Origin of the sequence: Streptomyces sp. NPDC006743, assembly GCF_040703815.1 — a bacterium.
GTDB lineage: Bacteria > Actinomycetota > Actinomycetes > Streptomycetales > Streptomycetaceae > Streptomyces.
Window position 1 is genome coordinate 1 of the sequence record NZ_JBEYJA010000047.1, and the last position, 57,358, is coordinate 57,358.

Below are 57,358 nucleotides of genomic sequence, written 5' to 3' on the forward strand. Positions count from 1 at the left end.
CACACCCAAGCCCTCCTCCGCCTCGCCCGCCACCGCATCAGCGTCCTGTTCGCCATGCTCCGCGACGGCACCTTCTACGAACCCAGAACCCCACGTCTCGCTTGACGAAAGACATAGAGGCACCCCCCGGAGGAGCCCCGTCGCCGGCACGGCGCGGTGGGGCGCGGCGGGCGCACCGCCGTCGGGCCGCCCCGCCGCGGCCGCGGGCCGGGTCAGTCCTCGCCCTCCAGGTTTCCCTCCGTCTCCAGGTACACCTGCCGCAGCTGCTCCAGCACGGCCGGGTCGGGCTTCGCCCACATCCCCCGGGACTCGGCCTCCAGCAGCCGTTCGGCGATGCCGTGCAGCGCCCAGGGGTTGGCCTCGCTCAGGAACTCGCGGTTGACCGGGTCCAGGACGTAGGCCTCGGTGAGCCGGTCGTACATCCAGTCGGCGATCACGCCGGTCGTGGCGTCGTAGCCGAACAGGTAGTCCACCGTGGCGGCGAGTTCGAAGGCGCCCTTGTAGCCGTGGCGGCGCATCGCCTCGATCCACTTGGGGTTGACGACGCGGGCCCGGAAGACGCGGGAGGTCTCCTCGGTCAGGGTGCGGGTGCGGACCGTCTCGGGGCGGGTGGAGTCGCCGATGTACGCCGCGGGGGCGGTGCCGCGCAGGGCGCGGACGGCGGCGACCATGCCGCCGTGGTACTGGAAGTAGTCGTCGGAGTCGGCGATGTCGTGCTCACGGGTGTCGGTGTTCTTCGCCGCCACCGTGATGCGCCGGTAGGCCGTCTCCATCTCCTCGCGGGCCGGACGGCCCTCCAGGCCGCGGCCGTAGGCGTAGCCGCCCCAGACCGTGTAGACCTCGGCCAGGTCGGCGTCCGTGCGCCAGTCGCGCGAGTCGATGAGCTGGAGCAGGCCGGCTCCGTAGGTGCCGGGCCGGGAGCCGAAGATGCGGGTGGTGGCGCGGCGTTCGTCGCCGTGGGCCGCCAGGTCGGCCTGGACGTGCGCCCGGACGTGGTTCGTCCCGTCCGGTTCGTCCAGGCTCGCGGCCAGCCGTACGGCGTCGTCGAGGAGGGCGACGGTGTGCGGGAAGGCGTCGCGGAAGAAGCCCGAGATGCGCAGGGTGACGTCGATGCGGGGACGGCCCAGTTCCTCGGCGGGGACGGGTTCCAGGCCGGTGACGCGGCGGGAGGCGTCGTCCCAGACCGGCCGGACGCCCAGCAGGGCCAGCGCCTCGGCCACGTCGTCGCCCGCGGTGCGCATGGCGCTGGTGCCCCACAGGGACAGGCCGACCGAGGCGGGCCACTCGCCGTTGTCGGTGCGGTAGCGCTCCAGGAGGGAGTCGGCGAGGGCCTGGCCGGTCTCCCAGGCGAGGCGGGAGGGGATGGCCCTCGGGTCGACGGAGTAGAAGTTGCGGCCGGTCGGCAGGACGTTGACCAGGCCGCGCAGCGGGGACCCGGAGGGGCCCGCCGGGACGGAGCCGCCGGCCAGCGCGTGCAGGACGTGGTCGATCTCGGCGGTGGTCCCGGCGAGGCGGGGCACGACCTCGCGGGCGGCGAACTCCAGGACGGCCCTGACCTGTTCGCCGTGGGAGGCGGGGACGGCGGCGGGGTCCCAGCCGGCGTCCTCCATCGCCTGGACCAGGGCGCGGGCCTGTTCCTCCGCCGCGTCCGCGTCCGTGCGGGTGGGGGCGGACTCGTCCAGGCCCAGGGCCTCGCGCAGTCCGGGCAGGCTGGTGGTGCCGCCCCAGATCTGCCGGGCGCGCAGCACGGCGAGGACGAGGTCGACCCGCTGGGCGCCCTGCGGGGCCGCGCCCAGCACGTGCAGGCCGTCGCGGATCTGGGCGTCCTTGACCTCGCAGAGCCAGCCGTCGACGTGCAGCAGGAAGTCGTCGAAACCGTCGTCGTCCGGGCGGTCCTCCAGGCCCAGGTCGTGGTCGAGCCGGGCGGCCTGGATGAGGGTCCAGATCTGGGCGCGGATCGCCGGGAGCTTGGCGGGGTCCATGGCGGCGATCTGGGCGTGTTCGTCGAGGAGTTGTTCCAGGCGGGCGATGTCGCCGTAGGAGTCGGCGCGGGCCATCGGCGGGACCAGGTGGTCGACGAGGGTGGCGTGGGCGCGGCGCTTGGCCTGGGTGCCCTCGCCGGGGTCGTTGACCAGGAAGGGGTAGATGAGCGGCAGGTCGCCGAGGGCCGCGTCGGGTCCGCAGGACGCCGACAGTCCGGCGTTCTTGCCGGGCAGCCACTCCAGGTTGCCGTGCTTGCCGAGGTGGATCATCGCGTCGGCGCCGAAGCCGCCCTCGTGGCGGCCGGCGGCGATCCAGCGGTAGGCGGCGAGGTAGTGGTGGGAGGGCGGCAGGTCCGGGTCGTGGTAGATGGCGACGGGGTTCTCGCCGAAGCCGCGCGGCGGCTGGATGAGGATGAGCACGTTCCCGAAGCGCAGGGCCGCGAGGACGATGTCGCCCTCCGGGTTGCGGCTGCGGTCGACGAACATCTCGCCGGGTGCCGGGCCCCAGTGCTCCTCCACGGCGGTGCGCAGCTCCCCGGGGAGGCCGGCGTACCAGCGTCGGTAGTCGGCGGCCGGGATGCGCACCGGGTTGCGGGCCAGTTGTTCCTCGGTGAGCCAGTCCTGGTCGTGACCGCCGGCCTCGATGAGCGCGCGGATCAGTTCGTCGCCGTCGCCGGAGGCCAGGCCGGGGACGTCGCCGTCCCCGAGGTCGTAGCCGTCCGCGCGCAGGCGGCGCAGGAGGGCCACCGCGCTGGCGGGGGTGTCCAGGCCGACCGCGTTGCCGATGCGGGAGTGCTTGGTGGGGTAGGCGGACAGGACCAGGGCGAGGCGCTTGTCGGCGGGCGGGATGTGACGCAGCCGGGCGTGGCGTACGGCGATCCCTGCGACGCGGGCGGCGCGCTCGGGGTCGGCGACGTAGGAGGGCAGGCCGTCGGCGTCGATCTCCTTGAAGGAGAAGGGGACGGTGATCAGCCGGCCGTCGAACTCGGGGACGGCGATCTGGCCGGCCGCGTCCAGCGGGGAGACGCCCTCGTCGTTCTCCTCCCAGGCGGAACGCGCGCCGGTCAGGCACAGGGCCTGCAGGACCGGTACGTCCAGGGCGGCGAGCGCGCCCGCGTCCCAGGACTCGTCGTCGCCGCCCGCCGACGCGGCGGCGGGCCTGGTGCCGCCGGCGGCCAGCACGGTCGTGACGACGGCGTCGGCGGCGCGCAGTTCCTCGATCAGTTCCGGTTCGGGGGCGCGCAGGGAGGCGACGTACAGGGGCAGGGGCCGCCCGCCCGCCTCTTCGACGGCGTCGCACAGCGCGTGCACGAACGCGGTGTTGCCGCTCATGTGGTGGGCGCGGTAGTAGAGCACGGCGACGGTCGGGCCGTCCGCGGGCGGGGTGCTCTCCCGGGGCAGCGGTCCCCAGCTCGGGGCGGGGGCGGGCGCGTCGAACCCGTGCCCGGTGAGCAGGACCGTGTCGGAGAGGAAGCGGGCCAGGTGCTCCAGGTTGGCGGGGCCGCCGTGGGCGAGGTAGGCGTGAGCCTCCGCGGCGATGCCGACGGGGACGTTGGAGGCCGCCATCAGCTGGGCGTCGGGCGCCTGTTCGCCGGTGAGGACGACGACCGGGCGGCCGTCGGCGAGCAGCAGGTCCAGACCGTCCTGCCAGGCGCGGACGCCGCCGAGCAGGCGTACGACGAAGAGGTCGGCGTCGGCCATGAGGGCGGGCAGGTCGGCCAGCGCCAGGCGGGCGGGGTTCGCGAAGCGGTACGGGACGGGACCGCCCGCGGCCCGCGCGCTGAGCAGGTCGGTGTCGGAGGTCGACAGGAGCAGGATGCGGGGGGACGGCGGCTGTTCTCCGGCTGCGTGCGACATGCGGCGTCCTGCCTTCCTCGGGGTGTCCACGCCCCGGGTGGTGTCGGAATGGGGGTCTCCGCTGCCGGGCGGGCCGGGAGCCGGAGAAAGGGAGTTCCTGACTCACCCGGTTCCTTCGGGAACCGGGCTCACAGTGGCGGGACCGCGCCGGAGTCGCACCGGGCTTCCTCCCCTGTCGCCGTCGTGGCGATGACGGACCGGATGATCCGCCGAGAAGCATAGTAGGGGCCGTCGCAGCAGGGCAGGACATGTGTGCGATGTGATGGTAGGTATGCTCGCCGCCATGTCCTCGGCTGCCCTCCCCCCGCCGTCCCGGCCCGCACCGGCCGGGCGCGACCGTGACGACGCGTGTCCGGGAACGCTGCGGCTGCACGCGGCGGACGACGGCGCGGTGGCCCGTGTGCGGATCCCCGGCGGTGTGCTGAGCGTGCGGCAGGCCGAGGCGCTGGCCGCGGCGGCGGGCCGCCTGGGCGACGGCGACCTCCATCTGACCTCGCGCGGCAACGTGCAACTGCGCGGCCTGCGCGAGGCGGACGGTCCGGCCCTGGCCGAACTGCTGGACGGGGCGGGCCTGCTCCCCTCGCGCGGCCACGAGCGGGTGCGCAACGTCGTCGCCTCCCCGCTGTCCGGTCTGGACACGGACGGCCTGCGGGACGTGCGCCCGTGGCTGTCCGGCCTCGACGCGCTGCTGTGCGCCAGTGAGCCCGCGCGGGCGCTGTCGGGGCGGTTCCTGTTCGCCCTCGACGACGGCCGCGGCGACGTGGCCTCGCTCGGCGCCGACGTGACGGTGCGGGCCCTCCCCGGCGAGGGCGCGCAGCTCACTCTCGCCGGGGCGGGCGAGGCGCTGGGCCTGTCCGCCGGGGACGTGCCCCGGGCGATGGTGGCGGCCGCCGAGACGGTGGTGGCGGCGGCGCGGGAGCAGGGCACGCGGGCCTGGCGGGTGAGCGACGTACCGCTGCCCGCCGGCGAGCTGCTGCGCCTGGTCGCCGGCCGGCTGGCCGCCGAGGGGCTGACCTGTGCGCCGCAGCCGCGCGAGACCACGCGCTGCGCGGGCCCGGCGCCCGGCGCCGTGGGCGGTGCCGGCGGCACCGGCCGGGCGGGCGGCGCCCTGTCGGTGCACGCTCCGCTCGGGCGGCTGACGGCGCTCCAGTGGCGGGAGTTGACGCGGACCGCGGCGCGCACGGGCGGCGAACTGCGTCTGACTCCGTGGCGCGGAGTCGTCGTGCCCGTGGCCGGGGACGCCGCGCCGCAGGCGGCACTAGACGCGCTCGCCGCCACCGGGCTCGTCACCGGCCCCGGTTCGGCCTGGCCGCGGGTGGGCGCCTGCATCGGCCGGCCCGGGTGCGCCAAGTCGCACGCGGACGTGCGGGCCGATGCGACCGCCGCCCTCGGCGAACTGGACCCGCGGGGCCTGCCGCTGTACTGGTCCGGCTGCGCACGCCGCTGCGGACGGCCCGCCGGTGAGCACCTCGACCTGGTCGCGGCCGAGGGCGGCGGCTACCAAGTGACCAAAGTCTCCCCCGTGACCAAGGTCTCCCGGCTGCCGGCCGCGTCACCCTCGCTGTCGCCGTCACCGTCGGCGCACACTCGCAGCGTCCTCCTGGAGGACCCCTCCCGACTCGCCGCCGCCCTGGCGGCGTTCACCTCATGATCCGTACGACCCCCGAGAGCAGCGAGAAGAACACCGTGACGCCCTACGACTACGAGAAGGACGGCGCGGCGATCTACCGCCAGTCCTTCGCCACCATCCGCGCGGAGGCGGACCTCGCGGGTCTGCCCGCCGACGTCAGCCAGGTGACGGTCCGGATGATCCACGCCTGCGGGATGGTCGACCTCGTCCGCGACCTCGTGTACACGCCCGCCGTGGTGGCCCGTGCGCGCGAGGCCCTGCGGGGCGGGGCGCCCATCCTGTGCGACGTGCAGATGGTGGCCAGCGGTGTCACCCGCAAGCGGCTGCCCGCCGGCAACGAGGTGCTGTGCACCCTCTCCGACCCCGCCGTCCCCGGCCTGGCGGCGAAGCTGGGCACCACGCGCAGCGCCGCCGCCATGGAGCTGTGGCGGGACCGGCTGGAGGGTTCCGTGGTCGCCGTCGGCAACGCGCCCACCGCCCTGTTCCGTCTCCTCGAGATGATCGAGGAGGGCGCGGGCCGGCCCGCCGCCGTCATCGGTGTGCCCGTCGGGTTCGTGGGGGCCGCCGAGTCCAAGGACGCGCTGGCCGCTCACCCGTCGGGACTGGAGCACCTGGTGGTGCGCGGACGGCGGGGCGGCAGCGCCCTGGCCGCCGCCGCGCTCAACGCGATCGCGAGTGAGGCGGAATGAGCGGGCGGCTGTACGGGGTGGGGCTCGGCCCCGGTGACCCGTCCCTGATGACCCTCCGGGCGGTGGAGGTCATCGCCGGGGCGGACGTGATCGCGTACCACAGCGCACGCCACGGGCGGTCCATCGCCCGCTCGATCGCGGCCCGGCACATCCGCGCCGACCACGTCGAGGAGGCGCTGGTCTACCCGGTCACCACGGAGACCACCGACCACCCCGGCGGGTACCGGGGTGCTCTGGAGGAGTTCTACGAGCAGGCGTCGGCGCGGCTGGCCGCGCATCTCGACGCCGGCCGCAGCGTCGCGGTCCTCGCCGAGGGCGACCCGCTCTTCTACGGCTCCTACATGCACCTGCACAAGCGGCTCGCCGACCGCTACGAGACGGAGGTGATCCCCGGGGTCACGTCCGTGTCGGCCGCCGCGGCCCGCCTGGGCGCCCCGCTCGTCGAGGGCGAGGAGGTGCTGACCGTCCTTCCCGGCACGCTGCCCGAGGAGGAGCTGACGGCGCGGCTGGCGGCGACGGACTCCGCGGTCGTCATGAAGCTGGGCCGTACGTTCCCCAAGGTGCGCGACGCCCTGGAGGCCTCGGGCCGGCTGGCGGAGGCCCGGTACGTCGAGCGGGCCACGATGCCCGGGGAGCGGGTCGGCGCGCTGGCGGACGTGGACGCCGGGTCGGTGCCGTACTTCTCGGTGGCCGTGCTGCCCAGCCGCGTCGGCGCTGAACGCCCGGCGCGGGAGCGGGGCGAGGTCGTCGTGGTCGGCACGGGTCCGGCCGGTCCGCAGTGGCTGACCCCCGAGACGCGGGGCGCGCTGGCCGCGGCCGACGACCTGGTCGGCTACACCACCTACCTGGACCGGGTGCCCGTGCGCCCCGGTCAGCTCCGGCACGGTTCGGACAACCGGGTGGAGGCCGAGCGCGCGGAGTTCGCCCTGCAACTGGCCCGGCGCGGACGCCGGGTGGCCGTCGTGTCCGGCGGCGACCCCGGCGTCTTCGCGATGGCCACGGCCGTCCTGGAGGCCGCTTCGCAGCCCGCGTACGCCGATGTGGCGGTGCGGGTGCTGCCGGGCGTGACCGCCGCCAACGCCGCCGCCGCCCGGGCCGGCGCCCCCCTCGGCCACGACTATGCCACGCTCTCCCTCTCCGACCGGCTCAAGCCCTGGGAGGTCATCGCCGCCCGGCTGCGCGCGGCGGCCTCGGCGGATCTGGTGCTGGCCCTGTACAACCCGGGCTCGCGCAGCCGCACCTGGCAGGTGGCCAAGGCCCGGGACGTGCTGCTGGAGCACCGGGCCCCGGACACGCCCGTGGTGGTGGCACGGGACGTCGGCGGTCCCGGCGAGCGGGTACGGATCGTGCGGCTCGCCGCCCTGGACCCGGCCGAGGTCGACATGCGCACGATCCTGCTGGTCGGCTCGTCCCAGACCCAGGTGGTCCGGCGCGGCGACGGCCAGGAGATCGTCTGGACACCGCGCCGGTACCCGGAGGCGTGAACGGGGCGCGGGGCCGGGCGGCGCACGCCGTGGGCGGGACGGGATCCCGGCCACGGCCCCGCGCCCCGCGTCCGTGGCGGAGGGGGCGGGTTCAGGCGGTGGACCCGGGCCCGGGCCGGCCGGGGAGCCGCCCGGCGAGCCAGTGGGCCGCCTCCTGCGGGGTGGCCACGGCCGGGACGCCCTCGGGGACGGGCGGACGCCGGACCATGACCACCGGCAGTCCGGCCTCCCGGGCCGCCGTCAGCTTGGGCGCGGTGGCCGCTCCCCCGCTGTCCTTGGTGACGACGACGTCGATCCGGTGGCGGCGCAGCAGTTCGCGTTCCCCGTCCAGGCCGAAGGGGCCCCGGTCGAGCAGCACCTCCATGGCCGCCGGGTGCGGCGGCTCGGGCGCGTCGACGGACCGTACGAGGAACCACAGGCCGTCCAGTCCGGCGAAGGCGGCCAGGCCGGTCCGGCCGGTGGTGAGGAACACCCGCCGCCCGAGCCCCGGCAGCAGCCGGGCCGCCTCCTCCAGCGAGGCCGCCTCGTGCCACCGGTCGCCGGGGACGGGGACCCAGCCGGGGCGGCGCAGGGCGAGCAGGGGAACATGGGCGGTGGCCGCGGCCCGGGCCGCGTGGAAACTGATCGTCCCGGCGAAGGGGTGGGTGGCGTCGATGAGCGCGCCGACCGCGTGCTCGCGCAGCCACGCCGTCAGTCCCTCCGTCCCGCCGAAGCCGCCCACGCGGACCTCCCCCGGCGGCAGCCGGGGTCCGGCGACCCGCCCGGCGAGGGAGCTGGTCGCTCTCACTTCGGGCGTGCCGTGGAGCAGTTCCGCGAGCCGGCGGGCCTCCGTGGTGCCGCCGAGGATCAGGACGTGCATGGGATCCGGTCCGTTCATGAGTAGCAGTGAGCAGTGAGGAGGACGACGTGGGCAGGGCGAGCGGCGGGAGCACCGCGGGCACGGACGGCCTGGACGTGCCGCCGGCGAAGGGCGGCGCACCGGCGGCGGCCGTCAAGGGCGGGCGGCGCGGGCAGCTGGAGCACAGCGGGCTGCGGCCCGGCTGGACCACGGGTGCCTGTGCGACGGCGGCCACGACCGCCGCGTACACCGCGCTGCTGACCGGCGAGTTCCCCGACCCGGTGACCGTCACCCTGCCCAAGGGGCAGACGCCGTCGTTCGCGCTGGCGGTGGAGGAGCTGACCGGCGCCTACGCCATGGCGGGGGTGGTCAAGGACGCGGGGGACGATCCGGACGTCACGCACGGGGCGCTGGTGCGCGCCACGGTCCGGGCGCTGCCCGCCGGTTCGGGGGTGGTGTTCAGGGCCGGCCCCGGGGTCGGCACCGTCACCCGGGCCGGCCTGCCGCTGCCGGTGGGTGAGCCCGCCGTCAATCCCGTCCCGCGCCGGATGATGCGTGATCATGTCGCCGAGGTCGCCGCCCGGTACGGGGGCGGCGGGGACGTCGAGATCACCGTGTCGGTGGACGACGGCGAGGAGATCGCCCGCTCCACGTGGAACCCGCGGCTCGGCATCATCGGCGGTCTGTCCGTCCTCGGCACGACGGGCATCGTCGTGCCGTACTCGTGCTCGGCCTGGATCGACTCCATCCGCCGGGGTGTGGACGTGGCGCGGGCGGCGGGGCGCGAGCACGTCGCCGGGTGCACCGGGTCGACCTCGGAGAAGACGGTCGTCGCAGAGTACCGCCTGCCCGAGGACGCGCTGCTCGACATGGGCGACTTCGCGGGCGCGGTGCTCAAGTACGTGCGCCGTCACCCGGTCCGCCGGCTCACCGTATGCGGCGGCTTCGCCAAACTGTCCAAACTGGCGGCCGGCCATCTCGACCTGCACTCCGCGCGGTCCCAGGTGGACAAGGGGTTTCTGGCCGCCCTGGCCCGGCGCGGCGGCGCGGACGAGGCACTGGCGGCGGAGGTGGCGGAGGCCAACACCGGTCTGGCCGCGCTCCAGTCGTGCCTGGCGCGCGGGGTGCCGCTCGGTGACCTCGTCGCCGCGGCGGCCCGCGACGAGGCGCTGGCCGTGCTGCGCGGCGCGCCGGTCGCGGTCGACGTCATCTGCATCGACCGGGCGGGCGCGATCGTGGGCCGCAGCGCGGTCGGCGGCCCCGGCGGCGCCTCCCGGTGAACCGGTGGCACGGTCCTCCGGACCCGCCCCGGCGTCCGACGGCCCTGGGGCGCCCCACGGTGATCCCGCCCCGGCGTCCGGCGGTCCTTCGGCGCCCTGCGGTGGCCCCGCCCCGCCGTCCGGTGGTCCGGCGGCGGCGCGCCGTGGCCGCGCCGCCTCACCGCTTCCCCGCCACCGTCCGCAGGTAGGCACCGAGGCGGGCGATCGCCGCCGGGTTGCGCGGGCTCTCCACCAGGTCGGCGTAGTCGAGGACGAAGATCCTGCGGTGCCTGACGGCGGAGACGTCACGCAGCGGGGCGTAGGAGAGCAGGAACCGCTTCTTCTGCTCGGCGCCGACGTCGCCGTAGTCGCAGACGACGATGACGTCGGGGTCGCGTGCGACGACGCTCTCCCAGCCGACCGTGGTCCAGGAGTCCGCGGCGTCCTCCATCACGTTGACGCCGCCCGCCTCGGTGATGATCTGCTGCGGCGCGGCGTAGCGGCCGGAGGTGAAGGGCTGGTCCCGGCCGCTGTCGTAGAGGAACACCTTCGGGCGGCCGGCGCCCTGGGGGGCTCGTGCCCGGACGCCGGCGACCTGCTCGCGAAAGCCCGCGATCAGCTTCGCCGCGCGCTCCTCGACGCCGAAGAGGCGGCCGAGGTTGGTGAGGTCGGCGTACAGGGCGTCGAGCGGCGGCATGATGCCGCGGGAGGTCGTGGTGCGGCCGTTGCGGCAGGACTCGGTCAGGACGTACGAGGGGATCCCCAGCTTCTCGAGCGCGTCGGGGGTGAGGCCGCCGTCCTCGCGGAAGCCGTAGCCCCAGCCGGCGAGGACGAGGTCGGCGCGGACGTCGAGGACGTTCTCCTGGGTGAGCTGGTCCTTGGAGAGCCACCTCACCTCGCGGTAGGCGTCCTTCCACGGCACGCCGGTCAGGTCGCCCTTGTCGTCGGGCATGGCGTAGCCCGCCATGCGGTCCTCCAGGCCGAGGGCGAACATCAGCTCGGTGATGCCGACGTCGTTGGTGACGACGCGCTCGGGGACCTTGTCGTAGGTGACCTTCCGGCCGCAGTTGGTGAGGGTGACCGCGGTGGCGGAGGCGGCGTCGCCGGCCGGCTCGACGCGGGCTCCGCAACCGGTCAGGGCGGCGGCCAGGCAGAGGGCGGCGGCGGGCACGAGGCGCATGGGGGCGTGTCCTTACGTGGTGGGCGGGAGCAGGTCGAACAGCAGCCGGAGCGCGCCGGTCTCCGGGTGCCGCACGCGGTGGGCGCGCACCCCGAACACCTCGGCGAGCAGCTGCGGGCGCAGGACGTCGTGCGGTGGCCCGCAGGCGACGATGCGGCCCTCGCAGACGACGTACAGCAGGTCGCAGTGGGCGGCGGCGAGGTTGAGGTCGTGCAGCGCGGCCAGCACGGTCAGACCGCTGTCGCGGACCAGGGAGAGCACGTCCAACTGGTGGGCGATGTCGAGGTGGTTGGTGGGTTCGTCCAGGACCAGCACCCGGGGCTGCTGGGCGAGGGCGCGGGCCATGAGGACGCGTTGCTTCTCGCCGCCGGACAGGGCGAGGAAGCCGCGGTCGGCGAGGTGGGCGACGCCGGTGCGCGCCATGGCCCGCTCGCGGATCTCCCGGTCCGCGGCGGCCGTCCGGTCGCGGTGCGGTGTGCGGCCCATGGCGACGACCTCGGCCACCGTGTAGTCGAACTCGGCCGACGACTCCTGCGGCAGCGCGGCCAGCAGGCGTGCGGCGGCCCGCGCGTCCATCGCGTGCAGGTCGTCGCCGTCGAGGCGGACCATGCCCGCGGCCGGGCGCAGCGCCCGGTACACGCAGCGCAGCAGGGTCGACTTGCCGCTGCCGTTGGGGCCGACGAGTCCGACGAACGCCCCCGGCTCCACGGTGAGCCGGACGTCCTCGACCAGTCGGCGGCCGGCCGCCTCGACCGTCACGTCCTCGATCCCTACGCGCATCTCAGCGGCCTCCGAAGGCGTAGCCGCCGCGCCGCATCAGCAGCAGGAACACGGGCACGCCGACCACCGCCGTGACGACGCCGACGGGCAGTTCGGCGGGGGCGAGCAGCAGCCGGGACACCACGTCGGCCCAGACCAGCAGGACGGCCCCGGCGAGCGGTGCCACGGCCAGCACCCTGCGGTGGTCGGCGCCGACCATCATGCGGACGACGTGCGGCACCATCAGGCCGACGAAGCCGATGGCGCCGCTGACGGCGACCACGGTCCCGGTGACGGCGGCGGTGACGACGAAGACCTCCCGGCGCAGCCGGGCGGGCGGCACGCCGAGCGCCGCGGCGGTCTCGTCGCCCATGGCCAGCGCGTTGAGCGCCTCGGCGCGCCGGCGCAGCCACACCCAGCCGGCCGCCACGGTGCCCGCGGCGAGCGGCACCTGGGTCCAGGTCGCGCCGCCCAGGCTGCCCAGCAGCCACATCATCGCCGACCGGGCCGCCTCGCCGCGGGCCGCGCCGAACACCATGACGGTGGTGAGCGCCTCGAAGCCGTACGCCAGGGCGGTTCCGGTCAGGACGAGCCGCAGCGGGGACAGTCCGCGCGGCGAGCGGGCGACGGCGTAGACGAGGACCATGGCCGCCAGGCCCGAGGTGAACGCGGACACCGACAGCGCCCACACGCCGAGACCGGCGAACGCCCCCATCAGGATGACGGCGTTGGCGCCGACCGCCGCGCCCGAGGAGATGCCCAGCACGAACGGGTCGGCCAGCGCGTTGCGCACCATGGCCTGGACGGCGACGCCGACCGTCGCGAGCCCGGCTCCGACGACGGCGCCGAGCACGACCCGCGGCAGGCGGATCTCCCAGACGATGGTGTACGCGGCGGCGTCGCGGGCGGACACGGTGCCGCCGGTGAGCCCTGCCCACAGGTGGCGGAAGACGTCCGGCCAGGCCACCGTGGCGGCCCCGAGGCCGACTCCGCACACGAGCGAGACCAGGAGCAGCAGTCCGAGGCCGGCGGCGAGCGGCGGCACCGGTGTCCGGCTGGGGGTCGTCCTTCGGCGCACGAGGGGCCGTCCTTCGGCTGGGCCGCCTGCCGGACGGGAAGCAGGAGATCAGCCCGTACGGCCCGCCGGGCCGTGCGGTCCCCTCTCGCAGTCCGCGGCGAGCAGTCAACGGGTCGCACCACCCACGGGCGATCGGGCTCGCGCGAGGAGCCGTCAGGCCCTCGCGCACACCGTTGCGGGTCAGCGCCGGACTCTCACCGGACTTCCCCCGCGGGAGGCAAGGGGAGCCTAACAAACGGGGCGTGGGGTCCGCCGCGGGACCCGGTCAGCACACGTGCCGCTCCCGCTCGGGCGAGTACAGGTGGCTGTCGCCGAACTGTTCCGCGCCCAGGGTGCGGCCCACGACGATCACGGCGGTGCGCAGCACCCCGGCGGCCTTCACCTGCTGGGCGATGTCGTCGAGGGTGCCCCGCAGGACCAGTTCGTCGGGGCGGGAGGCGTAGGCGACGACGGCGGCGGGGCAGTCGGCGCCGTAGTGCGGGAGCAGTTCGCTCACGACACGGTCGACGTACCGGGTGGCCAGGTGCAGCACGATGAGGGCGCCGCTGCGGCCCAGCGTGGCCAGGTCCTCCCCCGGCGGCATGGGGGTGGCGCGCTGGGCGATCCGGGTCAGGATGACGGTCTGGCCGACGGTCGGCACGGTCAGTTCCCGCTTCAGGGCGGCCGCGGCGGCGGCGAAGGCGGGCACGCCGGGGACGATCTCGTAGGGCACCCCGGCCGCGTCGAGCCGCCGCATCTGCTCGGCGACGGCGCTGAAGACGGACGGGTCGCCGGAGTGCAGCCGGGCCACGTCGTGGCCCTCCTCGTGGGCGCGCACCAGCTCGGCGGTGATCTGGTCCAGGTCGAGCTGCGCGGTGTCGACCAGCCGGGCTCCCGGCGGGCATTCGGCGAGGAGTTCGCGGGGGACGAGGCTGCCCGCGTACAGGCAGACCCGGCAGGCGGCGAGGGTGCGGGCGCCGCGCACGGTGATGAGGTCCGCGGCGCCGGGGCCCGCGCCGATGAAGTACACGGTCATCTGTCTGCTCCTGTGGGTTCTTCGACGGTCTTGCGCACGGCCCACTGGGTCACCGGCATCGCCTGCCGCCACCCGGTGAAGCCGCCCACCGGCACGGCGTGCGCCACCGCGAGGCGCACCAGTTCGCCGCCGTGGCGCCGGCGGGCGTCGGCGAGCAGCGCCTCGGACTCCAGGGTCACCGTGTTGGCGACCAGCCGGCCGCCGGCGGGCAGCGCCGTCCAGCAGGCGTCGAGGAGGCCGGGCGCGGTGAGTCCGCCGCCGACGAACACCGCGTCGGGGCGCGGCAGTCCGGCCAGCGCCCGGGGGGCGGCCCCGGTGACCACGCGCAGGCGAGGCACTCCGAGCCGTTCGGCGTTGCGGGTGATGCGCGCGGCCCGCACCGGGTCCCGTTCCACGGTGACGGCCCGGCAGGCGGGGTGGGCGCGCATCCATTCGACGGCGATGGAGCCCGATCCGCCGCCGACGTCCCACAGCAGTTCGCCGGGGCAGGGGGCGAGCGCGGCGAGGGTGGCCGCCCGGACGTGCCGCTTGGTGAGCTGTCCGTCGTGCTCGTACGCCTCGTCCGGCAGCCCCGGCACGACACCCAGGGGCACGGCGCCCGGGGTGCCTTCGCCGCCGGCGGCGGGGGTCGGTCGTCCTGGTCGGGCGGGCTTCACGTGCTGGTACCTCGGGGTCGGGCGGCGGACGCGGGCACTTCGGCGTGCGGGGGTGCTTCGCCGGGTGGCGCACTCAGGGGGCAGGGGCGCACTCTACTGGGCGGTGCCGGCCCGGGTCACAGGGGGCTCGGCGGCGCGGTACCGGCCACGGCCGGCAGGGGGCCGGCCGCCGCGGGCGTCCTCACCCCGCCGGCCTGCTCTCGGGCCGGGGCAGGGCTTCCGCCCTGGCCCGGATCTGTCCGGCGCGGGCGACGCGCAGGGCACCGAACAGGTCGGCAGAGCGCGTCCAGTTGACCCGGGCCTGATCGGTGTCCCCCTGTTCCAGCTGGGCGGCCGCGAGGTGGTCGAGCACGTCGGCCACGTTGTAGTCGTCCAGGACCTCCTGGTAGAGCCGCAGCGCCGCGCGGTAGTGCTCGATCGCGGTGGTGAGGTCGCCCGCTCGCTGCCAGGCGTAGCCCATGTGCCTGCGGGTCGCCGCCTCGTCGTGGCGGTTCCCGGTCTCGCGCAGCAGGGGGATCACCTCCTCGCAGGTGGCGACGGCTTCCTTCGGGTCACCGTGGACGGAGAGGAAGTAGGCGACGATGGCGAGGGCCCGCGCGATCTCGTACGGCTCGGCGAGGGTCCGGGCGAGCGCCAGGCTGTTGCGCGCGTGCCGCAGCCCCTCCGCGTGGCGTTGCTGGTAGTGCCGGATCCGGCTGGCGTTCCGCTCCGCCTGGAGCTGCTCCTGCGGGGGCAGCCGGTGCATCTGGCGCATGATCAGGCCGAGCAGGTCGTCGGCCTCGTCGGTGCGCCCGGTCTCGACGAGCGCCCGCGACAGGTGGGCGGCGGTCCTCGCGACGGCCACCGGGTCGTCGAGGGCGAGGGCCGCGTCGAGCCCGATGCGCGAGGCGGAGATCTCCTCGGCCCAGCGCCCCGTGACCGAGTTGTAGGCCACCCATTCCAGCGTGAGGTCGATGCGGTGGCGCAGCAGCCGCGCGTCGTGCAGGGTGCGCAGCGCGGCGGCGGCGGTGGTCTCCTCCTGGCGGTACCACTCCAGTGCTTCCTCGCGGTCGTCGATCGTCACGCGTGCCACGCCGGGCACCGGGTCGCCGGCCGGGACGGCCGGGAAGCGCCAGACGAACCGGTTGGCGGCGCGGGCGTTGTGGCGCAGGTAGTCCAGCAGGCGCGTCTCGGCTCCGAGGCGGTCCTCGTTTTCCTGTTCGAGGAGTTCGGCGCCGTAGGCCCGTACCAGGTCGTGCAGGACGTAGCGGCCCTCCGTGTCCCGGGTGAGGAGGCTGGCCGCGGTCAGTTCGCGCAGATGACGGCGGGCCTGGACGGTCTCGACACCACCGAGCGAGGCGGCGGCCTCGGCGGACACCGCCGGGCCGGGGTGGACGGCGAGGTACCGGAAGAACCGTGCCGTCGCGGGGGTGAGCGCCCGGTAGGACCACGAGAAGACGGCGCGTACGCCGACCCGCCCGTCGGCGGCCGACAGCGCGTCCAGCCGCGAACGCGCCTGCCCCAGCTCCCGCACACCTGTCCGCAGCGGCATCCCGGGTGCCGCGTTCAGCTGCGCCCCGACGACGGCGACCGCCAGCGGCAGGCAGCCGCACAGCGCGACCAGTTCGGCGGCGGCCGCCGGCTCCGCCGCGCACCGCTCCTGTCCGATCCGGGCGGCGAGCGCGGCGAGGGCCTCCTCGCGACTCCACACGTCCAGGCTGACCAGCGAGGCCCCCTCCGTCGCGGCGAGGCCGGAGAGCCGGTTGCGGGAGGTGATGATCGTGAGGCAGCCCGGGGCGGCCGGCAGCAGCGGCCTGATCTGGTCGGCGTCCCGCGCGTTGTCCAGGACGACGATCAGCCGCCGCGACGCGCTCCGTTGCCGGAACAGGGCGCTGCGCTCCTGCACGCCCGCCGGGATGTCACCGCTGGGCACCTCCAGCGCCCGCAGGAACCCGCCGAGCGCCTCCCCGGGGTCCAGGGGGCGGGTCTCGGCCTCGAAACCCCGCAGGTTCACGTACAGCTGGCCGTCGGGGAAACGGTCCGCCACCTGGTGCGCCCAGTGCACCGCCAGCGCCGTCTTGCCGACTCCGGCCATGCCGCCGATCGCGGAGATGACGACGTGGCCGCCCTGTCCGGCCACCCGCGCGGTCAGCCCGTGGACGGCCGCCAGCGCCTCCGTGCGCCCGCGGAAGGCCGTGAGGTCCGGCGGCAGCTGCCGGGGGATCCGCCGGGTGCGCCGGTCGCAGGCGCGCACCAGACGGCGCCGCTCGTCCTCCTCCAGCTCCAGGGCGTCCAGCAGCTCGCCCAGAGTGGCCTGGCGCGGCAGGCTCCGTCCGCGCTCCATGTCACTGATCGCGCGGACGCTGACTCCGGAGGCCTCGGCGAGGCTCTCCAGGGTGAGCAGGGACCGCTGCCGTGCCTCGCGCAGCAGCCCGCCGAACGTGCCCTTGTCCATCCCCACCTCCGGCGACCCGCCCGGCGCGCCTGTCATGGCCGGATGTCACCGCTTCGGAAACGGCACGAACCTAGCAGTTGTGGATCGGGCACCACAGTTGCCGTCTCACCTGGTGGGCCCGGGGCGGGTGCCGGGCGGCGGGGCGGACGCCCGCCACTGGCTGGGCGAGCAGCCGTGGACGGACTTGAAGGCACGGCTGAAGTGCGCCGCGTTGCGGAATCCCCAGCCGCGGGCCACGGCGGAGATGGTGCGGCCCTGGTGTCCGGGGCGCAGCAGTTCGCGGGCGCACTCCTCGATCCGCCGCCGCTGGATGAGCCGGTGCACGGTGGTGTCCTCGCTCTCGAACAGCACGTGCAGGTGGCGCAGCGAGATGCCGTGGGCCCTGGCGACGAGCGCCGGGGAGAGCTTCGGATCGCGCAGCTGGGCGTCGATGTGGGCGCGGATGTCGTCGACGGTCCGCGCGCGGGGGGTGACCGGCGCCGTCTCGTCCGGCCGGCGGGCCTGCTCGTCGACGAGGGTGGCCAGCAGGTCCGCGAGACTGCCGGCGAGCCGGTCCCTGACGTGGCCCGCGAACGCCGCGGCACCGGAGACCAGGTCCGCGGCGAAGGGCCGCAGCAGCGCCGCCACGCCCTCGGTGGCGGGGATCGCACGGCCCGTGACCTGCCGGGCGCGTGCCGCGGAGGGGCCCAGGGCCTGCTCGGGCAGCCGCAGCGCGTACAGGTGGAAGGGCGTGTGCTGGTCGAGGGAGAAGGGCCGGCGCAGGTCCAGGAGTGCCAGTTGTCCGGCGCCGACGACCGCCTCACGCCCGTCCTGCCGTACGGCGGCGGTGCCCTCCTCCTGGAGGAGCAGGACCAGCCGGTCGTCCCGGGCGGCCGACACCAGCCGGGCGGTACGGCTCAGCCGCAGCGGCGCGGCCCGCATCGACAGCAGCCGCAGCGAGCCCGCGTCGCCGGTGGTGAGCGTGCCGCGGAAGTCCGCGGGCCCCGGTCGTGGCGTGACGTCGACGGGGGCCAGCCGACGGCGGACCGCGCTCTCCCAGTGTCCGGCACGGTCGGCCGGCGGCACGGATGCCGTACTGACCTCGTCGTGCATGGTGTTTCCCCCTCCCGGCCCGGTCCCGGCGGCGGGACGGACACGTGTGCAGGTGCGTCTCTCCAGCCTGAGCGGGGGCGCCGCGAGGGCGGTAGGTCATTTGACCCGCGAGGAGTGGGGGCGGCTCGGCCGGTCAGCGCGCCGGGTGCGCCGCCGGCGGGCCGGGGGTGAGAGCCGGGGGGTGAGGGAGGCGAGGGGAGCGGCGGGGGCCGCCGGGCCCCGGAGCGCGGGCACGACGAAGAACGCCTCGACGGTGCCGTCCCGATACGGGAGAGGGGTGAGACCGTCCGGATCCCGCGGGCCCCCACTCACCGGTGCTCCGTACGGGAGGGATGTGAGGCGCCGCACGCCCGCCACTCCCCGGTGCCCTCCCCGTACGGAAGAGGTACGGGGCCGTCCCCACCCGGCGCATCCACCACGCCCCGGTGCCGTCCCCGTCGGTCAGCGCGGGCCGTACGCACCGCGCGCTTTCACGCGCCCGTCCCCTCCAGGGCCCGGGCGAGCGCGGCACGCGAGGCGATCCCGAGTTTGGGGAAGGTCTTCGCCAGGTGGCCGCCGACGGTCCGCGGGGACAGGCTCAGCCGGGCTCCGATCTCCTTGTTGGTCAGCCCGTCCGCCGCGAGCCGGGCGATCCGCAGCTCCTGCGCGGTGAGCGAGGCCGGGCCCTCGGTCCGGGTGCGGGCGGCCCGCAGTTCCCGTTCGGTCCGCTCGGCCCAGGGCCGGGCGCCCAGCGCGCGGAAGGTCTCCAGCGCCTGTTCCAGCACCTCCCCCGCGCGCGGGCGCCTGCGGTCGCGCAGCCACGCGCCGTGCGCCAGCCGCAGCCTGGCCAGTTCGAACGCCCACTGGCCGGCATCCGGTACGGCGTAGGCGGCCTCGTAGAGCGCGTCGGCGTCCTCGTCGGCGGCGGCGAGGGCGCGGGCGGCGGCCAGCAGGAACGCGTGGTGCGGGGAGATGTCCCCCATCCGTGCCGCGCCGCCCGCCGCCACGTGCGCCCGTGCCTCGGCCGTCCGCCCGGTGCGCAGGGCCGCCTCCACGAAGTCGAAGAACGGCAGGTGGAACCAGGCCAGGGCGGCCGGCAGCACGCCGGGCGGGGTCAGCGCGGCCAGCGCGGAGTACGCCTCCTCGTCCCGGCCGTGCGCGAGGGCGGCCAGGGCGCGCAGGTGCGTGAGGTGGTCCTCCACGAACCTCATGCGCGCCCGGGCGGCCTGCGGCCGGATGACACCCTCCACCGCGAGCAGCCCCTCCTCGTCGCCCCGGCCGGCCAGGAAACGGGCGTAGTGGTTGCGGAAGAGCAGGGCGTTGCAGTGGTACCCGAGGGCGTCGGCCGCCTCCGCCTCGCGCAGGCACACCTCGGCCCGGTCCCACTCGCCCCGCAGGTAGTCCTGGTGGGCGCCGGCCTTGGCGATGCTGCCCTGGGTCGCGTAGGCGTGCTGGCCCAGGAACCGGCGCCACAAGGACGGGTCGGCCATGTCGAGGGCGGTGGCGGTCCACAGCAGCAGCCAGGCGGCTCCGGCCTGCTGCTCCTGGCTCATGGTGCGGGCCGTGGCGCGCAGTTCGGCGCCCGCGCCGTGGGCGGTGCGGGCGGGGTCGGACCAGGCGCGGCGGCACAGGTCGGCCAGCGGCGAGACCTGGTGCCGGTGGGCGCGCAGCACGGCCCAGCCGCGGGCGTCGCCGGTGTAGACGGACGCCAGCAGCAGCTTGAAGTAGACCTGTTCGGCGAGGTCGTCGAAGGGGCCGGCCCCGGCTCCCGTCCGGGCCAGGGCGTCGAGGGCCTGGGGAAGCAGGGTGAACGACGACGCGAAGTCGACGTGGTGGCTCTGGTCGACGTAGACGACGGCGTAGGCGTGCAGCGGCGCGCTGTCGGCGGGCACCGGCGCGCGGCGCAGCTCCTCCACGAGCCTGGCGGCGTACGGGAGCCGCCCGCCGCGGGCCGCCATGGCCGCCGCCCAGGTCAGACGGCGGGCGCGGGCCTGGGCGTCGGTGCTCAGGACGGCCGCGCGGTGCAGCAGCAGCGCGCCTTCGGCGTCGCCGCCGCGCAGCGCGAGGCGGCGGCCGGCCTCCTGGAGCCGTCCGGCCAGCTCCTCGTCGGGCAGCAGGGTGGCGTCGGCCTCGTGCCCCAGGCGGCGGGGGTCGTCGTAGGGCAGCGCGGCGGCGAGCGCGCGGTGCGCGGCCCGCCGTTCGGGGCCCGAGGCGCGGGCGACGACGGCGCCGCGCACCAGCGGGTGCCGGAAGGTGAGCCGGCCGTCCGGCTCCAGGCGCGCCAGGCCGCTCGACTCGATCTCGTCGAGCACCTCGTCGGCCCGGTCCGGGGCGAGCCCGGCCGGCCAGGCCGGTATCGCCCACATCGCCGCCGTGCCGCCGAGAGCGGCGTGCAGCAGCACGCGGGCGGCGTCGCCGGACAGGCGCTCCAGCCGGGGTGCGAACAGCCGCTCCAGCCGCCCGCCGAGCGGGAACCGCCTCGGCAGGGGCATCACGCCGCGTGCCTGGTCGGGATGGAGGTGCACGGGCAGCTCGACCAGGGCCAGCGGGTTGCCCGCGGCTTCCCGCAGGATGCGGTCGGCCGTGGGGAGCGACAGGTGCGGGTGCCGGGACCGCAGCAGCGTGCGGGCGTCCTCGCCGTCCAGCGCGGTCAGGTCGACCACCGTACCGGGCCTGCCCTCGGCCGCCGGCCCCTCGGGGCGGCCCGCGCCGACGAAGGCCAGCGGCACCTCACCGGTCCTGCGCTGCAGGAAGGCGAAGACGGCCGCGCTGGAGGAGTCCACCCACTGCAGGTCGTCCACGAGGACCAGCACGGGGCGCATGCGCGCCTCCCCGGCGAGCAGGGCCAGTACCGCCGCGCCCACGAGGAAGCCGCCGCGCGCCGGTTCCGCGCCCTCGCCGAGGGCGAAGGCCAGCGCCCGGCGCTGCGGTTCCGGCAGCGCCCGCATGCGGTCCGTGAGGGGCCAGAGCAACTGGTGCAGCGCGCCGAACGTCACCCCGGCCTCGGCCTCGGAGCCCACCGCGCGCAGCACGGTGAACCCCAGGGCGCGTGCCTCGGCGTGCGCCCAGTCCAGCAGGGCGGTCTTGCCGATCCCGGCCTCGCCCTGCAGCAGGGTCCCCGTGCCCCCGCTCCCCGACCGTGCCGCGCGCAGCACCCGGCGCAGCAGTTCCTGCTCCGGGCCACGGCCGGCGAGCGCGACGCGGTCCTCCCGGCAACCGGAGCCGCCGGGCGGGCCGGCGGCATCGCGCTCGCCGGGCGCGCCGGGTGCGCCACGCGTGCCCCGCTCGCCCGATGCGCCGGATCCCTGCGCGGGACGCGCGGGACCGCGTCGGGGCGCGGGACCGGCCCCGGCGGGCCCGGGAGGTACGGCGACCGGCCCCGGCGGCACGGCGACGGACTCGGACCCCGCGGTGAGGGGCCGAGGCGGTGCGGTGGGGGAACCGGGCGGCACCGGGACTGGCCCAGGCCTTACGGCGACGGACCGAGACGGCGTGGCGACGGACTCGGGACGGACGGAGACGGACTCAGGACGGACGGTGGCGGCCTCGGACCGTCCGCTACCGGGTCCGGGCCGCACGGTGACGGATTCAGGCCGCACGGGAGGCGCTCCCGCCGTCGCCGCCGTGGGCCGTCCGCCGGGCACGCGGCCCCGCCTCGGCAGGGGACGGTCCGAGCCCGTCACGCGGCCTCACCCCGGCGCGCGACCCCACCCCGGCGTACGGCATCCCCTCGGCGTACGGCACCTCCTCGGCGTACGGCACTTCCTCGGGGTGCGGCGCCCGTCCTGCCGCGGCTTCCCGGGCCCGGTCGCCGTAGCGGCCGTACGGGTCCTGCGGGGGCGTGCCCGTGGACGCGAGCCGGCGCCATTCGCTGGGCGTGTGCCCGTACATCCCGCGGAAGACCCGGCTGAAGTGGGCGGGGTTCACGAAGCCCCAGCGGTGCGCGACCGCGGCGACGGCGGGCGCGGCCCGGCCGCCGCGTGCCAGTTCGCGCGCGCACTCCTGCAGCCGGCGCCGCTGGATGAGCCGGGCCACGGTGACCCTCTCGTCCTCGAACAGCCGGTGCAGGTACCGCACGGAGATGTGATGGGCGGCGGCCACGGTCTCCGGCGCCAGACCGGGATCCTCCAGGTGACGGTCGATGTGGTCGCGGATGCGCAGCACCAGCTCCTCGCGTCCGGTTCCGGCGCCGCCGAAGGGGCTGCGTTCGGCGGCGAGGGTGCCGAAGAGGTCCACGACGGTGGCCGCGAGCCGCGCCCCGACGGCCGGTGCGTAGGAGGGGGCCGAGTCGAGCAGCCGGGTGAGGAAGGGGCTGAGGACGGCACCGATCCCGTCGGCGGGCGCGACGGCCGTCACCGCGAGCCCGCGCAGTTCCCCGTCCGAGACGTCCAGTTCCCGGCGGGGCAGGTGGAGGATGTGGCAGGCGAACCGCGCGGGGAAGTCCAGGGTGTAGGGCCGTGAGGTGTCGTGGACCAGGAGGTCGCCGGGGCCCGCGACGGCGTGCCGGCCGTCCTGGAGCAGGGTCACCGTGCCCGCGGTCAGGACGAGGACCCCCACGGCGGCCTCGTCCGCCGTCCGCCGGTGCGCCGCCGTGCGGCTGATGCGCTGGGCGCCGGACTCCACGGTGCAAAAGCGCAGGCGGCCGAGGCGGCCGCTGGTGATCCGCCCGGTGAGGGGGCCGCTGCCGCGGGGTGTCACGGCCACCGGAAGCAGGGCCGAGCCCAGCGCGGCCCGCCAGCGGTCGAGCCGGTCCCGGCCGGGCACCGCGTCCGTCGACGGGGCAAGCTCCACCTGTTTCTCCTCCTCTTTCTCTCCGACAGGAGAAATCAACCAGCCCGGCACGCCGCTGACCAGGCACTCTCCAGGCAGAAAACGCGGTGCCGGACAGAAGGGCCGCACACCGTCCCGGCGGTGCCGGTGCACGTCCGTGCGCGCAGGGAACAGCACCGTGCGCGCAGGGAAAGGAACGGTCGCCGCCGTTACACGTATCGTCAGGACCGGTTCTCCCCCAGGAGCGGCGACCCGGCCGGCACCGGGCTGTGCGGTCGCCCCGGGGGTGGGCCGGGGTCATCTCGGATGGGGTGCCGGTCGGTCCGGGTCGCGGTCGGCGAGCCGGGAGCGGGCCACGGCGACCCGCTGGGGGTCGGCGCCCGCGCCGAGCGCGACGCACCGCTCGAAGGCCTCGTGCGCCTCGGCGGTCCTGCCTGCCGCGAGGAGGACGTCGCCGAGCGTGATGAGGTAGCGGCTCTCCAGCGCGGTGTTGCCGTCCGCGTGGCACAGTTCGACCGATTTCCGTAGGTTTTCCACCGCCTCGTCCCAGCGCCCGAGACGGCTGTAACTGATGCCCAGCCCGGCCAGCGCGTTGACACGGGCGAAGGCGGCGATGTGAGGTTCGACGCTCTCGCCGGCCGCATCCAGCCGGGCCAGGGCCTGCCGGCTGGCCTCGATCGCCTCCTCGTGGCGCTCGGTCGCCCGCAGGGCCAGCGCGCGGCCGAGCAGGGCCTGCAGCATGCCGTGCAGGTCCCCGGCGGCGTCGAAGAGGGCGACGGCCCGGGCGTTGTGCCCGGCGACCTTGTCGTTCTCGCCCATGAGGCGGTGGGCCCAGCCGGCGTACTGGTGGGCCCACGCCTGCTGGGCGGGGTCGCCGGCCCGCCGGGCCGCGTCCAGCGCGCGGGCGGAGTACCGGAGGCTGTCCGCGGGTCTGCCCTCGCACAGCAGGACGGCCCAGGCGTAGTAGTTGAGCTGGGTCGCCTCGACGAGGGGGTCCCCGAGCGCCTCGGCGGAGCGCGCGGCGGTGCGGTAGACCTCCGGCCAGTGCCCCCAGAAGATCCACTGGTCGGAGAACCAGTGCAGGGACTCGGCCACCTCGACGACGGTGGCGTGGTCGCCGTCCTCCGCCGCCGCGTGCAGGGCCGCCAGCCAGTTGGCCGCCTCGGCCTGGAGCCACTCGCGGGCCTTGTCGGCGCTGGACAGGTCCACCGTGCCCCGCCAGGTGGGAGGCGGGGCGCCGTGGTCGGGTTCGTACCAGCGGCCGGCGACGACGGCCGTCTCCAGCAGCCAGCGGAACATCGCCCGGCGGGCCCGCTCGGCGTCCTCGGGGCTCTCCTCGGCGCTGAGGCGGTCGCGGCCGTACAGGCAGAGCAGGTCGTGGAGCCGGTAGCGGTGCCCGGTGATGCCGAGGAGGCCCGCCTCGACCAGTTCCTCCAGGGTGTCCTCGGTGTCGTAGAGGTCCTGGCCGGTGAGCCGGGCGGCGCAGGCCGCGCCGACGTCCGGGCCGGGGACCAGGGACAGACGCCGGAACAGCCGTGCGGCGGCGGGGGTGAGCTGCCGGTACGACAGATCGAAGGCGCTCGCCACCCGTATGTCCCCCGCGGCCAGCGCGTCCAGCCGCCGCTCCTCGCGCGCCAGCCGGTCCGCGAGCCGGCGCACGCTCCAACCGGTGCGTGTCGCCAGCCAGTTGCCCGCCACCCGCAGGGCCAGCGGCAGGTGTTCGCAGAGCCGGGCGACCTCTTCCAGGGCTTCCGGTTCGGCGCTCGCCCGGCCGGCGCCGACGAGCGCGGCCAGGAAGGCGGCCGACTCGGCGGGCTCGAGCGTCCCGAGCGGCAGCCGGACCACGTCGTCCAGACCGGTGAGCATACGGCGGCTGGTCACCAGGACCAGTGTCCCGCCCGAGCCGGGCAGCAGGGGGCGTACCTGCGCCTCGTCGCGGGCGTTGTCGAGGACGAGCAGGCAGCGGCGGTCGGCGAGGACCTGCCGGTAGACGGCGGGGTGGGCCTGGGGGCCGGCCTTCGCCAGGTCCCGGTCGGGCACCCCGAGCGCCTTGAGCACCTGGACCATCAGCTCGGAGGGGGCGGGCGGAGTGTCGTCGGTCCCGCGCAGGTCCACCATGAGCTGGCCGTCGGGGAACCGGCCGGCCAGCCGGCGGGCGGCGCGCAGGGCGAGGGTCGTCTTGCCCGTGCCGGGCGCTCCGTGGACGGCGACGACGACGGACCGGGTGTGCGCGGCCCCGGCTCCCCCGCCGGCGTCGCGGTCGGCGGCGCCCTGGTCCCCGGACGGTCCGGCGAGTGCCTCCAGGCGTGCCAGTTCGCCGGCGCGGCCGACGAAGTCGTCGATGCCGCGCGGGAAGGAACGGACGCCGACAGGGCTGTACCCGGGAGCACGTCCGGTGCGGGCGGCGGCGAGCAGCCGTTCCCGTTCGATGTCGTCGAGGCCGAGTCCGTCCGCGAGCGCGGCCACCGTCCGCCGCTGCGGCGCGGCCCGCCGTCCGCGTTCCAGGTCCCCGATGCCGCGCACACTGACACCGGACGCCTCCGCCAGCGCTTCGATGGTCAGCGACTTGGTCTGCCGCATCTTTCGCAGCAAGGCCCCGAACGCCGCCTCTCGTGCGGACACGTCCGCCCCTTTCGCCCTGGATATTGAAGATTCTAATAGATCGGAGGAAGTGCTGGTCACAGGGCCGATGAGGGGACGATGTGCGGGCCGGGAACTTCACTTCGCCCGGCTCGTGGCTCCTTCGCACGACCGGTCTGCCGGCTGCGGCCGCACGCGTGGCACAGCACAGGATCCGAGCTCCTGACCGTCCTGCTGGAACCGGCCCCTGAGGGCCCTGTCGGACCCGGCTGCGAAGATCGCCCCATGGATCTCGCTGACGCCCTCGCCGGCCTCGACGCCCATCCCTGGGCCTCCGTCTCGCACGCCTACGGCCCCGCCGAGGACCTTCCCGATCTGCTGCGCGCTCTCGCCGAGGGCGGCGGGGATGCCGAGGAGGCGATCTCCGAGCTGTACTCGTGCATCCTGCACCAGGGCACGGTGTACTCCGCCAGCGTGGACGCCGTCCCCTACCTCGCCCGCATCGCCGCCGCCGCGCACCCCGGGACGGCCGAAGTCCTCGGCCTGCTGGGCGGGTTGGCCGAGAGCGAGGACGAACGGGAGATCGCGCCGGGCGCCGTCCGGGCCGCCGTGGCCGCCCAGATCCCGCTGCTGAGCACCCTGCTGGCACACGAGGACGCGGACGTCCGCCTGCTCACCGCCTGGACGCTCGGCCACACCCGGAACACCGAGGCCGCCCCGGCCGCCCTGCGGAGCCGGTGGACGGCCGAGGCCGATCCCGCCGTACGGGCCGAACTGCTCGTCGCCCTCGGCCGGGTGGACCTCTCCGGCGCCACCGTCGAGGCCCGGGCGCTGCTCGGGGCGGACACGCCCGCGCCGCTGCGGCTGGCCGCGCTCCTCACAGCCCTGGCCGCCGGGGAGCCGTGGACCGGGGCCCACCACGATGCCGCGCTCGGCCTGCTGCCCGCTCGTGGATCCACCCTCGACCGGTACAGCATGGACCACCGCGAGCCGCTGCACGCGTTCGTCGACGGCCTGCTGCGCCGCGGCACCGAGGCGGACCGCGAAGCCGCCCTCGCCCTGCTGGACGCCGCCCTGCGCGACGGCCGCCCCGAGGTGCGCCGCGAGGCGCTCTCCGCGGCCGACCACGCCAGCCACCTCTCCCGCAGCGCCCCCGGCCGACTTCTCCCGGCCGTCGCCCCGCTCGCCGCCGAGCCCGCGGCGTCGGCCCTGCTCGGCAAGCTCGGCCCGGCCGCCGCCGAGGCCGCGCCCGTCCTCGCCGGCCTCGCCGCCCGACCCGACGACGAGGCGGCCGACCGGGCATTGGCCGTGCTCGTCCGGGTCGCGCCCGGGCAGGCCGCCCCGCTGCTGGCCCGGCACCTGGACCGGCGCCCCCGCGCGCTCGCCGCCGCAAGCGACGTCCAGGCCCCCGCCTTCCCCTTCGACCCGGCCCTGCTCGACGCCGTCCGCGCCCGTCTGGCCGTGGCCGGGCTCGGCAACAACGAGACCGCCCACCTGGTCCACCTGCTGCGCCGGTGGGGCCCGCGAGCCGCCGCCGCCCTGCCCGAGCTGTGCTCCGTGCTGCCCCGCTTCCCGTACGCGGCCACCGCCGTCACCGCCGTGGCGGCGGCCTGCCCGCGCGCCGAGCGCGAGCGGGCCGGCGCCGTGCTGCGGGCCGCCGCCGGGTCGCTGATGACGGCGCGGGCGCACCACGACCTCACCGGCGAGACCGACGTCCTGCTCGACGCCGTCGCCGAGGCGCTCGGCGCCGGTCCGCGCGAGGTGGCCGAGGCCGCGCAGGCCGCCGCCGCCCTGGGCAGGGCGGCCGCCGGACTGCTCCCCGCCCTGCGCGCGGCCCTCGGTCAGGACGCCGAGCCGACCACGCCGCACCTCGACGGTGACATCGCGATCGCCACCGCCCTGTGGCGGATCGACGACGCCGCCGAGGAAGCCGTCGCGATCCTGGCCTCCGTCCTCGACCGCACCGCCGACGGCCGGCCCTGGTACCGGTGGACCGTCGTCCACGCCGTCCGCGCCGCCGCCCTCCTCGGCGCGTCCGCCCGGCCCCTGGTCCCCCGCCTGGAGCGACTCCTCGCCGACCCCGAGAAGGCCCCCGCCGCCGTCCTCGCCCTGCTCGCCGTCACCGGCCCCGGCGCCGCCGGCCCCGGCCGGCTCGCCGAGGCCGCCCTCCGGGCCGCCGAGGCCGGCGGGGACGTCGCCGGCGCCTGCGAGGCCCTCCGAGCCCTCGGCGCCACCGCTCTGAGCGCCGAGCAGCGGCTGCGCCTCACCAGGCTCGCCGAGGACGACCGGCGCCTCGTCCACTCAGGACTGGCGGACACCATCATCCGCGAGGACGAACGGCTGCGCGCCGCCCTGACCGCCGTCTGATCCCGGGCCCGGTCGGCCGGCGAGCCCCCGGACCCCGTCCCCGGCGACGGTCGCCGCGGTCGGTCGCCGGTCATGCCGCGGGGATGCGGAACTCGAACTCGGGACGGTCCCACGGCACGGCGGGCGGGTCCGCGAGCGCGGTCCCGGTCCGCACGGCACCGACGCGGTGGTAGAAGTCCGCGGCGGGCAGGTGCGACACGACCTTGACCCGGTCGAGCCCGGCGGCACGGGCCTCGCCCCGCATGTGCGCGACGAGCAGTCGCCCGACACCCCGTCCTTGCGCGTCGTCGGCGACGAAGAGCAGATCGAGTTCCGGGGGAGCGAGGACGAGCGAGTAGAACCCGAGGACCCGGCCCGCGGGCTCGCCGGCGCCGACGGCTGCGAAGACCCGGTGGGCCTCGATGTAGTCGGGACCCACCCGGTAGCCCGCGACTGCCGCCGCGTACTCACCCCGGTAGGCACCCGAGCCGCGCACGATGCGCGTGAGCCGTCTGGCGTCCCCCGCGACGGCCCTGCGTATCGTGATCGGCGGGCTGAGCGGGGACGTGCGTGAACTCATCGGGAGAGTAAACCAGACCGGCGCCGGCGTCCGACGCGCCGCCGGGCCGGCCGGGACGCTCCTCGCCGGGCACCGCGCGGACGAAGGCGACCGGGGGCGGCGGGCAGGGGCGGGGGCCGCCGGGCGCGGACGGCCCTGGGGCGGGGCCGGGGCCGACGGACGGCACTCCGCCGTCCGGGAGCGTGGTCCGCGGAGCAGGCGGCACCCCGGAAAAGAGACCGCGGACGACGGATCACACACGCGATGGATCAACCCGCCCCCCTCTGCGGGTACCGTCAGGGTATGAGTCATCCCCACCCCGACCTCAAAGCCGCCCCGCCCCTTCCCGACGGAGGGCTGAGGGTCATCGCCCTGGGCGGCCTCGGTGAGATCGGCCGCAACATGACCGTCTTCGAGTACGCCGGCAAGCTGCTCATCGTGGACTGCGGCGTGCTGTTCCCCGAGGAGACCCAGCCCGGTGTGGACGTCATCCTGCCGGACTTCACCTCCATCCGGGACCGGCTGGACGATGTCGTCGCCGTGGTGCTCACCCACGGTCACGAGGACCACATCGGCGGCGTGCCCTACCTGCTGCGCGAGCGGAGGGACATCCCGGTCGTCGGCTCCAAGCTGACGCTGGCGTTCCTGGAGGCCAAGCTCAAGGAACACGGCATCCGGCCGCGCCCGGTGCGGGTGCGGGAGGGCGACCGGCGCGGCTTCGGGCCCTTCGACTGCGAGTTCGTGGCGGTCAACCACTCCATCCCGGACAGCCTCGCGGTCGCGATCCGTACCGGCGCCGGAACGGTGCTGCACACCGGCGACTTCAAGATGGACCAGTTCCCTCTGGACGACCGCATCACCGACCTGCGCGCCTTCGCCCGCCTCGGCGAGGAGGGCGTGGACCTGTTCCTGACCGACTCCACCAACGCCGAGGTGCCCGGTTTCACCACGTCCGAGCGTGAGCTGAACCCGGCGATCGAGCAGGTGATGCGCACCGCGCCGCGCCGGGTCATCGTGTCCAGCTTCGCCAGTCACGTGCACCGCATCCAGCAGGTCCTGGACGCCGCCCACCAGCACGGCCGCAAGGTCGCCTTCGTCGGCCGGTCGATGGTCCGCAACATGGGCATCGCCCGTGAGCTGGGCTACCTGAAGGTGCCGTCCGGTCTGGTGGTGAGCACCAAGGAGCTGGAGAAGCTTCCGGACCACAAGGTCACCCTGGTGTGCACCGGCTCCCAGGGCGAACCGATGGCCGCGCTGTCCCGGATGGCCAACCGCGACCACATGATCCGCATCGGCAAGGGCGACACCGTCCTGCTCGCCAGCTCTCTCATCCCCGGCAACGAGAACGCCATCTACCGGGTGATCAACGGACTCACCCGGTGGGGCGCCCATGTGGTCCACAAGGGCAACGCCAAGGTGCACGTCTCCGGGCACGCCAGCGCCGGCGAACTCGTCTACTGCTACAACATCGTCAAGCCGCGCAACGTCATGCCGGTGCACGGCGAATGGCGCCACCTGCGGGCCAACGGCGACCTCGCCATCCGTACCGGCGTCGACCCGGACCGGGTCGTCATCGCCGAGGACGGCGTCGTCGTCGACCTCGTCGACGGGCGCGCGTCCATCACCGGCAAGGTCCCGGCCGGCAACGTCTACGTGGACGGCATGGAGGTCGGCGGCGCCACCGAGGCCTCCCTCAAGGACCGCCTCACCCTCGCCGCCGAAGGCGTGGTCACGGTGGTGGCGATCGTCGACGCGGACACCGGTGCCCTCACCGAGGCCCCCGACTTCCTGGCCCGCGGTTTCGTCCACGACGAGGCCACCTTCGAGCCGGTCGTCCCGGTCATCGAGAAGACCCTGGCCACCGCGGCCGAGGAGGGCGTCGGGGACGCGCGCCAGCTCGAACAGCTCATCGCGCGCGCCGTGGCGAACTGGGCGTTCCGCACCTACCGCCGCAAGCCCCTCATCATCCCCGTCATCATCGACGCCTGAGACACGGCCCCGGGAGCGGCCCGGGGCGTGTCGGCCGCCGCCCCTCGCCGTCCCGGGGCCGGCCGGCTTCGAGGACGGCCGGGACGGCGAGGGCCACCAGGGCGACGGCGGCGCCTGGTCTCCGGAACGCCCGGGAACCGGTGCGTTCAGACGGGCCCGGTGCTCGTGCGCGCGGGTGACGGCGTTCCGCGGCTCCCGCCCGGTGCCGGGCCGGCCGGTTCCGGCAGCACGCCGGGGCCGGCTCCCGGGGCCGGGCTTTCGAGGGCCGGCCCGGCACTCTCGCCGAGGAAGCCGCCCGACTGGTGCTGCCACAGCCGGGCGTAGGCCCCGTCCGCCGCGAGCAGTTCCTCGTGGGTGCCCTGCTCGACGACGTCTCCCCGGTCGAGGACGACGAGACGGTCCATGCCGGCGACGGTGCTCAGCCGGTGGGCGACCACGAGGGCCGTACGGCCCTCCATCAGCCGCCACAGGGCGTCCTGGACGAGGAGTTCGCTCTCCGAGTCCAGCGCGCTGGTCGCCTCGTCGAGCAGCAGGACCGGAGCGTCTCGCAGGATGGCGCGGGCGAGGGCGACACGCTGGCGCTGGCCGCCGGAGAGTTTCACTCCCCGCTCCCCCACCAAGGTGGCGAAGCCGTCGGGGAGCTGGCAGGCGAACTCCGTGACGTGCGCGGCCTCGGCCGCCGCGTGGATCTCCTCGTCGGTGGCGCCGGGCCGGGCGAAGGCGATGTTGTCCCGCAGGCTGCGGTGGAACAGGGCGGGTTCCTGCGGGACGTAGGCGATCAGTGAGCGCAGGTCGCTCTGGCGCAGCCGGCTGATGTCCTGACCGCCGATCAGGATGCGTCCGCCGTCGATGTCGGACATCCGCAGCAGGAGCCGGGTGAGCGTGGTCTTGCCGCCGCCGGACCTGCCGACCAGACCGATCCGTGCGCCTGCGGGCACGTCCAGGGTCAGTCCCCGGAAGATCGGCCTGGCACCCGCGTGGGCGAAGGTGACCGCCTCGAAGCGGATGCCGGTGTCCCGCCGTGCGAGCGGTTCGGGTTCCGTCGGGTCGAGCACGGTGGGCGGGTCCAGCAGCAGCTCCGTGAACTGCGCGGCCTCGGTCATCGAGCTTTCCAGGCGCCGGTAGATCTGGTTGAACTCGAACATGATCTGGGTCGCGTTGGAGTAGTAGGTGAACGCGACGACGACCTCCTCCACTCCCTGGCCCGGACCGCCGAAGGCGACCGCGACCAGCAGCCCCAGCACGTTGGTCAGCACGGACATGGGGGCGATCAGCACGTCGACGCGCAGATTGCCGTAGTCCCACGACCTCAGCGTCAGGCGCCGGGACTGCGCGACCCGGGCGCGGTGTTCCGCGGCCTCCCGCCGCTCGGCCGCGAACGCCCGGATGGTCTCCATGTTCGTGAGGCTGTCGGCGACGTGGCCGGAGACCCGGGCGATCGCCGCCTCGCGGTCGTCGACGAGCCGTTGCCGGCGGCGGATCAGGGGTGCCGCGGCCACCACGGTCAGCGCGATCATCACCAGGAGGCCGACGACGAGCATCGGTTCGTAGCCCCACAGCACCACGGCTCCGAACACCAGGGGGACGAGGCTGCCCACGACCCGGTACGTCATCGTGTCGACGAAGTCCTCGAAGCGTCTGCCGAAGCTCAGGACCCGCTTGGTCAGGGAGCCGGCGAAGTTGTCGTGGAAGAACGCCGCGTCCTGGGCGAGGAGTTCGTCCATGCCCCTGACGTACAGGTGTTCCGAGCCGAGGGCGTCCACGCGGTTCAGGCAGTGCTGGCCGACCCGCCACACGGCCTCGGCGAGCAGCAGCGTCCCACCGAAGCCCAGCACGTACGGCAGCGCCGAGGCGAGTGTGAGACCGCTGTGGCCGGCGGCCTGTCCTGCCAGTTTGGCGATCAGCAGGGGGGCGACGTAACGGATGCCGATGTTGCCCGCGGCCGGCAGCAGCATCGCGGGCAGGGCCAGCCGGCGCAGTCGCAGCAGTTCCCGGCCGTAGTACCGCGCCGCCAGCAGGACGGCGCTCCTGCCCGGAGCCGGCCCTCGCTCTTCTGTGTTCCCCATCACACTCCCGGAGGTTCGGAAGTCGGCAGTCTCCCGCCGGGGAAGCCCCTCAGTCCAGGCATTTACCGCGGATGGGTGATAACCGGACACCGGTGGACCGGGGGACGCGGCGCCGTCTCCCGGACCGGGTTCCACGGTGGGCACCTGCCGGGCCGCCGGGGCCGCTGCCGAGGGTGGTGGTCGCCGGTCCCACGCCGCCGAGTACCTCGCCCTCCCCTCGGGCCGGCAGACACCGGCGCGGGCCGGCACCGGTTCCCCCGGCCCCTCTTCGCCTCCAGCCGCCTCAGTCGCACTCCCCGTCCCCGCGGGGCAGTCCCGCCCCGACCCGCGCCGCCGTCTCGCGCAGCCAGCTGTGGGCCGCGTCATGGGTGTGGACCGGGTGCCCCCACAGGGCTTCGCGCAGCGGCACCGCCTCGTAGGGGGGCTCCACCACCCGGACGGCGGCGACGGGTGCCAGCATGCGCGCCAGCCGCGCCTGGATCAGGCCGATGCGCCGGGTGCCGGCGATCATCAGGGGCAGGAGCTGGAAGTTGTCGACGGAGACCTCGACGCGCGGCTCGATGCCGAGCATGCCCAACTGCCGCACGGCGGGGGCGTCGTAGGTGCGCTGGTACGTCACCCACGGCAGCCGGGCCAGGTCACGCCGGGTGAACCGGTCCCCCGCGCCGGGGTGGTCCCGCGACACCAGGAAGACCCAGCGGTCGTCGTAGAGGTCGGTGGCGGGGAAGCCGCTGATCACGCCGTGCGGCATGAGCAGGCCGTCGGTGGCGCTCAGCAGGGTCGCGGTGCCGTCCACGACGGTCGGCGGGGTCTGGGTGAAGCGGAGCCGGATGCCCGGTGCCTCCTCGTGCACCACCCGGGCGAGTTCGGTGCCGAAGACGGCGACGGCGTAGTCGGAGGCCACCAGCCTGAACTCGTGGCTCTCCCGGGCCGGGTCGAAGTCGGCCTGGCTGGAGAAGAGGCGTTCCAGCATGTCGTAGGCGGTGGAGGTGCGGTCCCGGAGGACCTGTCCGAGTGCGGTCAGCTCGTAGTGGCCGCCGACGCGGGCGAGCAGGTCGTCGTCGAAGTGGCGGCGCAGACGGGCCAGGGCCGCGCTCATGGCGGGCTGGCTGAGACCGACGCGCTCCCCGGCCCGGGTGACGTTGCGTTCCTCCAGCAGGGCGCGCAGGGCGACGACGAGGTTGAGATCGAGGCGGGCCAGGTTCACGGATCGGTCCCTTGCGGTGAAGCGGCGAGCGGGGGTGATAAATGCGGTGGATGTCTGTCATCCACAGAATCTATTTCCCTGATCACCGGTGGCGGGTCCAGATTGGTCCCACGCAATCAGGAGGACACGTCCGTGAAACCCGCACCCTCGTCCGCGCTCTTCGCCGGGCCGTTCGCCCTCGCCACCCTCTCGGCCCCGGAGGGGCCGCAGTTCCCCGCCCTCGTCACCCCCGACGGCCAGGCCCTCGATCTGCGGGAGATCTTCGGCGACGAACGGCTGATCGCCCTGGACGTCCTGGACCGCTGGGAGACGGCCCTGCCGCGGCTGCGCGCGCTCGCGGCCGGCACCGGACTCGCTCGCACGCCCGTCGCGGACCTGCGCGTGCACGCGCCGGTGGCCGCACCCCTGCCCGTCACCGGCGCGGTCGGCTCCCCCGTCAACCCGATCGCCGTCAAGTAACGTATGGAGCAAGGGAGTTCTCTCATGAGCAATGCCCGCACGGTCCTGGTGGTCGGTGGCGGTGCCGCAGGCAACGCCGCGACGGTCCTGCTGCGCCGAGCCGGCCTGACGGTGGATCTGATCGAGGCCGAGGACGACTGGAACGCAACCGCCGGCTCCGGCATCACCCTCCAGGGCAACGCCCTGCGTGTCCTGCGCGAACTCGGCGTCTGGGAACAGGTGAAGGCGTCCGGCTTCGGGTTCGACTCCGTCGGCATCACCGCCCCCGACGGCACCGTCCTGCACGTCGCGCGGGACCTGCGCACCGGCGGCGACGACCTGCCCGCCACCGTCGGCATGCGGCGCCCGCGGCTCCAGCAGATCCTGATCGACGCCGTACGGGCCAGTGGCGCCACCGTGCGGCTCGGCACGACCGCCGAGATCCTCGGCCAGGACGCGGACGGGGTCTCGATACAGTTCTCCGACGGCAGCGAGGCCCGTTACGACCTGGTCATCGCCGCCGACGGCCTCGGGTCCCCGACCCGGGCGGCGATCGGCATCGGCGACAAGCCGGAGCCGACCGGCATGGCCATCTGGCGTGTCACCGCCCCGCGTCCGGCCGGCGTGGTCCGCACCGACCTCGCCTACGGCGGCCCGGCCTACATCGCCGGGTACTGCCCCACCGGCGACACCACCCTGTACGCCTACGTCGTCGAGGCCCACCGCGACCGCGCGTCCATCCCGCCGCAGACGTACGCCGAGGAGATGCGTCGCCTCGCCGGCGCCTACGGGGGCCACTGGCCGGAGATCACCGAGCACATCACCGACCCGGCGAAGGACAACTACACCTGGTTCGACCGGCTGCTGGTCGAGGGGTCCTGGCACCGCGGCCGGGTCGTGCTGATCGGCGACGCCGCGCACTGCTGCCCGCCCACGCTGGCCCAGGGCGCGGCCCTGTCCCTGGAGGACGCACTCGTGCTCGCCCGCCTGCTGACCGCCTCGGACACCTGGGACGACGCCCTCTTCCGGGCGTACCACGAGCGGCGCATGGCCCGCGTCCGCCCGGTCGTGGAGGCGTCCGTGCAGATCGGGCAGTGGCAGCTGGACGGCGCCCGGGACGCGGACGTGCCCGGACTGATGGCCCGCACGATGACGATGCTGCGGGAACTGCCGTGAGCACGGCCCCCATCGTGGACGTCCACGCCCATGTGCTGCTGCCCGAGGCGGAGACCCTGGTGTCCGGCATGCCGGGGCTCGCCGAGGGCGAAGGCACTGGACGCCCGGCGCAACGGTCCCGCGGCCCTGGCCGTCAGCGACCGCCAACCCCATGAACGAACTCGTCGCCAAGGAGTCGTTCAACGATCCGGACCGCGGAGTCTTCGTCGCCCCGCCGGTCTGATTCCCCTTCCCTCCCACCCCCCCCCGGGGGCGCGGCCGGACCTGTCACCTGCCCTGACCCGGTCCCGCCACGCCCCCGGGCCTGCCTTTTCGGAGCCGCACCATGCGTTTCGCCGCCTACGAACACCACCACCGCCGTCACGTGGCCGTCGTCGAGGACGACGGCACCCTGCTGCCGCTGCCCGGCGTTGCCTCGCTCACCGACCTGCTGCGGGAGTCCGGCGGACTGCCCGGACTGCTCACCGCGGGTGCCGCCGCACTCGACGCGCCACCCGGCCCGCACGTGTCCCGGGTCCGGCTGCTGCCACCCCTCCAGCCCGCCTCCGTACGGGACTTCGTCACCTTCGAGGAGCACGTCGAGGGCGTACGGCGCTCGGTGAGCGGCGCCGTCGGCGTCCCGGAGCAGTGGTACGCCGCTCCGACGTTCTATTTCACCAACCCGCACGCGATCTACGGCCCGCACGACGACATCCCCGTCCCGCCCGGTTCGAGTGTGCTGGACTTCGAACTCGAGGTCGCCGCCGTCGTCGGCCGTGAGGGCCGCGACCTCACCCCCGAGCGGGCGCGGGACCACATCGTCGGCTACACCGTCTTCAACGACTGGTCGGCCAGGGACCTGCAGTCCGCCGAGATGACCGTCGGACTCGGCCCGTGCAAGGGCAAGGACACGGCCACCACCCTCGGCCCGTACCTGGTCACCGCGGACGAACTGGATCCCTACCGGGACGCCGGCGGGTTCCTGCGCCTGGCGCTCACCGCGGAGGTCAACGGCGAGACCGTCGGCACGGACCTCCTGTCCAACATGAGCTGGACCTTCGAGGAACTGGTCGCCTACGCCTCGCGCGGTACACGGGTGCTGCCCGGCGACGTCCTGGGCTCGGGCACCTGCGGCAACGGCGGCTGCCTCGCCGAACTGTGGGGCCTGCGCGGCGAGCGGACGCCACCGCCGCTGAAGCCCGGTGACACCGTCACCCTCACCGTGGAAGGGATCGGCAGCGTGTCCAACACCGTCGTGCCCGGCGCGGACCCGGTGCCGCTGCCCACCGGCCGGCGCCGGTCCCGTGAGCGGCCGTGACCGACCCGCACCCCCAGAGGCTGCGCGGATCCGTCGTCCGGCCGCGCGGCCTCGTCCCGGGGCCGCGGTCGCGACGCCCGGCGGGCGAGCCGGGCGCCGCGAGCGGGCACATCAGGCCGGCGAGGTGACCGGCCGGCCGAGGTGCCGGGCGAAGAACCGGACCGCGCTGTCGGCCTCGAACCGGGGCAGCTCCTTGTGCCTGCCCGAGTTCACGTGCAACGACTTCTCCTTCGAGGCGAAGGCGTCGAACAGCGCGAGCCCCTCCTCGCGCGAGATGTGCTCGTCGTCCCACTGCAGGTCGAACTCGACCGGGATGCTGATCCGCCTCGCCTGCTCGGCCAGGACGTCGGGCCAGTGCTGGCCGAAGACCGCGGCGGTGATCCTGGGTTCGGCCGCCACGAAGGGTATGCCGATCGCGGTGCCCATGTTGATGCCCCAGAAGCCGACCGGCCCGTCGGTGCCGATCTGCGGGAGTCCCTGCAGGGCGTCCAGGGTCGCCCGGTACTCGGGGACGGCGAGCCGGGCCAGGTGTGCGTTGTAGCGCACGACGACCGGGCCTTCCGGTTCGCCCGCGGCCCGCGCCCGGAACAGTTCGGCGATCTCCGCCTCGTCGTGCGCCGTGCGCGGCCGGTCGCCGTGCCCGGGAGCGTCGATGACGGCGACGTGCACGCCACAGCCGGTCACGAGCAGACGGGCGCGGCCGGACATCGCCGGATGCTTCTTGTGGTTGCCGCCGCCGTGGGCCATCAGGACCAGGGGTGCGCGCTCGGCCGCACCGGAGACCGGCGACCAGAGGACACCGGGGACGCCGCCCACGACGAAGTCGCGTTCGACCATGCCCTTCGACGACGACTCGGCGGTGAACTGCAGAGAGGACATGGTGTTGCCTTTCGGGAGTGCCTTGTGGTCGAGGCGCTCCCGGCGACTCCTACGTCAATCGCCGGCCGTGAGGGAAAGGGGGAGCACCCACGTCGATACAGCGTTCACGGGTCTCACCTCCTCGGGCAGTGTCACGGTCGACTGAAAACTACCAGCCGGTTGATCATCGCTCAACGCCTTTCCCGGCAGGCGCAGGAGCACATCACGGCTGTGTCGGAGAAGTCCGCCTTGCCGCTCCAGCGATCCCTTCCGGCCCCTGGCGGAGCCACGAGGCCGGAAGGGAGCAAGCTATGCGTGGGCGAGGAAGAACTTCTCGTCGCCGCCGCCGTTGGCGTTGTACTGGCAGTTCACCGTCCCGCCCGGGCCGGTGGCGGCGGTGACCCCGCTGCCGGTCACCATGCGCAGGAAGATGTTCGTGAAGGTTGCCGACTCGAAGGAGAACGAACCGTCGGCCTGGGCACGCGCACGGAACTTCTCATAGGGGCCGATGAAGGACTGGCAGTTGACCGTACCCCCGCCGCTCATGTCGGTGGGGACCCCGGTGCCGTCCATGCGCAGGAACACGCTGGGGAAGGCCACCGACTCGAACGCGTACGAGCCGTCGGCCTGCGGCCGGACCTTGAACGTCGTCCACGCGCCGGTGCCGTACTGGCAGTTGACCTTGCCACCGCCCGGATCGCTGGGGGCGGTCACGCCAGTTCCGTCCATACGCAGGTACACGTTCGGGTAGTGCGTGGACTGGATCGTGACCGGAGTGTCCCCGAGCTTCGCGAGATCGGCTTCCGATAAAGCCATGCTGGCCGTTCCTTCCGTCTGGACATGTCGCGGGCGAGTCGGACGAGCGCCGCCGTCTGCACATTTCGCGGCGCAGAGGTGATGCGTGATGGCCAGGCTGCAGCAGGGTTCCCGTTCAGCGAATGCCGCGTCGTGGCGGGGCCCCCTGGACCGAACCGAACGGCCCTACTGGGCCGGTGACCGGCTTTACGTGATCACGAAGGGAGAAGTTCCCCAAAATGCGAGATGGCGTGGAATACCGCAGTAACACACGCTTTCTGCCCTCTTTTCCTGCAGTAGCAGGCCCCGGTACGGACTGTATGGGGGTGGGCACGGTCTGTCTACCCCCGGCATAGGGGGCACGTCCTGTCCGCCCCCGGCGCTTCGGAGGGGTTCCAGGCGGCCCTGCTGCAGATGGGTGACGGACTCCGACAGGGAGTGCGGTATGAGCCGGCTCGAAGGCGTTGTGGATCGTCGCGGTGCGCGCCGAACAGCGCGTCGGCCCGGAATGCCTCGGCCATCTCGGCGTCGGTGACCGGCCTGCCTGTCCAGCCACCGGCAGGAGGGCCGGCGGCCCAGCCCGAGAACCCGGCACGTCACCGCGACCGGCACCCGTACAGGGGCAGTGGCGGCGGCCGACTCGCGGGCTCAACGGCGTCGATGGCCCTTGCGGCTTCCTCCGCCTGCTGCTCTTGGGGGAGCCTGCGGATACGGCGAGCCGGCCCAGCCTTCGACTGACCGGAATCAACCTTCTCCTGGAGGTCAGCAATGAGTTCCAGGTGGGCCGGCCGTTGCGATCCCCAGGCCGTCGTCTTGCCGAGCCTCTTGGCCACCTGCTCCTATGAGCCGTGCGCCTTCACCAGGTCCCGAACGGCCCGAGCGGGTCGGGCCCGGAACCACTGGTATGACGAGGCGTCCGGGGCCGGGATCAGGCCGTTGTGCCGGGCTCACCGGAAGTCGGCTGCGGGAACCAGCGCGGTGACCCAAGCACCGGTGGCCTGACCTGCGGTGCCCTCGTCGTCACCGACCGTCTCCAGACCCGTGCCGGGGACGCGGCGGGAGAACTGCTGGCCTTTCTGCGCGCCGAGAGCGGGAACCCCGCCCTGGACTTCGACAGTGAGGTCGCCGCCTCCGAGACCGCGCACGGCGACCGCAACGCCGCCCTGGCCCACTTCATGGCGTCCTACGGCAACGTCGACAACGAGGTGCCGGTCCTGCTCGACCAGTCGCCTACCGGGTGGGCCTGCCCGGCAAGAGCGGGGTCGGCGGCGGGATCATCGCTGTCGTACCGGGGTGGTGCACGCTGTGCGTGTGGAGCCCGGGCCTGGACGAACGCGGCAACTCGGTGGCCGGCGTGGCCGCCCTCGACCGGTTCACGACGCTGACCGGACTGTCGGTGTTCTGACCGGTACGGGTTCGCCGGGCCGGTGGTCGTGGCGGCTGGATGTGCGGTGACGGGTGGCCTTCAGCGGGCTCCTGGCCTGTTCCTCGTATGCGGGACGGTGGCCGGGATGCCCAGGGCGAGGAGCGCCGTGTCGTCGTCGAGACCGGCAGGGAAGCTGGCCAGCAGGTCGGTCAGGGCCTGGACGAGGGCGAGGGGCGGATCCCCGGCGTGACGTGTGGCGAAGGCGAGCAGGGCGTCGTCGCCGTACAGGCTCGTGCGCTCCTCCCCGGTGCGGGCTTCGGTGAGACCGTCGGTGTAGAGCAGGAGTGTGTCACCCGGGTTCAAGAGGGTGCTGGCAGGGGTGAAGCATGCCGTGGGCAGGACGCCGACGAGGAGGCCTCCGGGGGTGGGCAGGAAGTCCGCGGTGCCGTCGCCGCGCAGGACCAGGGCCGGCGGATGGCCGCCCGATGCGAGACGGACCGCGGCCCGGCCGGTTGCGGCATCGGGTTCGAGCGTGCCGAAGATCGCGGTGCAGTAGCGCGGGTCACCGCTGCCGGCGTACCGCTCGTGGAGCACGGTGTTCAGTGTGGTCAGCGCGGAAACGGGGGTGGCCTGGTGCAGGGCGGCGGCGCGCAGGGTGTAGCGGGTCAGTGAGGTGAGTGCGGCGGCCTGCGGACCTTTGCCGCACACGTCGCCGAGGAAGAAGGCGAAGCGTTCGCCGCCGATGGGGAAGACGTCGTAGAAGTCGCCGCCCAGCCGGTCCGGGGATGCGGTGTGGTAGTAGGCGGCCGTCTCCACTCCAGGCAGGCTCGGAAGGGTGTCGGGCAGCAGCGACCGCTGGAGCACGGCGAGGGCTTCCTGCAGCCGCGCGCGGTCGGCCTCCGCCTGTCTGCGGGCCTCGTCGGCCACCTGCCGGCGGCGCAGGAGTTCCTCCTCGTAGGCCCGGCGGTCCCGAGCGTCGAAAACGGTCGTGCGGATCAGCAGCGGTTCACCCGTGCCGCCCTGCCTGACCACCGAGGAGACCAGGACGGGCATCCGCCCGCCCCCTGCCTGTGTGATCTCCATAGCGATGCCGCTGATCTCCCCCTGCATGCGCAGCAGCGGCGCGAAATGGGTTTCGTGGTACAGCCTGCCGCCCACGGTCAGCAGGTCGGTGAACCGCATCCGGCCCACCACCGCCTCCCGCTCGAGACCGAGCCAGTCCAGCAGCGTGGCGTTGATCTTGGCGATGGTGCCGTCCATCAGCGTGGAGAGATATCCGCACAGCGCGGTCTCGTACAGGTCCTCCGCGCTGTCCTCCGGCAGCGCGGCGAACGCCGCGGTCTCGGGCCCGGCGTCATCGGCGTCCGGCGGGTCGGGTGGCTGGTCGGTGTGGCACATCATCGCAGGGCCGCCAGAAAGGCCGTGATCGCCTCGTTGGTCGCTTCGGGCGCGGACAGGTGCGGGCAGTGCCCGGTGGCCTCCAAGGTGACCAGGGTGGAGTCGGCGATCGCCTGGTGGACGAAAGCGCCGACCTCACGGGGGGCGATGATGTCCTGGGTGCATTCCAGCACCAGCGTCGGCACCCGCACGGTCTTCAGGTCGTCCCGGGAGTCGGAGAGGAACGTGGTGCGGGCGAAGACGCGCGCCATGTCGGGGTCGGTGGCGCAGAAGCTGTTCTTCAGCTCCTCGCCCAGCTCGGGCCGGTCGGCGTTGCCCATGATCACCGGTGCCATCGTCGCCGACCAGCCGAGATAGTTGGATTCCAGCGAGGCGAGCAGTTCGTCGATGTCCTCGGTGCTGAATCCGCCCCGGTAGCCGTCGTCGTCGAGATACCGGGGGGAGGGGGCGACCATCACCAGCGCGCCGATCCGCCCCGGAGCCATGCCGACGGCCAGTGCACCGATCATCGCGCTGACCGAGTGGCCCACGAACACGGCGTCGCGCAGGTCGAGCGCCTCGCAGACCTCGACCGCGTCCCATGCGTATCCCTCCAGGCACGAGTAGCGCTCCTCGGAGAACGCGGACGGCTCGGAGCGGCCAGAGCCGACGTAGTCGAACAGGACCACCCGGTAGTCCTCGGCCAGGGCGGGAACCGTCAGCCGCCACATGTTCTGGTCGCATCCGAAGCCATGCGCCAGCACCACCGCACGCCCCTGCGGGTTGCCGGTGACGGTCACGTTGTTCCTGCGGACGACGTCCATCCCTCCAGTGTCTCAATCAGCCGCCTGAAACCTCGACCCGTCTTGTATCGCCCCATTTCACCCCAGCAACGGTTCGCACAGGCCGCCTCCGACGAGCCGCCTCCACCGCCCTCAAGATCCCTGCGACCACCTGAACAGCACGGGATCGGTTACTGACCGTGACAGGCGATCCTTTCGTACTCACGGGCAGAGCGGGCGGCGCCAGCGATCGGCCCAGGAGCAGCGCCGCAGCACAGTCCGCGTCCTGGAAGGCCGTCCGGCGGTGAAGGCCCCGGCGTCGATCTCGTCGTCCGGGACGCAGGCCCGGACCTGACAGCCGGGCCGCTCGTCGGGCAGGCGGTCCGGGGGGAAGACCCCGATCGAAGTGATCTCGATCGGGGTGGACACGTCGCACGGGATCATCTGGTCCAGCGCGAGAACGGCGACGGTGCGCAAGGCCAGAACCGGCCTCCCTCGCGCTTGCAGCGCGGGTAGCCGACCCGACGGCCGGCGCGCTCGCCGGTGAGGGAGTCGAGCCGCTTCTTCCACCGCCGGTCGGCGTCGCTGAAAACGTGACGACCGACGGGACCCCCCTGTCGACGCTCCGCCGGCCGCGGCGGCGGAGCGTGCTCCAGTCCGGAACGGGGCCCGTGGCGGGCCTCCGGGATCGCCGCTCAGGCCCGCGGTACGGACCGGGGCGGCGATGCTTCAGCTGTTGTGCGTTCTGACGAGCTTCGTGGAGTCGTAGAGCCAGTTGGTACCGGGGGCGGTCCAGCCCGCGAGTCCGCCGTTGAACAGGGCGTCGGCCCGGGCGGTCCAGGTCCAGAACTTGACTCCGCCGTCGGACAGACGGTTCATCGCGACGAGATCGTCGCGTCCGTCACCGTTGTAGTCGCCGACGACGAGTTGCATCTGCGCCACGTTCAGGTTGCCGGCCGGGCTGGCGAGGGTGACCGTAGCGGATCCGAAGCGGTCCGTGCCGTTGACGTTCTCGGACTGTATGGTCGAGGTCTTGTCGCTGCCGTCGGCGTAGTCATACCAGACGAGGGCGTCGTCGCGGCCGTCGCCGTTGAAGTCACCGGCGAGCGGGGTGACGCGGTTCCAGTCGAGCGAGGCGCTCTGCCACCACGTTCCGGGAGTGTTGAAGCCGCCGTTGCCGGCGGCGGTGAAGACGTAGGTCTTCACCGAGTCGTCGCCCTGGCCGTAGAAGACGCTCAGGTCGTCGCGGCCGTCACCGTTGAAATCACCGGTGACGAACTTGGTACGGGTCCGCAGCCAGGTGCCGGACGGTGCGGACCAGGAGCTGGCGGGAGTGTTGAGTGTGCCGTCCGTCTTGGCGGTGAACGTCCACAACTTGGTGGTGCCGTCGGCGTAGGCGTACCAGACGGCGATGTCGTCGCGGCCGTCACCGTTGAAGTCGCCTGCCTGCGGGGTCATGTAGCTGATGTGGAAGGAGCCGGCCGGCGAACTGAAGGCGGTGAAGGGGGTGTCGAAACCGCCGTCGGGTCGCCCGAGCCACATCCAGATCTTCAGGCTGGTGTCGCTGTAGCCGTACAGCGCTGCGATGTCGCCGCGGCCATCGCCGTCGAAGTCGCCGGTGACGCGCTTCATGTACTTGGCGTCCCAAGCACCCGCGGGGGCGTTCCATGACTTCGTCGGGGCGCTGATGGAGCCGTCCTCGTTGCCGAAGAAGGTGTAGATGGCATCACTGCCCGCGGCGAAGTCGTACCAGGCGCCGAGATCGCTGCGTCCGTCGTTGTTGTAGTCATGGCGGATGGCGGTTCCGCTGCTCCACCGCGCTGTGCCGGAAGCGTCGAGGACGACCAGGTTGCCGCGGTCCTGCAGGACGACGCTGCCGCCGACGGCAGCGGTGTGGGCCTGCCAGAGGGTGGCTGTGTCTGCGGCGTTCCGGACGACGAAGTCTCCGTCGGCGTCGAGCAGGGCGGTGGCGCCGGCTTCGGTGGTGCCGGTGGACCACAGGACTCTGCCTGCCATGGAGGTGATGACCAGGTTGCCGTCGGTCCGCATGGTCAGCGCATTGGTGGCCGAGACCAACGAGTCGCCTGGGGTCAGACGGCGGCCGGACGTCAGATGGGTGCCGAGGCCGATGTTGTCCGTGCGGGCGGCTATGGCCCCGGTGCGGGTCTCCGTCTCGCCGAAACAGCCACCTTGCCAGGACCGGCTGCTGATACCGACCAATTCCGGTGTGCCGTCCGTCCGCTGACGCAGGATCGGCCCGCCGGTGTCTCCCTTGCAGATGGCGTCCCCGGCCGTCTTGCCGGAGATGCCGATGGTTTCATCGTCCACGGCATCCGCGTTGAACGATGCTGCGTGCAGTTTGCTCTGCACCCACTCACGGCTGGTCCGGCCGAAACCGGTGGTGGTGAGGGTGTCGCCGACCGTGACCGGGTCGGCAGCCATGGCCACCGGTGTGATGCCTTCGGATGGTTCGGCGAGGCGCGCCATGACCAGATCACGCCCGGGGCGTGGTACGAGTTCGACGATGTCACTGACGTGTCCGCCGGCAGCGGTGAGGTCCGTGCGGCCGACGGTCGCGGTGGTCTTCCACGCGGGCTTCCCCGCGGTGACCTGTTCGGTCGAGGGATCGGCCGCGAAGCAGCTTGCCGCGGTCAGGATCCACTGAGGATCCACCAATACGCCCGAGCAGGACCGCTCCGTGTCGCCGATGTCGAGTTTCGCCGTGAAGGCATAGGTGTCGTCGGTGACGGGGGCACCAGTGGCAGCCCGCGCCGGCGAAGGGCCGAGGAGCCCGGCCATGGCGACGGCGGCCGCCAACACCACCGTTCTGATTCTGGAACGTCTGACAGGCACGTAGAATTATCCTTGAGTGGGTTCGTTGCCCTCGGGAGAAGGCACAGCGGCCAACGGTGTGGGCACCCGCCAGGCAGGGCCGCTCCTGTGACGCTCAGAACGGGGTTTGTCGCAGCCGCCTGCAGGGTGATTTTGCGCTGGGGACACTTTAGACGTCGTCTCAGGCGGATGTTCGGCTGCGCCCACGACCGGCCCGCCTGGGATCCGTCAGCAAGTCGCTGCCCTGGCGGGGGCCTCAGTCGCCAGGGGCGACCGGCTCGGGGCCGGCGTCGAGCGCGTCGAGCACTGCGTCGCCGTGCGCCCTCGCCCATTCGGTCAGCGTATGGATCGGTTCGATCAGCGTCGCTCCGAGCGGGGTGAGTTCGTACTCGACGCGGGGCGGGACCTCGGCGTAGGCGTGGCGGCGGACGAGTCCGTGCGACTCCAGCCGTCGGAGCGTCTGGGTGAGCATCTTGCGGGAGATGCCGCCGATCAACTCGACCAGCTCGCCATGGCGCACCGGGCCCTTGCTGAGGCCGGCGAGCACGACCACCGTCCACTTGTCGGCGATGAGCTCGACCGCCAGACGCGCCGGGCAGTCGGCGAGAAAGAGATCACCGGGACCGAAACCGCTCATGGGCCAAAGGTACCCGTGCCAGAGGCACCTGCTGGTTCCTGTCGGAAACCTAGCCTGAGATCCCTCCCCCTTCCACAGCCAGGAGAGTCATGCGAGTCATCACCCAGCAGGCGCTCGGCGGTCCCGATGTGCTCACCGTCGTGGACGCGCCCGAGCCCCGGCCCCTCCCGACCGAGGTCCTCGTCCGCGTCAAGGCGATCGGGCTGAACCCGCTGGAGGCGCGCCTGCGCGCGGGCGAGTTCCCGCTGATCGGCCGGCCGCCGTTCATCCTCGGCTGGGACATCAGCGGCGTGGTCGAGAAGTCGCCGCAGACGTGGCGGTTCAGGCCCGGCGACGAGGTGTTCGGGATGCCGCTGTTCCCGCGGGCGGCGAGTGCGTACGCCGAGTTCGTGTCGGCGCCGGCGTTGCACCTGGCACGCAAGCCGGCGTCGCTCTCGCACGTCGAGGCGTCGGCGCTGCCGGTCGTCGGGCTGACGGCGTGGCAGGGACTCGTCGATCTCGGCGGCGTGAGCGAGGGCGACCGTGTCCTGGTCCACGGCGGTGGGGGCGGGGTCGGCCACGTCGCGATCCAGATCGCGAAGGCGCTCGGCGCGCACGTGATCGCGACCGCCAGCGGGAGTAAGCGGAAGTTCGTCGAGGGGTTCGGTGCCGACGAGGTGATCGACTACACGGCGGTCGACTTCGCCGAGGCGGTCCGCGACATCGACGTCGTGCTCGACACGATCGGCGGCGACACCGCCGAGCGGTCGCTCGAAGTGCTCCGCCCGGGCGGTCACCTGGTGACGGCGGTCGCCGAGGAGGATCTGGAACTCGTTGCCCAGTACGAGGCGGCCGGCATGCGCTTCAGCGGCATCGCGGTCGACCCCGATCCGGTTGCCCTGCGTGGTCTCGTCGAACTCGTCGAAGAGGGCAGGCTCCGGGTCCACGTGCAGGAGACGTTCCCCTTCGAGCGCGTCGCCGACGCGCACCGGCTGCTCGACGCCGGTCACCTCCGGGGCAAGCTCGTCCTCACTGTCTGATCCCGTCGTGGTGATACGCGTGGGCGCGGCCCCGCTAAGAGCTGCGAACAAAAGGGGAGTCCGATCAGCTCGCGGCGTCCGGTGCGTGCGATCGCAAGGCGCCGGAAGGTCCTTGTAGCGGAGCTACCAGGGCCTTCCGGCAACGCCGCGAGCGTGCGTGCCGGGCGTCGCGAGCCGGGCGCCCCTTTTGTTCGCAGCTCTTAGCCCCGTCACACCATCGGCACCTCGAAGTGCACGATCCCCTGCCCGCCGGCGGGATCCTGCCGCTCGTCGTGCACGACCTTGCCGAGGGACCGCCAGAACCCTTCCGCACCGGGCACGGCCGGATCGGTGTGCAGGTAGACGGAGCGGTAGCCGCCGTCGGCCGCCGCGAACGCGAGCAGTTCCCCGACGAGCCGCCGGGCCAGGCCGCGCCTGCGGTGCTCGGGACGGACGTAGACGCGGCGCAGTTGCGCGGTCTCCCCGGAGGGGTAGCGCTCGGCGAGATGGCGGGGGTTGGGCGGGTGCGCGGGACCGCGCGCGTCCAGGGCGGCGGTGCCGACGACGTCGCCCGCGACCCCGTCGACCGCGACCAGCAGCGTGTGCCGGGCCGGGGCCAGGTAGGCGGCGGCCGGGTCGATGATGTCGCCGTGCCAGCGGGGTACGTAGCCGGTGCCGAAGTCGCGGTACACGGTGTCGAGCATCACCGCGCGGGCGCCCTCCAGGTCACCGGGTTCCGCGGGTCGGATGCTGTAGTCACTCTCATGCACCTGCACATCATATGCATCAAGGTCCCAGCCGGGTCCGGACGGATGGAGGCCGGGCCCGGCGGGCGCCCGCGGCATGCCAAGATGATGTCCTGACAGTCACTCACCACGGTTCTCCCGGTGGCGGGTTGCGAGCCCAGGACGGAGCCAGGCAGCGATGACCTCCCCCAGCAGCGGCGGCGGCGCCCTCGCGCGCGAGATAGACACCAGCAAGCCCCACCCGGCCCGGATGTACGACTACTTCCTCGGCGGCAAGGACCACTACGAGGTCGACCAGCAGGCCGCCGAGCAGTTCATGAAGGCGGCCCCGGAGGTGCGGGAGGGGGTCCTCGCCAACCGGCGCTTCATGCACCGCGCCGTGCGGTACGTCGTCGGCGAGGGCGGCGTCCGGCAGATCCTCGACGTGGGCACGGGCCTGCCCACGGAACCGAACGTGCACCAGATCGCCCACGCCATCGCCCCCGACACCCGCATCGCCTACGTCGACAACGACCCGATCGTCAGCACGCACTCGATGGCCCTGCTGGAGGGCACCGGCACCTCCGTGGTCCTGGCCGACCTGCGGGACCCGCGCGCCGTCCTCGACCACCCCGAGGTGCGCCGGGTGATCGACTTCGGTGAACCGGTGGCGCTGCTCCTGGTCGCCGTCGTGCACTTCCTCGCCGACTCGGACGACCCCGACGGGGTCCTGGCCACCCTGCGCGACGCGCTGCCCGTCGGCTCCTACCTCGTCCTGACGCACGCCACGGGTGACGTCCACGAGGACCGGCGCGAGGACGCGGCGGCCGTCTACCGGCGCGCCACCGCCTCCCTGAACCTGCGCCCGCACGCCCGGGTGCTGGACTTCTTCGGCGACTTCACCCTGGTCGAGCCGGGCCTGGTGAAGGTCACCGACTGGCGTCCCGACGAAGCCCCGGAGGCCGGTGCGCCGCCGATCGGCATCTACGGCGCGGTGGCACGCAAGGACCGCTGACCCTCCCCACCGCCGCTGCCGGCATCTGGGCCGCCCCCTCCCGGTGCGGCGGGAGGGGGCGGTACGGGGACCAGCGGCATCAGCCGGTGACCCCCAGGGCGTCGAGCAGCATCGGCAAGGAGGCGTGCAACTCGCGTTGCCAGTAGGGCCAGCCGTGTGTCCCCGGACCGTAGAAGTGCGTGGTCAGCTGGTGCGCGCCCACACGCTTCAGCTCGGCGGCGAGGGCGTGGTTCTGGCGGTTGAAGTCGGCCTCCAGGTCGCTGGTGCGGCCCGGCGGGTCCAGGGGGCCGGTGGTGCCGTCCCCGCACGACAGGTACACGGGGAGCGCCCTGAGCCTCGCGGCGAGGTGGAACGGGTCGTGCGCCTGCCAGATGCGGCGCTGTGCGACCGGGTCGCCCCACACCCGCAGCGGATCGTCGCCCTGGCCGGCGAAGAACCCCATGATGCGCGTCACCGACTCGTCGTTCAGCAGCGGGTGGGCCGAGCCCGAGTAGGCGGCGACCGCCCTGAACATGCCCGGGTGCCGGGCGGCGTAGAGCAGCGCGCCCTGGCCTCCCATCGACAGGCCGGCCACCACACGGTCGCGGCCCGCGCCCCAGTCACGCTCCAGGAGCCGGCGCAGCTCCACGGTGTGGAACGTCTCCCAGGCCGGGTCGCCGCCCCGGCCGTCGTTCCACCAGTCGCTGTACCAGCCGTTCCAGCCGGCCTCGGGCATGACGACGAGCACGTGGCGCAGGCCGTCGATCCGCGCGACGTCGGTCATGGCCGTCCACGACGTGTAGTCCCCGCAGCAGCCGTGCAGGAGCCACAGGGTGGGCCAGTGGCGGTGGCGGTCGCCGGGGTCCCAGCCGTCGGGGGTGAGCAGCCGGACCTTGACCGTCCGGCCGCCCAGGGCCGCCGAGCGCACCGACAGGTCGACCTGGCGGTCGGCGACCTGAGTGAGGGCCACGACCTCGGCGCCGCGCGGGCCCGGCGGGCGGGGAGCGCCGGTGGCCACTGCCTGCCTGGCGGCCACAGCGCCCCCAGCGCCAGTGGCCGCCGCGGCAGGCGTCCCGGAGGCTCCGGGCGAGACGCCAGTGGCCGCCGCGGCACGCGTCCCGGGCGCTCCGGGCGGGGTGCCCGTGGCCGCCGCCAGGCCCGTCGGCGCGAGGACGAGCAGGACGCCGGCGAGGACGAGCAGGCCATGGGTTCGCAGGCGGACGCGCAGGCGGTTGGACAGAGGGGCGCGCAGGCGGTTGGACAGACGGGTGCGGGATCGGGTTCTCGGACGGGACTCGACGGGCCGGGGCGACTCGGTGGTGGGCACGGCGGCTCCTGCGGTGGGCTCGATGCTGCCTGAACGTTTCGACAGGGGCGGACGTCAGTTCCTGCGGGGCAGGATCATCAGGGCGTCTCCGACGGGACGTTCGCCGCCCGCGTCGGAGGGGTCGTTGATGACCTTGCCGCCGATCACCATGGTGGTCGAGCCGCCGCCGTCGAGGTTGACCGCGTCGCGCAGTCCGAGCGCCCGGGCGACGCCGGCGCTCTCGGCGATGCTGAGACCCAGTGAGGCGGTACTGCGGCCGTCGGCGGTGACGAGCACGGTACGGCCCGCGGCGTCCACCCCGGCCAGCGTGCGCGGGTTGCGCTTGTGCACCCAGCCGTAGTACCAGCTCGGGTCGCCGGGGTGCACCATGCCGTCGGTCGCGGGGGTGATGTGGATCCTGCCGTCGCGGACCAGTTCGGGCCCGGCGTTCACGATGTCGGTCCTGGGCGACGGCGCGACGCGGTGCCCCCGCTCGTCCCGCAGGGTCGTCGCGACGCGCAGGTGGCCGCCGACGCGGGCGAGGCCGCTCAGTTCGGCGACGCGCCGGCCGGTCGCCTGGACGGAGCTGCCGCCCGACGGCAGCGGTCCGCCACGCGGCGACCGCACCTCGACGACCCGGTGACGGGCGTCCAGGACGGCCTCCAGCCCCTCACCCGCCGGGGTGCTCGGCCCGAAGTCGGGTGTGAAGGCCACGAGTTCGTCGGGGTTGGTGCAGGTGACGTCGTGCAGCGGAGCGGAGGTCGGGAGGTCGCCCGGACTGCCGCCGCAGTTCCTGATCAGGCCGGGCACCCGGTTGATGCCGCTCAGCCGCAGCGAGGCGCTCCGGCCGGTGACGCTTCCCTGCCAGGTGAGCCGGGCGATCTGCGTCCGCCGGCCGTCGTCGTGCACCAGCAGACTGGGGCGCCCGCTCACCGGTTCGCTCAGCAGCCGTCCGTCGTAGACGCCCACGCCCGCCGGGTCGCCCGGGGCGCCCGCGGCCGGGTCCAGGACGAAGAAGCCGGCGTTCACCGCCGCGGTCGCGCCCGCCTCCTCCGACAGCCTGCTGGTCGTCTCGCGGCTCTCCAGGTCGGGGCCGTACGACGCCTGGAGGCTGCCGCCGAACCGCCACGGGTCGATGGTGAGCACGTCGATGTGCCAGGGGCCCCTGGCCGAGGAGTCGCCGTCCCAGCCGGTGTACACGGCCGATCCGGTGTACCCGGCGGCCCTCAGACGTGTCCGTTCGGCCGTCGCTGCGGACTGCGAGCCGAACGAACCGACGCGCACCCGCCACCCGAGGGTTCCTCCGGCGTAGTCCGCCGCCCCGGGTGTCCGCACTTCCTCCGCGCGGGCCCGGAAACCGTGCCGCACGAGGTCCGCGGCCAGATCCTGCGCGCTGGCCTCCTCCTTGAGGACGGCGGGCGGCGCGTCCGGGTCGGGCGAGCCGGCACCGCCGGGGATGGTCACCTCGACCGTCCAGGGCAGCGCCGGGGCGTCCTCGCCGCGCACGATGCGGGTGAGGGTGACGCCCGGCTGAAGGGTCGTCGTGGTACGGGTCTCGGTCAGGTCCGCGGGGCCCAGGGGCAGGACGTGCCCGCTCCGCTGCGTTCCCGGGGGCGCCGCCGCGGACGCCTGCGCCGGCGGGGCGCCGAACATGACGAGGACGCCGAGCACGGCACCCGCACCGCACACTCTCTTCTTCACTCTGCACCGCCTGGGGGAAGGGACGTCGAGGATGGGGCAGAAGTTCGTCGCAACGGCCCTTCCCCGGGACGGTCACGACCATGCGCGGCGCCGGGCGCGGGACGCCGGTCGCCGGTCGCCGGTCGCCGGTCGCCGGTGGTGGAACGCCGCCGTGTCACAGCGGCTCGGCTCGACGCGGCTCCGCTCGGCTCATCCACCCGACGCCCGGCGCCGGACGACAGATGCCGGGCGCCGGTCGCCGTGCCGTACCGGCGTGGCCTTCCGCCGGTACGGTCCCGCCGCCCCGCGCCCGCCGCACCAGCTGACCGGGAGGGGAGCAGGCCGGGCCCGGTGGGTGCGGCGGGCGGGGTGTCACCTCACGCCGTGTGCAGTGTCAGCCCGTACCGCCCGAGGATCTCGTTCACCGGCTGGAACCACGTCTCGCCGCCGGAGCTGCAGTTGCCCCACCCGCCGGACGTGACGCCCTGGGCCCGGTCGCCGCTGATGAACGAGCCGCCGGAGTCGCCGGGTTCGGCGCAGACGTTGGTCTTCGTCATCTGGTGGACGGCGCCCTCGCTGTAGTTGACCGTCTCGTTCTTGGCGAGGACGGTGCCGCAGTGCCAGTGCGAGGTCGAGCCCGAGCGGCAGATCGACGCGCCGATCGGGGCCTCGGCCGAGCCGCGGACCAGCTGGTCGGAGACGGTCCCCCAGCCGAGCACGACCGGTACGGTCCACCAGCCGCTGCCCACACTGACCCAGGCGTAGTCGTTGTCGGGGAACGAGGAGCCCTGGAAGGTGCCGACGTAGGAGTGGTCCCAGCCGCTGACGCCCATGCCGGGCCGGCCGCAGTGCCCGGCCGTGACGAAACCGCCGTACACCGAGAAGCCGATGGAGCAGCGGACGTTGCCCGTGTAGTACGGGTCGCCGCCCACGGTTCCGGCGGCCAGCGTGCGCGGGGCCTGGCGGGTCTCCTCCACGGTCACCGGGCCGGCGGCGCGGGCGCGGGTGAGGAACTTCCTGACATCGTTGTCGCTCTTGTGTGCGGCGACCACCGTGACGGTGACCGCCCCGGCGCGCGGGTCCACGTGCCAGCCGCTGACACCCTTCGGGGCGCGCAGCGCGTCCAACGCGGCCTTGACCGCGTTCAGTTGGCTCTCCGTGTGGCGGGTGTGCACGGTCCGGGCCCCGGTGGCCTCCACCGCCGTGCGGCGGGTGTCGTCGGTGAGGGCGACCACCAGGGCATCGCTCTTCGGGTCGAACCACGAGCCGCCGTACGCCGCTCCGGCGGCCTTGCGCGCGGCCTGTTCGACCGTGCGCGCCGAGGCCTCCGCGGCGAGGCGGGCCTTCGCCTGCCGTTCCGTCAGGTGCAGGTCGTGCCGGAGGGCGGAGACGAGGGCCGCGGACGCCGGGGCGCCGGCGGCGGAGGGGGCGGGAAGGGCGTGGGTGGGGGCGGGCGGGGTGGCGGCCGTCGCCCGGCCGCCGCTCAGGCCGGCGGCGGCGGTGGCCAGCAGGACCGCCCCGGTCAGGGCGGCGCGCAGAACTGTGGTGCGTCTCATGTGGGTTGCTGCCTCTCGTCGTTCCGGTCACGACGCGACCTCGTCCCCTCGTGACGGTGGGGGTGGAGCGGAAGGGCATGCGGAGTGAGAGCGCTCTCAAAGGGGTGCAGGGAAGAGGGTAGCCGGGGAGATAGATCAGGTCCATGCCAAGTTCCGGGAGCTGTGCGGAACTTCTCGGCGTACGATCCACGACGACCCCGCGCGCCGCGCCGCGCCCCGCCACCACACGCGACGCGCGCCGCCGGCAGACGGCGCGCGCGACGAGGACACCGCAGATGAACGATCCGTCCCCCTCCTTCGAGTACCTGCCCGGCTCACCCGACTCCCCCGTCGTGCTGCACGTCCCGCACTCCTCGCGGACCGTCCCGGCCGCCGTCCGGCAGGGCATCACCCTCGACGACGACGCCCTCGCCCGCGAACTGGACCACATCACCGACGCGCACACCGCCGGCATCGCGGCAGCCGCCGCCGAGCGCTGCGCCCTCACCCCGTGGCGTTTCGTGAACCGCCTCTCGCGACTGGTGACCGACCCCGAGCGCTTCCCCGACGAGCGCGAGGAGATGCTGGCCGTCGGCATGGGCGCCGTGTACACCCGCACCACGCACGGGGAGGAACTGCGCCCGGCCTCGTTCGACGCACGCCCCCTCGTGGAGCGGTACTTCCGGCCGTACGCCGCCGCCATGACCGAGGCGGTCGGCGAGCGGCTGGCGGCGGTGGGCCGGGCCGTGATCATCGACGTGCACTCGTACCCGGCCGAACGCCTCCCCTACGAGTTGCACGGCGACGGGCCGCGCCCCGCGGTCTGCCTCGGCAGCGACGGCTTCCACACCCCGGCGCGCCTCCTGGACCAGGCCGCGAAGGCCTTCGAAGGGTTCGGCGACCTGGGGGTCGACAGCCCGTTCCAGGGCGCCTACGTACCGCTGGAGTACTACGGGACCGACCGCCGGGTCGGCGCGCTGATGGTCGAGATCCGGCGGGACGGATACATGCGCGAGCCGGGCGGCCCGGCCGACGGCCCCGGGGTGCGGGCGCTCGCCGACGCGCTGGCCCGGCTCGTCGACGCGGTGAGTACGGTCTGAGGCCGCCTGGGCCGCCAGAGGGGAACAGGCCTTGCACCCCCGGCCGGCCACGTGCTCGGCCGGCGTCCTTGACCGTGCGTGCACGAGATCGATTCCTTCAGTGCCCGTCTCGCGCGCGTCGGCTTCATGCACCGCCGGTCGTGACGGAAGGTTACCGCTGGGGCCGACTTCAGATGCGATGCCCCCGGTTGGGAAGGGAGTGCTTCCATGATGGATGAGCCGATCCTGGTGCTCGCCGCGACGGGCGGACAGGGCGGGGCCGTGACCGACGCGCTGCTGAGCCGCGGGGCCCGGATCAGGGCCCTGGTCCGCGACCCCGGCCGGGAGTCCGCGCGGGCACTGGCCGGGCAGGGCGTCGACGTGGTGGCGGGCTCCCTGAGCGATCGCGATTCGCTCGCCGCGGCGATGAGGGGGGTGGCCGGTGTCTTCGCGTTCACCACGCCGTTCGAGGCCGGTGTCGATGCGGAGGTGGGTCAGGGGCGGGCGATCCTCTCCGCCGCCACGCGGGAACGCGTTCCGCACCTGGTGTTCAGCTCGGTCGCCGGGGCCGACCAGGACAGCGGGGTACCGCATTTCGAGAGCAAGGCCCGCATCGAGGCGGAACTGGCCGCGGGCGATGTCCCGTACACGATCCTCGGGCCGACGTACTTCTTCGACAACGCGCTCGGTGGAGCCCGGCGCATCCGCGACGGCGTCCTCGACCTGCCGCTGCCGCCCGACCGGCCGTTGCAGCAGCTCGCCCGCCCCGACCTCGGCGCGTTCGCCGCGAAGGTGCTGCTCGACCCTTCCCCGTACGTGGGGCAGCGCATCGAACTGGCCGGCGACGCACCCACACCCTCGCGGATGGCGGCCGCGCTCGGCGCCACGCTCGGACGAGAGGTCCGTCATGAGTACGTACCGCTTTCGGCCATCGACAACGCTGACATGCACGCCATGTGGACATTCCTGAACGGACCCGGCTATCGCGTCGACATCCCCGCCCTCCATGCGGCTCACCCGGACATCCACTGGACCGGCTTCGCCGACTGGGCACACCGCACCTTGGCGAGCGCCCGCTGACCCACGTCCTGGAAGCGGAGTTCCCGGACACCCTCTCGGGAACCGGGCGGTGCCCGCACACCGACACTCCGCTGACGGTGGTCGTCGGCCCTGCTCGCCCGACTGACCGACGAGGCCTCGGATCCCGGGCGGATTCCGGGCAACCGAATCCGCCGGAACGGTGGTCACAAGGGCGAGGGAGGGTGCTTGATGAAGGCCGAACAAGAGGCCCAGTTCCACGAGTTCGTCTCAGCACGGTGGTCCCGTCTGGTCCGGACCGCGTACCTGCTCACGGTGATGTGCACCACGCCGAAGATCTGACGCAGACGGCGCCGGCCAAGGCGTACCGCTCATGGCGGCATGTCTCGCGCAGCGACAGCCCGGAGGCGTACGTCCGGCGGATGCTGGTCAACTGCAACAGCGCCCGGTTCCGCAAGCGGCGGATGAGGGAGGCTCTCACCGCGGTGCCGCCGGAGGTGGCCGGGCACGACGAGGCCGTCTCGTGGGCCGACGAGCGCAGTGCCCTGCTCACGGCCCTGGCCGGACTGCCGCCGAAGCAGCGGGCGGTGATCGTCCTGCGGTACTGGGAGGACCTGTCCGAGGCCGAGGTCGCCGAGGTGCTCGGCTGCTCGCCCGGCACGGTCAACCACGTCTGCCTGCCGTCCGCACCCGTGGCACCGAGCAGCCGCCGCGCCTCCCCCGGCACATGCAGCTGCAGCGGGGCCTCGATCGAGACCAGGGGGCGGCCCTCCGCGTCGCAGAGCTGGATGACCGCTCCTTCGGCGGCAGATCGGACCTGGAGGTCGGGACCGCCGGCGAGGAGACCGGCCAGGGCGCCCCAGGCGTCCGGCATGCGCTCGGTCAGCGCGATCACGTCTTTGGTCACGCGGTGCCCCCGTGGCCCCCGTGGTCGGTCGGCGGTTCTTCGGCCAGTGCCGTCCGGATGAGTCTGGCCGCCTCGCCGCCGCGCACGAGCGTGCCACGGCCGGGCGGCCAGGGGCTCGCGTAGTCGCCGAGGAAGAACTGGCCTTCCTGTCGGTCGCCGGTCATGACCAGTGCGATGGGCTCGCCCCGCAAAGATGAGGCGCCGAGCGCACCCGCGCCCCATTCGACGGCAAGCCGTTCGCTGTTCGTCGTCCCGGAGCTCAGGAGTATCGGCGGACGGGCCTACTTCTGCTTGCATGACCGGAGTTCCTGAACTTCGTCGGCGAGGACCACGAGGCGCTCCTGCTCGACAGGCGGCACTGTGTAACCCGCAGTCTCAGCCTTTGCTCGAAATTCGTCCGGGGGTACGACATGGTGCCAGCGAGCGTAGAACCAGAGATCACCACGCCATCTCCACTCCCCGTCCGTCAACAGCGACCCGCCGCCTATGATGCTTGCTCCCGAGCCGAGGACGTCATCGACGACACCCATGGAGGCGAAGAGGATGTGCCCACCACGGAAATGAGAGGCGATCTCCTCTTCGTCCGACTGTGGCACGTCGGCCACGAACGAACGGATACTGTCAGTGGCCTCCGGACTTGACGACCACAGCTCACTGTAGAAACCGCGGACCATATGGAGAACTCAACATGGGTTAGGGGGTGAGAACTTCTACTCGCGCCCCGCGCTCGTTCAGCCAGACCTCAAGGTCCCGGCCGCTGACCTCTCGCACACCTTCCGCCCCGGCTACACGGGCAGGTCCGAAAACGGTGCCCGTCAGCCCGTCGACGATGCTGCGGTCGTCCAGGAACACCTTGAAGGAGGTCTCCCGAACCGTCGCATGGGACAGGTCTGCCCCGTACAACTTGGTCTCCAGCAGGGCCGCGCCCTCCAGCTTGCTCCCCCGCAGGCTTGCTCCGGAAGCGTCGGCTCCCCAGAGCTCTGCACTGCCCAGATCCGCGTCGTCCAGGTTCGCTCCGGCCAAGGAGGCTTCGTCGAGAACAGCCTTCACGAGGCTGGCGCCGGAGAGGTCGGCTTCGGCGAGGACAGCCCCCTCCAGATTGGCGCGATAGAGGTCACAGCCAGAGAGATTGGCTTTACGCAGGACCGTCTCCGTCAACAAGCCATTCGCAAGATCCGCTCCCGAGATATCAGCGCCGGTCAGGTCGAGCCCTGCCACGTCCAGCAGAGCGTCCTCCTGTGCTGCCCAGCCCTTCAGGACCGCCGCCGCATCCGGGTCGGCCGACAGCACTTTGACCTTATTCTCGACGTCACGGGTACCAGACAACGTGATCCTCCCAGCCTCTCTGCTCGATTATCGCTCGGACGTCGTCGATCGCTGCCTGGTTGGCGTTCCGCATGTCAAGGATGACCGTGCGCTTCCTGACGACAATCTGATCTTCCAGTTTAGCGACCCACCTGCCGTTGTTCGCCGGGTCGTAGGAACCCTTGAACGACTGCGACTTATCCCGGACATTGTTGAGCGGAGGCCAGTCGGAATGCACACCCTTGATGTCATAGAAGACACCGGTGCTCGGCGAGTACAGATCGCCCTGATTGGCCCCTGGCGGGCGCTGGATGTCCTGCGGAACCTTGCCTTTCTCACGGAGGTCGAGGGCGACGCGGGCCTCGTCCATTTCGGACGGCTTCACCTTGCCCATATGGTCCGGGTCCTGCTTGAGAACGTCGAAATCGTCGCGGTGTCGCTGCTGCCTCGGTGAGCGCCTGCCCGGCGGCCTGCGGTACGCGGCGGTGGGGATGGTGCACAAGGCGACCGGCGCAGCCGCACCCGGTGGGCGGGACATGGGCCCGTCGCCGTGCTGGTCACGCCGGAGCCCTCCGGTTGGGGGCTGGCCCGGGTGGAGGACTGGGAGGACGAGGCGTGTGCCTGGGTGCCGTACCCGGTGATGCTGCTGAAGCTGTCCATGCCGGCCGTCGAGACTTCCCATGGCGCCGGACGCGGACTGCGAGCGGCGGCTCGCCCGCTGCCGAGCCGCCCTCGACGCCGGAGCTGATCCCGCCGTCGCACCCAGTGGATCAACGAGGCTCAG

At 73.8% G+C, this 57,358-nt stretch carries 41 protein-coding genes, 6 pseudogenes and 2 riboswitches; of the genes and pseudogenes, 16 read left to right on the forward strand and 31 right to left on the reverse strand.

Annotation, left to right across the window (positions count from 1 at the left end; translation table 11 throughout):
• Positions 1-212: 212 nt before the first annotated feature.
• A complete protein-coding gene (gene cobN / locus ABZ719_RS29190) occupies positions 213-3,839 on the reverse strand; it encodes a cobaltochelatase subunit CobN (RefSeq protein ID WP_366728162.1) in 3,627 nt (1,208 codons plus the stop codon).
• Between the two features lie 91 nt (positions 3,840-3,930).
• Positions 3,931-4,009: riboswitch (cobalamin riboswitch) on the reverse strand.
• 101 nt (positions 4,010-4,110) lie between these two features.
• Between cobN and cobG the strand changes: the two genes are divergently transcribed.
• From cobG to ABZ719_RS29205, 3 genes are read left to right on the forward strand one after another with little or no spacing between them, the layout of a single operon-like run.
• Positions 4,111-5,490: a precorrin-3B synthase gene (gene cobG, locus ABZ719_RS29195; protein WP_366728163.1), complete on the forward strand. Its 1,380-nt coding sequence runs from the start codon at positions 4,111-4,113 to the stop codon at positions 5,488-5,490.
• Positions 5,487-6,158 (forward strand): precorrin-8X methylmutase, encoded by a 672-nt coding sequence (locus tag ABZ719_RS29200; protein WP_366728164.1) that lies wholly within the window; start codon positions 5,487-5,489, stop codon positions 6,156-6,158. The genes cobG and ABZ719_RS29200 overlap by 4 nt, the downstream gene beginning before the upstream one ends.
• A complete protein-coding gene (locus ABZ719_RS29205) occupies positions 6,155-7,642 on the forward strand; it encodes a precorrin-2 C(20)-methyltransferase (RefSeq protein WP_366728165.1) in 1,488 nt (495 codons plus the stop codon). The genes ABZ719_RS29200 and ABZ719_RS29205 overlap by 4 nt, the downstream gene beginning before the upstream one ends.
• A gap of 91 nt (positions 7,643-7,733) precedes the next feature.
• On the opposite strand, the gene ABZ719_RS29210 is transcribed toward ABZ719_RS29205, so the two are convergent.
• The gene (locus ABZ719_RS29210; RefSeq protein ID WP_366728202.1) at positions 7,734-8,501 is read right to left on the reverse strand and encodes a cobalt-precorrin-6A reductase; all 768 of its coding nucleotides are present in this window, start codon (positions 8,499-8,501) and stop codon (positions 7,734-7,736) included.
• A 95-nt stretch (positions 8,502-8,596) separates the two neighbouring features.
• On the opposite strand from ABZ719_RS29210, the gene ABZ719_RS29215 reads away from it, so the two are divergent.
• Positions 8,597-9,760: a cobalt-precorrin-5B (C(1))-methyltransferase gene (locus ABZ719_RS29215; RefSeq protein WP_366728203.1), complete on the forward strand. Its 1,164-nt coding sequence runs from the start codon at positions 8,597-8,599 to the stop codon at positions 9,758-9,760.
• 157 nt (positions 9,761-9,917) lie between these two features.
• On the opposite strand, the gene ABZ719_RS29220 is transcribed toward ABZ719_RS29215, so the two are convergent.
• The 10 genes and pseudogenes from ABZ719_RS29220 to ABZ719_RS29265 all read right to left on the reverse strand — a co-directional run bounded on the left by ABZ719_RS29220 (position 9,918) and on the right by ABZ719_RS29265 (position 25,324).
• A complete protein-coding gene (locus tag ABZ719_RS29220) occupies positions 9,918-10,919 on the reverse strand; it encodes an ABC transporter substrate-binding protein (protein ID WP_366728166.1) in 1,002 nt (333 codons plus the stop codon).
• Between the two features lie 12 nt (positions 10,920-10,931).
• The gene (locus tag ABZ719_RS29225) at positions 10,932-11,699 is read right to left on the reverse strand and encodes an ABC transporter ATP-binding protein (RefSeq protein WP_366728167.1); all 768 of its coding nucleotides are present in this window, start codon (positions 11,697-11,699) and stop codon (positions 10,932-10,934) included.
• 1 nt (position 11,700) lies between these two features.
• Positions 11,701-12,756 (reverse strand): iron ABC transporter permease, encoded by a 1,056-nt coding sequence (locus ABZ719_RS29230; protein ID WP_366728168.1) that lies wholly within the window; start codon positions 12,754-12,756, stop codon positions 11,701-11,703.
• 126 nt (positions 12,757-12,882) lie between these two features.
• A riboswitch (cobalamin riboswitch) is annotated at positions 12,883-12,965 on the reverse strand.
• Between the two features lie 56 nt (positions 12,966-13,021).
• Positions 13,022-13,771, reverse strand: a complete 750-nt coding sequence (cobM, locus tag ABZ719_RS29235) for a precorrin-4 C(11)-methyltransferase (RefSeq protein WP_366728169.1) — start codon at positions 13,769-13,771, stop codon at positions 13,022-13,024.
• A pseudogene (gene cbiT / locus ABZ719_RS29240) lies at positions 13,768-14,358 on the reverse strand (precorrin-6Y C5,15-methyltransferase (decarboxylating) subunit CbiT); the annotation flags it as partial. The gene cobM and the pseudogene cbiT, both read right to left, overlap by 4 nt.
• A 250-nt stretch (positions 14,359-14,608) precedes the next feature.
• Positions 14,609-16,861, reverse strand: coding sequence for a helix-turn-helix transcriptional regulator (locus tag ABZ719_RS29245; protein WP_366728170.1), 2,253 nt, complete (start codon positions 16,859-16,861; stop codon positions 14,609-14,611).
• A 105-nt stretch (positions 16,862-16,966) separates the two neighbouring features.
• Positions 16,967-17,953, reverse strand: coding sequence for a helix-turn-helix domain-containing protein (locus tag ABZ719_RS29250; protein ID WP_366728171.1), 987 nt, complete (start codon positions 17,951-17,953; stop codon positions 16,967-16,969).
• A 470-nt stretch (positions 17,954-18,423) separates the two neighbouring features.
• On the reverse strand, positions 18,424-21,615 hold the full coding sequence (locus ABZ719_RS29255; RefSeq protein WP_366728172.1) for an AAA family ATPase: 3,192 nt from the start codon (positions 21,613-21,615) through the stop codon (positions 18,424-18,426).
• A complete protein-coding gene (locus ABZ719_RS29260; protein ID WP_366728173.1) occupies positions 21,521-22,723 on the reverse strand; it encodes a helix-turn-helix domain-containing protein in 1,203 nt (400 codons plus the stop codon). Before ABZ719_RS29260 ends, ABZ719_RS29255 begins: the two co-directional genes overlap by 95 nt.
• Positions 22,724-22,999: 276 nt before the next feature.
• Complete coding sequence (locus tag ABZ719_RS29265; protein ID WP_366728174.1) at positions 23,000-25,324, reverse strand: tetratricopeptide repeat protein; 2,325 nt, start codon at positions 25,322-25,324, stop codon at positions 23,000-23,002.
• 243 nt (positions 25,325-25,567) lie between these two features.
• Between ABZ719_RS29265 and ABZ719_RS29270 the strand changes: the two genes are divergently transcribed.
• Positions 25,568-27,649: a hypothetical protein gene (locus ABZ719_RS29270; RefSeq protein ID WP_366728175.1), complete on the forward strand. Its 2,082-nt coding sequence runs from the start codon at positions 25,568-25,570 to the stop codon at positions 27,647-27,649.
• Between the two features lie 70 nt (positions 27,650-27,719).
• Here ABZ719_RS29270 and ABZ719_RS29275 read toward each other — a convergent pair whose 3' ends face one another.
• Positions 27,720-28,208 (reverse strand): GNAT family N-acetyltransferase, encoded by a 489-nt coding sequence (locus ABZ719_RS29275; RefSeq protein ID WP_366728176.1) that lies wholly within the window; start codon positions 28,206-28,208, stop codon positions 27,720-27,722.
• A gap of 282 nt (positions 28,209-28,490) precedes the next feature.
• Here ABZ719_RS29275 and ABZ719_RS29280 point away from each other — a divergent pair, with 282 nt between their 5' ends.
• Complete coding sequence (locus tag ABZ719_RS29280; RefSeq protein WP_366728177.1) at positions 28,491-30,176, forward strand: ribonuclease J; 1,686 nt, start codon at positions 28,491-28,493, stop codon at positions 30,174-30,176.
• Positions 30,177-30,322: 146 nt separating this feature from the next.
• Here ABZ719_RS29280 and ABZ719_RS29285 read toward each other — a convergent pair whose 3' ends face one another.
• Positions 30,323-32,242, reverse strand: coding sequence for an ABC transporter ATP-binding protein (locus ABZ719_RS29285; protein ID WP_366728178.1), 1,920 nt, complete (start codon positions 32,240-32,242; stop codon positions 30,323-30,325).
• Positions 32,243-32,525: 283 nt separating this feature from the next.
• Positions 32,526-33,449 (reverse strand): LysR family transcriptional regulator, encoded by a 924-nt coding sequence (locus tag ABZ719_RS29290; RefSeq protein ID WP_366728179.1) that lies wholly within the window; start codon positions 33,447-33,449, stop codon positions 32,526-32,528.
• A gap of 132 nt (positions 33,450-33,581) precedes the next feature.
• Between ABZ719_RS29290 and ABZ719_RS29295 the strand changes: the two genes are divergently transcribed.
• The 3 genes from ABZ719_RS29295 (at position 33,582) to ABZ719_RS29305 (ending at position 36,360) form a co-directional block, all read left to right on the forward strand.
• Entirely contained in the window at positions 33,582-33,908 is a 327-nt protein-coding gene (locus tag ABZ719_RS29295; protein WP_366728180.1) for a hypothetical protein, read from the forward strand.
• Between the two features lie 24 nt (positions 33,909-33,932).
• Positions 33,933-35,063, forward strand: a complete 1,131-nt coding sequence (locus ABZ719_RS29300; RefSeq protein WP_366728181.1) for an FAD-dependent oxidoreductase — start codon at positions 33,933-33,935, stop codon at positions 35,061-35,063.
• A 325-nt stretch (positions 35,064-35,388) separates the two neighbouring features.
• Complete coding sequence (locus tag ABZ719_RS29305; protein WP_366728182.1) at positions 35,389-36,360, forward strand: fumarylacetoacetate hydrolase family protein; 972 nt, start codon at positions 35,389-35,391, stop codon at positions 36,358-36,360.
• A 111-nt stretch (positions 36,361-36,471) separates the two neighbouring features.
• Here the strand turns inward: ABZ719_RS29305 and ABZ719_RS29310 are convergent, their stop codons facing one another.
• Positions 36,472-37,239 (reverse strand): alpha/beta hydrolase, encoded by a 768-nt coding sequence (locus tag ABZ719_RS29310; RefSeq protein ID WP_366728183.1) that lies wholly within the window; start codon positions 37,237-37,239, stop codon positions 36,472-36,474.
• Positions 37,240-37,527: 288 nt separating this feature from the next.
• Positions 37,528-38,034, reverse strand: coding sequence for a hypothetical protein (locus ABZ719_RS29315; protein WP_366728184.1), 507 nt, complete (start codon positions 38,032-38,034; stop codon positions 37,528-37,530).
• A gap of 986 nt (positions 38,035-39,020) precedes the next feature.
• Between ABZ719_RS29315 and ABZ719_RS29320 the strand changes: the two are divergent.
• Positions 39,021-39,418 (forward strand): annotated as a pseudogene (locus ABZ719_RS29320) (glutaminase); the annotation flags it as partial.
• A 60-nt stretch (positions 39,419-39,478) separates the two neighbouring features.
• On the opposite strand, the gene ABZ719_RS29325 reads toward ABZ719_RS29320, so the two are convergent.
• The 5 genes and pseudogenes from ABZ719_RS29325 to ABZ719_RS29345 form a co-directional block, all read right to left on the reverse strand.
• The gene (locus ABZ719_RS29325; RefSeq protein ID WP_366728204.1) at positions 39,479-40,777 is read right to left on the reverse strand and encodes a SpoIIE family protein phosphatase; all 1,299 of its coding nucleotides are present in this window, start codon (positions 40,775-40,777) and stop codon (positions 39,479-39,481) included.
• Positions 40,777-41,580: an alpha/beta hydrolase gene (locus ABZ719_RS29330; protein ID WP_366728185.1), complete on the reverse strand. Its 804-nt coding sequence runs from the start codon at positions 41,578-41,580 to the stop codon at positions 40,777-40,779. Before ABZ719_RS29330 ends, ABZ719_RS29325 begins: the two co-directional genes overlap by 1 nt.
• A 261-nt stretch (positions 41,581-41,841) precedes the next feature.
• Positions 41,842-42,015: pseudogene (locus tag ABZ719_RS29335) on the reverse strand (AraC family transcriptional regulator); the annotation flags it as partial.
• A gap of 252 nt (positions 42,016-42,267) precedes the next feature.
• The gene (locus ABZ719_RS29340) at positions 42,268-44,361 is read right to left on the reverse strand and encodes an FG-GAP-like repeat-containing protein (protein WP_366728186.1); all 2,094 of its coding nucleotides are present in this window, start codon (positions 44,359-44,361) and stop codon (positions 42,268-42,270) included.
• A 265-nt stretch (positions 44,362-44,626) separates the two neighbouring features.
• Complete coding sequence (locus ABZ719_RS29345; protein WP_366728187.1) at positions 44,627-45,007, reverse strand: helix-turn-helix domain-containing protein; 381 nt, start codon at positions 45,005-45,007, stop codon at positions 44,627-44,629.
• 89 nt (positions 45,008-45,096) lie between these two features.
• Between ABZ719_RS29345 and ABZ719_RS29350 the strand changes: the two genes are divergently transcribed.
• Positions 45,097-46,026, forward strand: coding sequence for an NADP-dependent oxidoreductase (locus ABZ719_RS29350; protein ID WP_366728188.1), 930 nt, complete (start codon positions 45,097-45,099; stop codon positions 46,024-46,026).
• Positions 46,027-46,235: 209 nt separating this feature from the next.
• On the opposite strand, the gene ABZ719_RS29355 is transcribed toward ABZ719_RS29350, so the two are convergent.
• Positions 46,236-46,775 carry a GNAT family N-acetyltransferase gene (locus ABZ719_RS29355; protein WP_366728189.1) on the reverse strand — a complete coding sequence of 180 codons (540 nt, stop codon included), beginning with the start codon at positions 46,773-46,775 and terminating at the stop codon, positions 46,236-46,238.
• Between the two features lie 154 nt (positions 46,776-46,929).
• On the opposite strand from ABZ719_RS29355, the gene ABZ719_RS29360 reads away from it, so the two are divergent.
• Complete coding sequence (locus tag ABZ719_RS29360; protein ID WP_366728190.1) at positions 46,930-47,745, forward strand: SAM-dependent methyltransferase; 816 nt, start codon at positions 46,930-46,932, stop codon at positions 47,743-47,745.
• A 79-nt stretch (positions 47,746-47,824) separates the two neighbouring features.
• On the opposite strand, the gene ABZ719_RS29365 is transcribed toward ABZ719_RS29360, so the two are convergent.
• The 3 genes from ABZ719_RS29365 to ABZ719_RS29375 form a co-directional block, all read right to left on the reverse strand.
• Positions 47,825-48,760, reverse strand: a complete 936-nt coding sequence (locus tag ABZ719_RS29365; protein ID WP_366728205.1) for an alpha/beta hydrolase family protein — start codon at positions 48,758-48,760, stop codon at positions 47,825-47,827.
• A gap of 345 nt (positions 48,761-49,105) precedes the next feature.
• Positions 49,106-50,683, reverse strand: a complete 1,578-nt coding sequence (locus tag ABZ719_RS29370; protein WP_366728206.1) for a phosphodiester glycosidase family protein — start codon at positions 50,681-50,683, stop codon at positions 49,106-49,108.
• A gap of 404 nt (positions 50,684-51,087) precedes the next feature.
• Positions 51,088-52,266 carry a S1 family peptidase gene (locus tag ABZ719_RS29375; RefSeq protein ID WP_366728191.1) on the reverse strand — a complete coding sequence of 393 codons (1,179 nt, stop codon included), beginning with the start codon at positions 52,264-52,266 and terminating at the stop codon, positions 51,088-51,090.
• A 275-nt stretch (positions 52,267-52,541) separates the two neighbouring features.
• On the opposite strand from ABZ719_RS29375, the gene ABZ719_RS29380 reads away from it, so the two are divergent.
• From ABZ719_RS29380 to ABZ719_RS29390, 3 genes and pseudogenes are all read left to right on the forward strand, one after another.
• Positions 52,542-53,345, forward strand: a complete 804-nt coding sequence (locus ABZ719_RS29380; protein ID WP_366728192.1) for an N-formylglutamate amidohydrolase — start codon at positions 52,542-52,544, stop codon at positions 53,343-53,345.
• Between the two features lie 207 nt (positions 53,346-53,552).
• Positions 53,553-54,404: an NmrA/HSCARG family protein gene (locus tag ABZ719_RS29385; protein WP_366728193.1), complete on the forward strand. Its 852-nt coding sequence runs from the start codon at positions 53,553-53,555 to the stop codon at positions 54,402-54,404.
• Positions 54,405-54,593: 189 nt separating this feature from the next.
• Positions 54,594-55,027: pseudogene (locus tag ABZ719_RS29390) on the forward strand (SigE family RNA polymerase sigma factor); the annotation flags it as partial.
• Between the two features lie 26 nt (positions 55,028-55,053).
• On the opposite strand, the pseudogene ABZ719_RS29395 reads toward ABZ719_RS29390, so the two are convergent.
• From ABZ719_RS29395 to ABZ719_RS29415, 5 genes and pseudogenes are all read right to left on the reverse strand, one after another.
• A pseudogene (locus ABZ719_RS29395) lies at positions 55,054-55,269 on the reverse strand (hypothetical protein); the annotation flags it as partial.
• The gene (locus tag ABZ719_RS29400) at positions 55,266-55,433 is read right to left on the reverse strand and encodes a hypothetical protein (RefSeq protein WP_366728194.1); all 168 of its coding nucleotides are present in this window, start codon (positions 55,431-55,433) and stop codon (positions 55,266-55,268) included. The pseudogene ABZ719_RS29395 and the gene ABZ719_RS29400, both read right to left, overlap by 4 nt.
• A 117-nt stretch (positions 55,434-55,550) precedes the next feature.
• Entirely contained in the window at positions 55,551-55,874 is a 324-nt protein-coding gene (locus ABZ719_RS29405) for a hypothetical protein (RefSeq protein WP_366728195.1), read from the reverse strand.
• An 88-nt stretch (positions 55,875-55,962) separates the two neighbouring features.
• Positions 55,963-56,595, reverse strand: coding sequence for a pentapeptide repeat-containing protein (locus tag ABZ719_RS29410; RefSeq protein WP_366728196.1), 633 nt, complete (start codon positions 56,593-56,595; stop codon positions 55,963-55,965).
• Positions 56,579-56,968 carry a hypothetical protein gene (locus tag ABZ719_RS29415; protein ID WP_366728197.1) on the reverse strand — a complete coding sequence of 130 codons (390 nt, stop codon included), beginning with the start codon at positions 56,966-56,968 and terminating at the stop codon, positions 56,579-56,581. Before ABZ719_RS29415 ends, ABZ719_RS29410 begins: the two co-directional genes overlap by 17 nt.
• 126 nt (positions 56,969-57,094) lie before the next feature.
• Here ABZ719_RS29415 and ABZ719_RS29420 point away from each other — a divergent pair.
• Positions 57,095-57,322 (forward strand): annotated as a pseudogene (locus ABZ719_RS29420) (RNaseH domain-containing protein); the annotation flags it as partial.
• Between the last annotated feature and the right edge of the window lie 36 nt (positions 57,323-57,358).

What these genes read in the sequence shown, in the direction of transcription:
- cobN (WP_366728162.1), bottom strand. Translation starts at nt 3,839, where the DNA reads ATGTCGCACGCAGCCGGAGAACAGCCGCCGTCCCCCCGCATCCTGCTC.
- cobG (WP_366728163.1), top strand. Translation starts at nt 4,111, where the DNA reads ATGCTCGCCGCCATGTCCTCGGCTGCCCTCCCCCCGCCGTCCCGGCCC.
- ABZ719_RS29200 (WP_366728164.1), top strand. Translation starts at nt 5,487, where the DNA reads ATGATCCGTACGACCCCCGAGAGCAGCGAGAAGAACACCGTGACGCCC.
- ABZ719_RS29205 (WP_366728165.1), top strand. Translation starts at nt 6,155, where the DNA reads ATGAGCGGGCGGCTGTACGGGGTGGGGCTCGGCCCCGGTGACCCGTCC.
- ABZ719_RS29210 (WP_366728202.1), bottom strand. Translation starts at nt 8,501, where the DNA reads ATGCACGTCCTGATCCTCGGCGGCACCACGGAGGCCCGCCGGCTCGCG.
- ABZ719_RS29220 (WP_366728166.1), bottom strand. Translation starts at nt 10,919, where the DNA reads ATGCGCCTCGTGCCCGCCGCCGCCCTCTGCCTGGCCGCCGCCCTGACC.
- ABZ719_RS29225 (WP_366728167.1), bottom strand. Translation starts at nt 11,699, where the DNA reads ATGCGCGTAGGGATCGAGGACGTGACGGTCGAGGCGGCCGGCCGCCGA.
- cobM (WP_366728169.1), bottom strand. Translation starts at nt 13,771, where the DNA reads ATGACCGTGTACTTCATCGGCGCGGGCCCCGGCGCCGCGGACCTCATC.
- ABZ719_RS29245 (WP_366728170.1), bottom strand. Translation starts at nt 16,861, where the DNA reads ATGGACAAGGGCACGTTCGGCGGGCTGCTGCGCGAGGCACGGCAGCGG.
- ABZ719_RS29250 (WP_366728171.1), bottom strand. Translation starts at nt 17,953, where the DNA reads ATGCACGACGAGGTCAGTACGGCATCCGTGCCGCCGGCCGACCGTGCC.
- ABZ719_RS29270 (WP_366728175.1), top strand. Translation starts at nt 25,568, where the DNA reads ATGGATCTCGCTGACGCCCTCGCCGGCCTCGACGCCCATCCCTGGGCC.
- ABZ719_RS29275 (WP_366728176.1), bottom strand. Translation starts at nt 28,208, where the DNA reads ATGAGTTCACGCACGTCCCCGCTCAGCCCGCCGATCACGATACGCAGG.
- ABZ719_RS29280 (WP_366728177.1), top strand. Translation starts at nt 28,491, where the DNA reads ATGAGTCATCCCCACCCCGACCTCAAAGCCGCCCCGCCCCTTCCCGAC.
- ABZ719_RS29285 (WP_366728178.1), bottom strand. Translation starts at nt 32,242, where the DNA reads ATGGGGAACACAGAAGAGCGAGGGCCGGCTCCGGGCAGGAGCGCCGTC.
- ABZ719_RS29300 (WP_366728181.1), top strand. Translation starts at nt 33,933, where the DNA reads ATGAGCAATGCCCGCACGGTCCTGGTGGTCGGTGGCGGTGCCGCAGGC.
- ABZ719_RS29305 (WP_366728182.1), top strand. Translation starts at nt 35,389, where the DNA reads ATGCGTTTCGCCGCCTACGAACACCACCACCGCCGTCACGTGGCCGTC.
- ABZ719_RS29310 (WP_366728183.1), bottom strand. Translation starts at nt 37,239, where the DNA reads ATGTCCTCTCTGCAGTTCACCGCCGAGTCGTCGTCGAAGGGCATGGTC.
- ABZ719_RS29315 (WP_366728184.1), bottom strand. Translation starts at nt 38,034, where the DNA reads ATGGCTTTATCGGAAGCCGATCTCGCGAAGCTCGGGGACACTCCGGTC.
- ABZ719_RS29325 (WP_366728204.1), bottom strand. Translation starts at nt 40,777, where the DNA reads ATGTGCCACACCGACCAGCCACCCGACCCGCCGGACGCCGATGACGCC.
- ABZ719_RS29330 (WP_366728185.1), bottom strand. Translation starts at nt 41,580, where the DNA reads ATGGACGTCGTCCGCAGGAACAACGTGACCGTCACCGGCAACCCGCAG.
- ABZ719_RS29345 (WP_366728187.1), bottom strand. Translation starts at nt 45,007, where the DNA reads ATGAGCGGTTTCGGTCCCGGTGATCTCTTTCTCGCCGACTGCCCGGCG.
- ABZ719_RS29350 (WP_366728188.1), top strand. Translation starts at nt 45,097, where the DNA reads ATGCGAGTCATCACCCAGCAGGCGCTCGGCGGTCCCGATGTGCTCACC.
- ABZ719_RS29360 (WP_366728190.1), top strand. Translation starts at nt 46,930, where the DNA reads ATGACCTCCCCCAGCAGCGGCGGCGGCGCCCTCGCGCGCGAGATAGAC.
- ABZ719_RS29370 (WP_366728206.1), bottom strand. Translation starts at nt 50,683, where the DNA reads ATGTTCGGCGCCCCGCCGGCGCAGGCGTCCGCGGCGGCGCCCCCGGGA.
- ABZ719_RS29375 (WP_366728191.1), bottom strand. Translation starts at nt 52,266, where the DNA reads ATGAGACGCACCACAGTTCTGCGCGCCGCCCTGACCGGGGCGGTCCTG.
- ABZ719_RS29380 (WP_366728192.1), top strand. Translation starts at nt 52,542, where the DNA reads ATGAACGATCCGTCCCCCTCCTTCGAGTACCTGCCCGGCTCACCCGAC.
- ABZ719_RS29385 (WP_366728193.1), top strand. Translation starts at nt 53,553, where the DNA reads ATGATGGATGAGCCGATCCTGGTGCTCGCCGCGACGGGCGGACAGGGC.
- ABZ719_RS29400 (WP_366728194.1), bottom strand. Translation starts at nt 55,433, where the DNA reads ATGACCGGCGACCGACAGGAAGGCCAGTTCTTCCTCGGCGACTACGCG.
- ABZ719_RS29415 (WP_366728197.1), bottom strand. Translation starts at nt 56,968, where the DNA reads ATGGGCAAGGTGAAGCCGTCCGAAATGGACGAGGCCCGCGTCGCCCTC.